Raw genomic sequence first — 44,005 nt, 5'->3', positions numbered from 1 at the left:
CGGGCCCTCGGTGCGGATCGGCTGGTCGGCCTTCAGCTTGATGAACTGCCTCATGGCGATCGGCGTGCCGAAGATCGACACGATGAACGCCACCACACCGGCGACGAAGACCGCCCTCATGCGCCGGTCCTCAGCGCGTCCACTAGCTGCCAGGTGCGGTAGCGCGACCCCTTCACCAGCACCGCGTCACCGGGCCGCAGCCCGGCGGTGAGCCACGCGAGCGCGGCCTCCTGATCGGTCACCTGAACCGACTCCCCTCCCCAACGTGCCACCGACGCCGCACCGGCCGCATAGGCCGGCGCCGTCTGTCCCACCGCGATCAGATGGTCGACGCCCAGTTCGGCCGCCAGCCGCCCGACCTCTTCGTGACCGGACCGCTCCTGGTCACCGAGTTCGGCCATGTAGCCGAGCACCGCGACGGTACGCCGGCCGGCCCCGATCGCCGCCAGCGCGCGCAGGGCGGCGGCCATCGAATCCGGGTTGGCGTTGTACGAGTCGTCGATGACCGTCACCCCGTCGGGACGGTCGAAGACGTCCATCCGCCGCCCGGAGGCCGGCCGCAGCCCGGTGAGGGCGTCGGCCACCTCGGCCGGCGCCAGCCCGAGCCGCAGCGCCACCGCGGCGGCGAGCAGGGAGTTGCCGACCTGGTGCCGGCCGGCGGCGGCGAGCCGCACGGGCGTCGCGCCGCCCTGGTGCAGCAGCGTGTACGCGGCCCGGCCGCGCTCGTCGAGGGTGACGTCGAGCGCGCGAACGGCGGCGGCCGCCGACTCGCCCGCGAGCACCACCTCGGCCTGGGTGCGGGCCGACATCGCCCGCACCCGCGGGTCGTCGGCGTTGAGCACCGCGATGCCGGCCGGCGGGAGCGCCTCGACCAGTTCGCCCTTGGCTTCGGCGATCGCCTCGACCGAGCCGAACTCGCCGATGTGTGACACGCCCACGTTGATCACCACGCCGACGTGCGGCGGCGCGATGTCGCACAGGTACCGGATGTGCCCGACGCCCCGGGCACCCATCTCCAGCACCAGGTACCGGGTCTCGGCGGTGACCCGCAGCACCGTGTGCGGCAAACCGAGTTCGTTGTTGAACGAGCCCGCGGTGGCCACGGTCGGACCGAGCTCGCTGAGCAGCCCGGCGAGCAGGTCCTTGGTGGTGGTCTTGCCGGACGAGCCGGTCAGCCCGATCACGGTGAGGTCGGGCAGCCGCCCCAGCACGGCGGTGGCCAGGCGGCCCATCGCCACGCGGGCGTCGTCGACGAGGATCGCCGGCGCGTCGACCTTCCTGGTCGCCAGCACGGCGACGGCACCCTGCTTGATCGCCACCTCGGCGTACTCGTGGCCGTCGACCTTGTCGCCGTCGAACGCGGCGAAGAGCCCGCCGGGGCCGACCTTGCGGGAGTCGAACTCCACCGCGCCGGTGACGGTGGCGTCGGGGTTCGCGCCGACGAGCGTGCCGTTCACGGCCGTCGCGATGTCGGCCAGCGTCATCGGGATCACGGGCGACCCCCGGTCGTCTCGGTCCCGGGCGCTGCCGCCGGCACCTCGGGTGCGGGGCCTTCCGCGGAGCCCGCCGCCGGTCCCCCGCGGGCCACCAGCGCGGCCGCGAGCTCGACGCGGTCGTCGAACGGGCGGACCACGCCGTCGATCTCCTGGCCGCTCTCGTGCCCCTTGCCGAGGAGCGCCACCACGTCACCCGGCCGCGCCAGCGCGACGGCGGCCTCGATGGCCTCCCGCCGCCCGGCGACCTCCCGGATTTCGGCGGTGCTGCCGGCCGCCCCCGCCAGCACCTCGGCCCGGATCCGGGCCGGGTCCTCGGTGCGCGGGTTGTCGTCGGTGACGATCAGGACGTCGGCACCGGCGGCCGCGGCGGCACCCATCAGCGGACGCTTGCCCCGGTCGCGGTCTCCCCCGGCGCCCACCACGCAGATCACCCGCGACCCGTCGCGGGCGACCTGGCGCAGCGCGACCAGCACGGCGGTGATCGAGTCGGGCTTGTGGGCGTAGTCGACCACGCCGAGCACCGGCCCGAGCTGGCCGACGCGCTCCATCCGGCCGGGCACGCCCGGACAGGCGCCGACGCCGTCGGCGGCCAGTTGGGGGTCGATGCCGGCCGCGGCGAGGATGGCGATCGCGAGCAGCGCGTTGGCCACGTTGTGCCGGCCCGGCAGGCCGACCCGGGCGGAGACGGCACCGGCCGGGCCGAGCGCGGTGAACCGCTGCCCGTACCCGTCGGGCGTGACGTCGACCGCGCGCCAGGTCGCCCTCGCGTCGCCGAGGGCCGAGTAGGTGACCGTCGTCGGGCGCACCAGCGGCGCCTGCGCCGGGTCGTCGAGGTTGAGCACCTCGACGCTGCTGCGCCCGTCGAAGAGCCTGGCCTTGGACGCGAAGTAGTCCTCGACGCCGGGGTGGAAGTCGAGGTGGTCGACGCCGAAGTTGGTGAACCCGCCGACCGCGAACCGCACCCCGCCCACCCGGCCGAGTTTCAGCGCGTGGCTGGAGACCTCCATCGCCACCGCCCGGACGCCGCGCTCGACCGCCACCGCGAACAGCGCGTGCAGGTCGGTGGCCTCCGGGGTGGTGCGGGCGCTCGGGATCGTGACGTCGCCCAGCCGGGTCTCGACGGTGCCGATCAGCCCGGCCGGCACCCCGGCCGCGCGCAGCCCCGACTCCAGCAGGTACACCACCGAGGTCTTGCCGGCGGTGCCGGTGACGCCGAGGACGCTGAGGTGCTCGCTCGGCGCGCCGTACACGCGGGCGGCCACGGCGCCGACCGCGTCGCGCGGGTCGTCGACCACCAGGGTCGGAATCCCGACATCAACGATCATGGCCGCGCCCGCCGGGTCGGTGAGCACCGCGACCGCGCCGCCCGCCACCGCCTGCGCGACGAACTCGGCCCCGTGCCGCCGGCTGCCCGGCAGCGCCGCGTACAGGTCGCCCGGACGCACCTCGGCGCTGGCCAGGGACACACCGGTGACCTCCGCGTCGTCATCCGCCGACGCTCCGACGGGAGCGGCTCCGATGAAAGCGACGAGGTCGCGCAGCCGCGTGGGCGGTACGCCAGCGGGTCGCGGATAGCCGGGCACGGGGTCAGACCATACCGGCCCGCCGACGGTTCGTTGAGCACTGGACACTCTTGTTACGGGTACACCTTGATCTCGGGCGCCGGCGCTCCGGTCGGCGGGACCTTGTAGCGGGTCAGCGTGTACCGCATCATGTCGCGGAACGCCGGTGCCATGGACGCGCCGGTGATGTCGAGCCCGTACGAGTACACGGCCACCACGAACCGGGGCGCGTCGGCCGGCGCCATCCCGATGAACGACGCGACGTAACCGTCGGTGTACTTACCGTCGACCACGCGGCCGCCGGTGCCGGTCTTGCCGGCCACCCGGTACCCCTCGATCGCGGCCTGGTTACCGGTACCGCCCTTGACCACCACCGGCGCCTCCAGCAGTTCCCGGAGTTCGGCGGCGTGCTGCGGGTCGAGCACCTGCCGGGTCAGCGGCGGCGCCGCCGCGGTGACCACGCCGTTGGCGACGGTGCCCTTCACCAGGTGCGGCTGGATCCAGGTGCCGTTGTTGGCGATCGCCGCGTACGCGGCGGCCATCTGCAGCGGGGTGGTCGACACGCCGTTGCCGATCGGGATCGTGCCGCGGCTGGTGCCGCTCCAGTCCTTCGGCGCCCGCACCACGCCCGCCACCTCGCCGGGCAGGCCGACGCCGGTCGGCTCGCCCAGCCCGAACTTGCGCTGGTACTCGTACAGCTTGTCGGGGCCGAGCTGGTCGGCCACCCGGATCGTGCCGACGTTCGACGAGTACGCCATGATGCCGGCGAGCGTCATCGCGGTGTCCGTCTTCATCGGGTGCGAGTCGACGAACTCCCGGTCGCCCTTGACGATCTTCGGCCCGACGATCACCGTGGTCGACGGGACCACCTTCCCCTCCTGCAGCGCGGCGCCCATCACGATCGCCTTGTGCGTCGAGCCGGGGTCGACCAGCAGCCCGCTGCTCGTGTCGAGCCACAGCTGGCCGTCGGCCGGCGGGTCGGCGGCGTCGAAGCCGGGGAAGCTGGCCTGCGCGAGCACCTCGCCGGTCTTGATGTCCATCACCACCGCGGCGCCGATCGACGCCTTCACCGCCCGTAGCCGTTCGGCCAGGATCTGCTGCACCTCGAACTGCACGAACCGGTCGATGGTGAGCTCCAGCGACGCGCCCGGCCGGGGCGGCGTGGCGCTGCGCAGGCTGCCGGGGATCTCCCGGTCGAGCTTGCCCTGGCCGGACTCGAAGACCCGCTCGCCGTCGACGCCGGTGAGCACCTGGTTGTACTTCAGCTCCAGACCGGTGCGGCCCTTCAGGTCGCCCCCGGTGAACCCGATGACCGACGCGGCCAGGTCGTGCCCGGGCACCTCCCGGCGCTCGTCGCGGCGCGCGAACACGCCGCCGAGGTTCAACGCGGCGACGGCGTCACCGATCTCGATGTCGACGCCGCGCGCGAGGTACTCGAACATCACCGGCCGGCCGCTGTTGTTCTTGTGCGGCGTCAGCTTCGGGATCAGCTCCGACTTCGGGATCCCGATCTGCCCGAGCACCGGTGCCAGCGCGTTGGCGGTCTTCTCGACGTCCTGCACCTGCGTCGGGTCGGCGTAGATGTAGCGCGCCTCGACGCTGTGGGCCAGTTGCTTGCCGTCGCGGTCGAGGATGTCGCCGCGCGGCGCCGGGATGACCTCGCTCTTGATCCGCTGCTTCAGCCCGTTGGCCGCGTACGCGGGCGCGTCGGTGAACTGCAGTACCACCAGGCGCCCGGCGATCACGGTGAACAGCGCGAGCGCGATCACCGTGGCGATCCGCAGCCGCCGCTGTGGTCGGCCCGGTCGCGGCGGCGCCAGGCCACGGTTGATCTTCGGACGGACGGGGGGACGCTGGCCGGTGGCGCCGGCCCGCGCCGCGCGTCCGCCGGTCGGGGTGCGACGGGGCGCGCCCGCCCCGCGTCCGGTTGCCGTCGACGCGCGACCGGCCGAGCCGGCCGAACGGCCCGGCGTGCCCGCCGAACGCCGCGCCGGCGGTTCTCCGCCGGTCCTCCCGGCGCGCCGGTCCTGATCGGCCCGACCCTGCGCCGACCGGGCCTGTGCCGACCGCCCCTGCCCGGAACGGCCCTCAGCCGACCGGTCCTGCGCCGACCGGCCCTCAGCCGACCGGGTCTGCGCGGACCGGTCCTGCGCCGACCGGGTCTGGGCGGACCGCGCCTGTGCCGAACGGTCCTGCGCGGACCGGGGTTGGGCCGACCGGCCGCCGGAGAGGACCTGCAGCGCCGGGCGGAACGGGTCGCGGCCGGCACGTTCGGCCGCGCTCTCCCGGACGGTGCGACCGCGTGGCGTGTACCGGCGTGCGTCGGCGAGTCCGCCGCGCTCGCTCGCACCGGTACGCCGGCGCGGCTCATCCCTCGGTGGGTCGTTGCTCGGCACGATTCAGCCTCCGGTCGGGGCGGGGAGCCTCGGATCCGTCGAGGCCCAGGGCCCGGAACCGGACCCTGAGCCTCCACATCGGTCTTGCCGGATCAGCCGGTGGGCTGGCCGGCGACGCTCGCCGGACCGGTGGCCGGCTTCGGGACGCCGAGCTGGCGCCCGTCGGGCAGCCGCAGGAACGCGGGCGACTCGGCCCGCACCAGCCCGAGCTGGCGGGCCGCCGCGGCCAGGTTGCCCGGGCTCTCCTTCTCGGCGATCTCCCGCTCGAGCCGCTGCTCGTGCTGGTCGAGGTTGCCCTGCTGCGCCTTCAGCTCGTGCAGCTGGAACGCGCCCTCGTTGATCTTCGTGTTGATCACGAGGATGCCCAGCACGCCGACCACCACCACCGACAGCACCAGCGCCACGAACGGGGCCCGCGGCGTCGACACCGGCAGCGGCGGCACCACCGAGATCCCGGCGCGCCCGCCGTTGCCCTCGGCCGGGGCCGACCGCCGGGCCCGTCCGCCGGCCCGCTGGCTGCCCTGGGCGAACCGGTCGGGCAGGCTGCTCTCCACCTCGACCTCGTGGACGAGCTCGTCCTGCTCCGGCTCCGGCGCGACGTCGCGGACCGGCGGCTCGGGTGGACGGCCGGGGCGACGCCGGCGGGTCGGCTCGACGGCGGGCGACAGCTGCAGCGCGGTTGCCCCGCGGGTCGCGGCCAGCGCTTCCCGGCCACGGCCGCGCACGTCGTCGATGGAACGTCCGGTGCCGCGGTGCGAGTAACCCGTGGACCGGCCCCGATCGACCGCGCGATCGACGATCCGCTCACTGATGCGGTCGCCGACCCGGTCGACGGCGCGGTCACCCCGGGCGGCTCTTCCCGCCCGGTTGTTGCCCGGCTCAACCCTCGTCATTGCTGTTCACCCCTTCCGTCGTGCGGTGTTCCGCGGTCACGTCGCCGTTGCTGTGCCGGCGGCGCCGGCCCGTAACGGGCCTGGTCACCGGTTGATGCATCCCCTTCACCTGTCTGGGCGGCCGGCCGGGCGGAGGGATCCGCTCGGCTGCCCGCAGGCGCGCCGAGGCCGCTCGCGGATTGGTGGCCGTCTCCGCGTCACCCGGCACTTCGGCTCCTCTGGTGAGGAGCCGAAGCGTCGGCGCGGACCCGGCCGGTTCAATCGGCAGCTCGATCGGTGCGCTCGACCGCGCCCGCTCGGCGAACGCCTGCTTGACCAGGCGGTCTTCGAGCGAGTGGTAGGACAGGACCGCGATCCGACCCTCGGGCGCGAGCGCGTCGAGGGCCGCCGGTACCGCCTCTTCCAGCACGGACAGTTCGCCATTTACCTCAATGCGCAACGCCTGAAACGTTCTCTTCGCGGGGTTTCCCCCGGTTCGCCGGGCCGGCGCGGGGATCGAGCTCCGCACCAGGTCGGCGAGCCGTGCCGTCCGGGTGAACGGCTCCTTCGCCCGCTCGCGCACGATCGCCGACGCGATCCGCGGCGCGAACTTCTCCTCGCCGTAGACCCGCAGGATCCGGGTGAGGTCGCCGGCCGGGTACGTGTTCACCACGTCGGCCGCGGTGATCCCCGTCGTGGGGTCCATCCGCATGTCGAGCGGCGCGTCCTGGCTGTAGGCGAAACCCCGGCCCGCCTCGTCGAGTTGCAGGGAGGAGACGCCGAGGTCGAACAGCACCCCGTTGACCTCGGTGATCCCCAGCGAGTCCAGAACCGGGCCCAGCTCGTTGTAGACGGCGTGCACGAGGTGCGTTCGATCGGCATGACCCGCGAGCCGGTCCCCCGCCAGTGCGAGGGCCTGCGGATCGCGGTCGATGCCGACGAGCGTCACCTGCGGAAACGCGTCGAGCACCGCTTCCGCGTGCCCGCCGAGGCCGAGGGTGGCGTCGACGTGCACCGCGCCGGGGCCCTCCAGGGCGGGGCGCAGCAGCTCGAGGCACCGCTCGAGCAGAACGGGTACGTGGATCCCCCGCGCCATGGCCGACCCCCTTGTAACGGCCCGGGTTCGCGGCCCGGACCGTGTCATCGCCCCGCCGGATGCCGTCAGGAGGCGCGCGTGACCGCGCGCTGCCCCGGAATCGGTTCCGGTGAGCCCGCACCCGGTTTCGCGGACCGGTGCGGTGTTTCCCCCGTTGCATTGCTTCAGTCGTCGGCGTGGCGAGTTGATTTCTCGGCCGACCCCGGTGACCATGACGCCGTACCGCCAGATCCCCATCCGCTCTCTCGCCTGCCGCCGGGGAAGTGGCGTCAGGAGTGGAGCGGAGGGAGATCTCGCGGTACGGCGTGAACTGCTACCCCGCAACTACAACCCGCCCGGGAGAACCCCCTCTTCGATGTCAGCGAATTCGTCTTCGCTCTCCGCGAGGTATGTGTCCCAGGCCAACTTGTCCCAGATCTCCACCCGAGTACTGGCGCCGATGACGACGAGATCGCGGCCCAGCCCGGCGTATTCACGCAGGTGGCCAGGGATGGTGACCCGACCTTGCTTGTCGGGCACCTCGTCGTGCGCACTGGCGAAGAACACCCGGCTGTATGCCCGGGCCGCCTTGTGCGTCATCGGCGTCTCACGCAGTTGTGCCGCGATGCGACCGAACTCGGAGGTGGGGAACACGTAGAGGCAGCGCTCCTGACCCTTAGTGATCACAACACCTCCCGCCAGTTCATCACGGAACTTGGCCGGAAGGATTAACCGGCCCTTCTCGTCGAGACGGGGCGTGTGCGTTCCGAGAAACACGCACTGCACCCCCTCCCCGGGGCCGGTGGGCCCCCCGACCCACCAACGCGCTCCACTGTACTCCACTTCCCTCCACCCGCAACCGGAAACTCGGGATAGGCGGCGCGAGCCTGCCCGGAAAACCCCAGGTCAGACGCGGTGGGGCGGGGTGGAGGGCGAAGGCTGGCACACTGCGTCCAGATCAAGACAGTGCCGATTCACCCGTTAGATAAGCATGACAAAACGGTCACCCAGGCACGTGCCGGGCGCCCCCGGGCCCGAAATGGAGCCCCGGTGGAGCGATGTGGTGGACCGGGTGGAGCCCTCCACCCCTTTCGCACACCCTTTCCCCCACCCCGCCCGCGGCGGCACCCCCCGATCCCGTCGATCTTGCACTTGTGGTGCCCGGGTTGTTCCTGTTCGGACCCGTTTGGGTGCCACCACAACTGCAAGATCGACGCGCCGGGTGGCGGGAGGAGAGTGGAGGGGACCGGGCAAGGGCAGCGGGGACGCGGCACGCTTTACAGCCGCCGATACCGTGACGCGCGTGACCCCCACCGTGAGCCACCGGCTCGGGATCGATTTCGGCACCACCCACACCGTCGCCTACCTCGAAGCAGCCGACGGCGGAGCTGTCAACAGAGCCCAGCCGTTGCTGTTCGACTCGTCGCCGCTGCTGTCGTCGGCCGTGTTCGCCGACCCCAGCGGCAGGCTTCTCACCGGCCGCGACGGTGACCGCAGCGCCCGACTCGACCCGACCCGGTACGAACCGAACCCGAAGCGTCGCATCGACGAGGCCATCATTCTGCTCGGCAACGACGAGTTCCCGGTGGCCCGCGTGATCTCCGCCGTGCTCGCCCGCGTCGCCGCCGAAGCCGTCCGGAACGCCGGTGGCCCGCCGGCGCAGACCGTGCTCACCCATCCCGCCAACTGGGGAACGCACCGCAAGGACGTCCTGGTCAACGCCGCCGCCGCGGCCGGGCTCACGGCCGTCACCGTGGTGCCGGAGCCGGTGGCGGCCGCCGCGCACTTCACCGGCGTGCTCGGCCGCACGGTCGAGCCCGGTGAGGCGCTCGCCGTCTACGACTTCGGCGCGGGCACGTTCGACGCGTCGCTCGTGCGCCGGCGTCCGGACGGGGCCTGGGAACTGGTCGCGAGCGAGGGCCTCGGCGACGTCGGCGGCCTCGATCTCGACGCGGTGCTCGTCGAGCTCATCGGCCGCGTGGTCGTGCAGCGTGATCCGCAGCGGTGGCACCAGTTGGCGAATCCGTCGGATACGTACGGCCGCCGGGCGTCGCGAACTTTCTGGGACGACGTGCGCGCCGCCAAGGAACAACTGTCGCGGACGCCCACCGCCGCGGTGCACGTCCCGCTGTTCGACACCGACACCCACCTGACCCGCGAGGAGTTCGAGGCCGCCGCCCGTCCGCTGCTCGACCGCACCGTGGAGCTGACGGCGTCCCTGGTCGGCCGGGCCGGTCCGACCCGCCTGGCCGGTCTGTACCTGGTCGGCGGCTCCAGCCGCATCCCGCTGATCGCCACCCTGCTCCACCAGCGGTTGGGCGTCGCGCCGACGTTGATCGACACCCCGGAACTGCTGGTCGCGCAGGGCAGCCTGCGCGCCGTTCCGGCGCCGGCACGGGGACCCGCGCCGGCGTACGCGCCCTGGGGAGCGGCGGCGGCAGCGCCCATGGGGTGGGAGGCACCGGCCGCGCCGGTCAGCACTCCCCCGGGTGGGCCGGTCAGCGCGCCGAGCCTCGGAATCCCGACCAGTTCCATTCCCAGCAGCGGCCCGCCCCGCCCCACCAGCGGCGCGCCGGGTGATCCGGCCGGGCTACCACCGGTCCCCTCGGGAATGCCGCTCTGGGGAGACACGTCCGCGTACGGCGCGCCCGGGTTGCCCGACCCGACCCGCCGGCCGGCCGCGCCGCCGCGCCGCCGCCCGATCGGCTGGATCGTCGCCGCGGCCGCCGCGCTCGTGCTGCTCGCCGGCGGCGGCGCCGTCGCGGCGAAGATGCTCACCGACGACGGCGACAAGGGCCGCGACACCGGGTCGAACTCGACCGGCACCGGCGGCATCCAGCCCCAGGGCGGCGGCGCCAAGGTCGGTGACGGCGGAGCCGCGCAGACCGGCACCTACAAGGTCGACCGGGCGGTCTTCTATCAGGGCCTCAAGGTCACCGTGAAGACGGTCTCGTACGACCCGGCCGTCAAGGACAACCCGCTGTCGATGGACGTCACCATCGAGAACCTGGGCACCGACGGCCAGGACAACGTCCGCTACACCGAGGTGTACTTCACCTACGACGGCGCGATCACCGAGGGCGACGTCAAGGAGGTACAGAGCCTCCCCGGCAAGGCGACCACGAACGGCAAGTTCGTGTTCAAGCCGGAGAAGCAGGTCACCGACCTGCGCAAGGGCGAGTTGAGCATCGGCCGCGACGACGTGGTGCAGCCGAAGATCCCGTTCGGCGACCTGGACAAGACGGTGACGCTGGAGCCGAAGAAGGTCGCCGGCCCGGTCGACGAGAAGCGCAGCGGCGTGCTCGGCATGAAGCTGAACCAGTGCGAGCAGCGGGTCGACTACCCCGCCGAACACCAGCAGGCCAAGAAGGGCTACATGATGGTGGTCTGCGACGCCGACTTCAAGTCGTACAAGCAGAGCATCTACGACCACGGCGTCTGGAAGGGCAACCTCCGCCTCAAGCTGCCCGACGGCACCACCACGAGCCCCGACCAGCTGAACGCCGTCCTGCTCAACCAGGGCGACCTGGAGCAGGGCGTTCCGTTCAACTTCATCATCCGGGCGCCCGCGCCCGGCGCCTACGTGCTGCAGTTCTACGACGCCGGCCGGCTGGGGAACGAGCCGGTGGCCGCCGACCGCCCGCTCGTCGAGGTGCCGATGACGCTCACCTGAGCCGGGCCGGTAACGGGTATTGTCGCCACGAACTCACGACCACGTACGAGAGAGCGAAGGATGACGGAACCCAGATACTCCCTTCGCACCCGCCTGGCCAGCGGTCTCACCAAGAGCGCCGCGGCCCTGTCGCGGGCAACCGGGCGCGGCGACGGCGCGGTGATCGGCGGGCGGGTCGGTCAGATGATCGACCCGGAGTTTCTCGCGAACCTGGCCGCCGGCCGGCGGATCGCGCTGATCTCCGGCACCAACGGCAAGACGACGACCACCCGGCTCACCGCCGCGGCCCTCGGCGTGCTCGGCAACGTGGCGACCAACTCGCTCGGCGCCAACATGCCGCACGGGCACATGTCGGCGCTGGTGAAGGCGGGCGCGACGCCGTTCGCGGTGCTCGAGGTCGACGAGCACTACCTGGCCGACGTCCTCAAGAAGACGAAGGCCGAGCTGGTCGCGCTGCTGAACCTGAGCCGCGACCAGTTGGATCGGGCGCAGGAGGTGGCGACGGTCGCGGCCAAGTGGCGCACGATGCTCACCGGGGCGCCGGAGGTGCACGTCATCGCGAACTGCGACGACCCGATGGTCACCTGGGCGGCGTCGGCCGCGACGCAGGTCACCTGGGTCGCCGCCGGCCAACGCTGGCTCGACGACTCGTGGGTGTGCCCCGAGTGCGGCTCCCGCATCGAGCGGCACGGCGAGCAGTGGTTCTGCGTCAACGGCGACCTCACCCGGCCGATGCCGCAGTGGCAGGTCGAGGGCGACGGCGTGGTCGACCCGACCGGCGTCTTCCACGAGGTCCACCTGCAGTTGCCCGGCCGCGTCAACAAGGCCAACGCCGCGACGGCGCTGGCCGTCGCGGCGTATTTCGGCGCGCCGACGCTGCGCTCGCTGCCGAAGCTGGCCGAGGTGACCTCGATCGCCGGCCGGTACGCGACGGTGGTGCGCGACGACCGGGTGATCCGCCTGCTGCTGTCGAAGAACCCGGCCGGCTGGCTGGAGGCCTTCGACATGGCGGAGGACGCGCCGACGCTGCTCGCGATCAACGCGCGCGACCCCGACGGCCTCGACACGTCGTGGCTGTACGACGTCGACTTCTCCCCGGTCCGTGGCCGGCGGGTGCTGATCACCGGCGACCGGGCGATGGACCTGGCCGTGCGGCTGGAGGTCAACGAGGTGCCGTTCGAGCACGTGACGTCGTTCGAGAAGGCCCTGGCCGCGATACCGCCCGGCCGGCTCGAAGTGATCGCCAACTACACCGCGTTCCAGGACATCCGGGCGGAGCTCGACCGTGTCAACTGAGTCCCTGCGCATCATCTGGATCTACCCCGACCTCATGTCGACCTACGGCGACCGGGGCAACATGCTCATCCTGGCCCGGCGGGCCGCGTTGCGGGGCATCGCGTCGGAGTGCGTCGAGGTCCAGTCCGACCAGGCGATCCCCCAGGACGGCGACATCTACCTGCTGGCCGGCGGCGAAGACGGCCCGCAGGCACTGGCCGCCGAGCGCCTCATCGCCGACGGCGGGCTGAACCGCGCCGCGGCCAACGGCGCCGTCGTGTTCGCGGTGTGCGCCGGCTACCAGCTGCTCGGGACGTCGTTCTACGCCAAGGGCGCGAAGTGCACGGGCCTCGGCCTGCTCGACATGCAGTCCGACCGCGGCGAGACCCGCGCGGTCGGCGAGCTGGCCGGCCCGGTCGACCCGGTGCTCGGCCTGCCGCCGTTGACCGGCTTCGAGAACCACGGCGGCCGCACCCACCTGGGCGCGGCGGCGAAGCCGCTGGTCACGGTGCGGGTAGGCATCGGCAACGACGGCACGACCGAGGGCGCCTGGGCCGGCAAGCTGCTCGGCACCTACGCCCACGGCCCCGCCCTGGCGAGGAACCCCGCCCTGGCCGACCTCCTGGTCGGCTGGGCGGTGGGCTCCCCGCTCCCGCCGGCGGACGACGCCTGGCCCGACCGCCTGCGGGCCGAACGCCTGTCTGCGGTGGGGATGCGCTAGACGACCACGCTGACCATGCGGCCGGCGACCACGATGACCTTGCGGGGCTCCTTGCCGTCCAGGTGCGGGGCCACCGCCTCCAGCGCCCGGGCGCGGACCTCGCCTTCGGCCAGGTCGGTCGGGATCTCGATGCGGCCCCGGACCTTGCCGTTGACCTGCACCGGCAGCGTCACCGACTCGGCGACCAGCAGGGCCGGGTCGGCCTCGGGGAACGCCTCGTACGCGATCGTCGTCGTGCGGCCCAGTTTGCGCCACAGCTCCTCGGCCAGGTGCGGCGCGAACGGCGACGTCATCAGCACCAGCGGCTCGACCACCTCGCGGGTCGGACCCGCCTGGGTGGCCCGGTTCGTCAGCTCGATCAGCTTGGCGATCGCGGTGTTGAACCGCAGCTCCTCCATCTCGGTGCGGACGCCGTCGATCACGCGGTGCAGCAGCCGGCGGGTCTGCTCGTCGGCCGGGTCGTCGGTGACGCGCACCGCGCCGGTCTGCTCGTCGACGACCAGCCGCCACAGCCGCTGCAGGAACCGGAACGAGCCGATGACCGCCCGGGTGTCCCAGGGCCGGGACACGTCCAGCGGACCCATCGACATCTCGTACACCCGGAACGTGTCGGCGCCGTAGTCGGCGCACATGTCGTCGGGCGTCACGACGTTCTTCAGGCTCTTGCCGATCTTGCCGTACTCGCGGTTGACCGGCTCGTCGTTGTAGAAGAACCGGCCCGGCTCGCGCTCGACGACCTCCTCGGCCGGCACGTACACACCGCGCGCGTCGGTGTACGCGTAGGCCTGGATGTAGCCCTGGTTGAACAGCTTCCGGAACGGCTCGAAGCTGCTGATGTGGCCCAGGTCGAACAGCACCTTGTGCCAGAACCGCGCGTACAGCAGGTGCAGCACGGCGTGCTCCACGCCGCCGACGTACAGGTCGACGCCGCCGCAGTCGGCCGCGTCGCGCGGGCCCATCCAGTACCGCTCGTTCTCGGCGCCGACCAGTTCGGTGGCGTTGTGCGGGTCCAGGTAGCGCAGCTCGTACCAGCTCGACCCGGCCCACTGCGGCATCACGTTGGTGTCGCGGGTGTACCGCTTCGGGCCGTCGCCCAGGTCCAGCTCGACCTCGACCCACTCGCGGGCGCGCGACAGCGGCGTCTCCGGCATCGAGCCGGCGTCGTCGATGTCGAACGTGCGCGGCGAGAAGTCGTCGACCTCGGGCAGCTCGACCGGCAGCAGGTCGTACGGGATCGCCACCGGCAGCCCGGTCTCGTCGTAGACGATCGGCATCGGCTCGCCCCAGTACCGCTGCCGGCTGAACAGCCAGTCACGCAGCCGGTACGTCACCGCGCCGACCCCGGCGCCGTTCGCCTCCAGCCACTCGATGATCTTCGCCTTGGCGTCGGCGATCTCCAGCCCGTCCAGGAACGAGCTGTTGATGGCCGGACCCTCGCCGGTGTACGCCTTCCCGTCGAAACCCTCGGACGGCTGCACGGTCCGGATGATCGGCAGGTCGAAGACCTCGGCGAACTCCCAGTCGCGCTCGTCCTGGCCGGGAACGGCCATGATCGCGCCGGTGCCGTAGCCGGCCAGCACGTAGTCGGCGATGAACACCGGGATGCGCTCGCCGTTCACCGGGTTCGTGGCGTACGAGCCCACGAACACACCGGTCTTCTCCTTGTCGGCCTGCCGCTCGATGTCGGTCTTCGCGGCGGCCCGCCGCCGGTAGTCGGCCACGGCTTCCTCGGGCGTCGCGAACCCGCCGGTCCAGGCGTCCTTCGTCCCGTCGGGCCACGCGTCGGCGGTCAGCGCCGAGACCAGGTCGTGCTCCGGCGCCAGCACCATGTACGTCGCGCCGAACAGGGTGTCGGGCCGGGTGGTGAACACCCGGATCTCCCCCGCGTCGCTCGCGAACGAGACGTGCGCGCCGCGCGACCGGCCGATCCAGTTGCGCTGCATGGCCTTGACCTTCTCCGGCCACTCCAGCGTGTCCAGGTCGGCCAGCAGGCGGTCGCCGTACGCGGTGATCCGCATCATCCACTGCTTCAGGTTGCGCTTGAAGACCGGGAAGTTGCCGCGCTCGCTGCGCCCGTCGGCGGTGACCTCCTCGTTCGCCAGCACCGTCCCCAGCCCGGGGCACCAGTTCACCGGCGCCTCCGACACGTAGGCCAGGCGGTGGTCGTCGATGATCGTGCGCTTCTCGGTGGAGGACAGCGACGACCAGGAAGCGCCGTCGGGCGCGGGCCGCGCGCCCGACTCCAGCTCCGCGATCAGCTCGTCGATGGGACGCGCCTTGCGCTGCTCCGGATCGAACCAGGAGTTGAAGATCGTCAGGAAGATCCACTGGGTCCACGTGTAGAACCCGACGTCGGTGGTCGACAGCGAGCGCCGGTTGTCGTACGCCAGACCCAGCCGGCGCAGCTGCCCGCGGTAGCGCTCGACGTTCTCCTCGGTGGTCTTGCGCGGGTGCGTTCCGGTCTGCACCGCGTACTGCTCGGCCGGCAGGCCGAACGCGTCGAAGCCCATCGGGTGCAGCACGTTGAACCCGATCATGCGGGCGTACCGGGTGTAGCTGTCGGTGCCGATGTAACCCAGCGGGTGGCCGACGTGCAGGCCCGCCCCCGACGGGTACGGGAACATGTCCATCACGTACAGCTTCGGCGCGCCGGCCCGCGGGTGGTCGGGTTCGCTGAGCGGGCCGCTGGGGTTCGGCGCGTTGAACGTGCCGTTCTTGTCCCAGAAGTCCTGCCACCGCTCCTCGATCTCGCCGGCCAGCGCGGCCGTGTACCGGTACGGGGGAATGTCCTCGCTCATGCTCGCCACCTCAGAATCGATTCCGGACATGAAAAAACCCCTCACGCAGGAGGGGCCGCCGTGCGGACGAGCCTTGTTCGACAGAACAGCGCTACGTCAGCACGGCCATGTAAGAAGCCGGAATGCCCGGAACATGGGATCCAGCGTACCGGATCCCCGGTCGAGGCGCGTTCCGCGCCCCGACCGGGATCCCGACCCTTCACATGTGGAGGTCTTCCTCGATCCTGCGGACCTGGTGACGGGCCATGGCCAGGTTCGCGCGCGACTTCTGCAGCGCCAGGTAGATGAACAGGCCCTGCCCGCCGCGGCTGCGCAGCGGCCGGATCAGGTGGTACTGGCTGCCCAGCGTGATCAGGATGTCCTCGATCTCGTCCTTCATCTTGAGCAGGTCCAGCGTGCGCATCTTCGCGCGGACCACGTCGGTGTTGCCCGCCGCGGCGACCGTGAGGTCGAGTTCCTTGGTGCTGCCCAGCGTGCCCAGCGCCATGCCGCTGGTGTAGTCGACGAGCGCGACACCGATGGCGCCCTCGATCTGCATCGCTTCCTTGAGTGCCGTATCCATGTCAGGCATGGAGTCCTCCTGCTTTCGCGGTTGGGGAAGTAGTCGTTTCGGTCCTGGTGCTCGTGCAGTTGAGGACGGCGTCACCTCTCTTCCTTACGCCTTTCGCGGCCGGTCATCCTTGGCCGGCCGCGACGAGTTCGCCCACCCGGGTGGCCACCGGCCGCGCCTCGTGGTGCAGTAGGCCGAGGTTGATTCCCGCGTCGGCCAGCACGGTGAGCAGCGCGTGGGTGCCGGCGGCGAAGGTCGCCACGTACCCACCCGTCGCCCGGGTCACGGTCTCCTGGAACTCGCCGTAGTCGGCGCCCTTCGCGATCTGCTGGGCGAGTCCCAGGTAGGCCGCCGACATCGCGGCCATGGTCTCGGCTTCCACCCCGGCGGCGTCCTCGGCCACGAGCAGGCCGTCGGCACTGGCGACGAGCAGTCCTTGCACCTGCGGAAGCTTGTGCCGCAGCCGGCCCAACTCGGCCAGTACGTCCTGCTCCACCCCCACCAACCTTCTCCTCCCGGTCCTGGCCGCGGTCTGCGTCGCCGCGGTGCGGACGAACTCTCTGATCCGGGCCGTCGTCGTGGTGCCCATCGGCCGTTGCCCCCGTTGACGGAACTTCATCGCAACGCCCGGAGCGCCCGCTGGATCCGCATGAGCGTGCTGTCGGAGCACTCCTCCACGACCCGGCCGTCGTCGACCGGGTTCGCCGGCCAGCGCCGGGGTTCGGCCGCCCGGCGGCGGGGCAGCGGCACCGGCGCGGCGGGTTCGCGCAGGCTGAGGTCGTCGGCCGCCGGCGGGGCCAGCGGCACGGTCATCGGGGTGACGCCCGCAGCGGCGGCCGCGGGCACGACGGCCGACCCGCGCGCGGGTGGGGCCAGCACGGCCTCGACCCGCTGATCCGGGAACCGCTGATCCGGGATCCGCTGGTCGAGCTCCCGGTCGACCCGCTGGTCCGGGACCCGGACCAGCGCCGCCGCCGTCCGGGCCCGCACCGCCGCGACCGATTCGGCCACCGCGGACCCGCCCGGGCGGCCCGGTTCGATCAGGCCCGAGCGCGCCAGCCGGCGGGCCTCGAGCAGCATCACGAACGTCTCCCGCCCGAGCAGCCGGGCCAGGTCGGCCGGGCTGCGCCGGCGGTCGGCGTTCGCGACGATCTCCCACTGCGCCGCGGTCAGCGAGACCTGGTGCCCGCGCAACCGGCGGGACGGTACCACCGCCGCGGTGTCGATCGCCGGGTCCGGCCAGACGTCGGCCAGCAGCCGGCGCCGCCGGTCGACCTCCAGACAGACCGCCGCGAACTCCAGTTCGCAGAACGTGCCCAGCGGGTTGACCGCGTCCGGTTCGAACTGCGCGGTGACCGCGGCGTCGAAGAGGAAGAACGCCGCGTCCATCAGCGCCGACAGGGCGGACAGGGCCAACTCGTTGCGGCTGATGTGCCCGTCGGCGATCAGCGTGTCGCCGATCCGACCGGTCGAGCGGCCCGCCGCCACCGCCGCCCGCCACACGTCGGCCGGCACCCGCCCGGACGCGGTGAGCAGCTTGTCGACGCCGCTGACCAGCCCGCACTCGGCGAAACTGAGCCGGCCGTCGACGATGTAGATCGCCCCGCCGGGCGGATCCTCCACCCGGAGGGCGCCGGTCGCGCCGACGGCGCACCACGGCTCAAGTGCCCCTCGCAGGGTGGACGGTACGGATGCCCCCACGCGCTGAACCTCTCGCGGTCGGTTCGGTTGGGTTGCCTGCTGTCTGGGTGCCGCACGCCCGGTCAGGCGGCGACCAGGTGCTGGCCGAGGTTGCGCAACGACCGCTGCGTCATGGCGAGGTTGCCGACCAACCGGTCGAGCCACACGTAGAGCACCAGGCGCGCGTCGAAGTCCGTCACCACGAAGTGGATGAGGTGGTAGCCGTTCGCGGACGTGACCACGATGTCCTCGACGTAGCCGGGCGTGGCCGGCGCGACGAACGCGGGGCTGTTGACGGTGGCCCGGATGATGTCCATCGGACCGGTGTCACCGTCGGGTTCCCAGCGCGGCTCCGCGTGACGGCCGGGACGGCCGGGTTCGCTGCCGGGCGGAGGGTGGCTGTCGTCTCCTCCGTCGACACTGCGACCGAGGGCGGCCACGGTCATGCCGCTGGAATGATCGATCAGTGCGGCACGCAGGGTGCCACGGATGGCCATGACCTGCCTGAGCAGGTCTTCGAAATCGGGCACATCAGCTCCTTGAGACTCTGGGTCTCGTCAGGGATCTCTCCGATGTCCCCGTTCCCGCGCTCCGGCCAGAGCGTGAACGAAGATGTTCTGTTGTCGTACGTGGACGGTCGAAATACTCACCGCCGCAATTACGCTACCTGGCGCAACGGATCGGCGAAGTCGCCCCGAGGATGACGATCAGACCGGTTGTGTCGGCCGATCGGACGGTTGTGCCCTCGCTGTCCGTTCCACTCATCTGCAACATGCAGATTTTGCAAGACGTCGCGTCATGACCACAACCCGATGCGGGAATCCGCGCTCGGTTGGGGATTAACGTCTGCTTATCGACGGTTTTGCGGTGTCGGCGGTTCCGGTGTGGTGCGGATAACCTGTGAACACGCCGATGGTCGCTCACATTCAGGAATCTCCGGTCCGCCGGCGCAACCTGGCGCACACCAGCGGTGTCCTAAAGATGGGCGCAGACGCCACGGCGCGGAACGAAGGAGACCCGTTGACGACCAAGCGAATGTACGAGGACCTCGGCAGCCCGCTTCCGCCGAACGAGTTCCGCGCCGCCGCTGACGCGATCGTCAGCAACATCGAGCAGGTCATCGAGGGCAAGACGGCCACCGTCCGGCTGGCGCTCGCCGTCCTCCTGGCCGAGGGCCACCTGCTCATCGAAGACGTGCCCGGCGTCGGCAAGACCAAACTCGCCAAGGCGCTGGCCCGGTCGATCGACTGCTCGGTGCGCCGGATCCAGTTCACCCCCGACCTGCTGCCCAGCGACGTCACCGGGGTGAGCGTCTACAACCAGGAGAGCCGCGACTTCGAGTTCAAGCCGGGCGCGGTGTTCGCGAACATCGTCGTCGGCGACGAGATCAACCGCGCCTCGCCGAAGACCCAGTCGGCGCTGCTGGAGTGCATGGAGGAGAAGCAGGTCACCGTCGACGGGGTCACCTACCCGTTGCAGACGCCCTTCATGGTGGTGGCCACGCAGAACCCCATCGAGATGGAGGGGACCTATCCGCTGCCCGAGGCGCAGCGCGACCGGTTCACCGCCCGCATCGCGATGGGCTACCCCGACGCCGGCGCCGAACTGGCGATGCTCGACGTGCACGGCGCCCACGACCCGCTGCACGACCTGCGCGCGGTCGCCGACGCCAACGTGGTGCGGCGGATGATCGCCACCGCGCGCGACGTACACGTCGCCGACGCCGTCAAGCAGTACGCCGTCGACCTGGTCACCGCCACGCGCGAGTCGCCCGACCTGCGCCTCGGCGCCTCGCCGCGAGCAACGCTGCAGTTGATCCGCACCGCCCGCGCGGTCGCCGCCCTGGAGTCGCGCGACTACGTGGTGCCCGACGACCTGCAGAACCTCGCCGTCCCGGTGATGGCGCACCGCATCATCCCCACCGCCGAGGCCCAACTGGCCCGGCGCACCACCGACTCGATCGTCGCCGACCTCGTCACCCGGCTGGCCCTGCCGTCCGACCGGCACCGTTCGCCGTACGACACGCGCACCCGCCAGCAGCAGCAGAGCACCGCCAACCCGTACGACCAGCGGAGGCGGTGAGCGTGCGCGAGGCGCTGCGGGGGCTGACGTCCCGGGGACGGTGGTTCTTCGGCGGGGCGGCCGTGTTCGCCGTGTCGGCGTTGATCTTCGGGGAGAAGGACCTGCTGCGCGTCGCGATCCTGCTCGGCGCGCTGCCGCTGCTCGCGGCCGGCTACGTCGGCCGCACCCGGTACAAGTTGTCGTGCAGCCGCTCGCTGCAGCCGCACCGCGCCCAGGTCGGCGGCAGTTCGCGGGTGGTGCTGCGGTTGCAGAACCTCAGCCGGCTGCCCACCGGCACCATGCTGCTGGAAGACCGGCTGCCGTACGCGCTGGGCAGCCGCCCGCGGCTGGTCCTCGAGCGGCTCGGGCCGCACCAGGCCAGCTCGGTGGCGTACACCGTGCGGGCCGACGTGCGCGGCCGGTACGAGGTGGGTCCGCTGGTCGTGCGGCTCACCGACCCGTTCGGCCTGTGTGAACTGGTGCGGGCGTTCCCGTCGATCGACAAGCTCACCGTGATACCGCAGGTCGTCCCGCTGCCGTCGGTGCGGCTGGCCGGCGAGTACGCGGGCGCCGGCGAGAGCCGCGCCCGCTCGGTGGCCGTCCACGGTGAGGACGACGCCGCGACCCGTGAGTACCGCTACGGCGACGACCTGCGCCGCGTGCACTGGCGGTCGACCGCCCGCGTCGGCGAGCTGATGGTGCGCCGCGAGGAGCAGCCGTGGGAGAGCCGGGCCACGGTCGTGCTCGACACCCGCAGCTTCGCCCACCGCGGCGAGGGGCCCACGGCGAGCTTCGAGTGGGCCGTGTCGGCGGCGGCGAGCGTCGCGCTGCACCTGCGGCACAACGGTTACAAGCTGCGGCTGGTCACCGACTCCGGCATCGACGTCGACGCGTCCGAGGGCGGCGGCGAGGGCCTGCTGCTCGACCACCTGGCCGAGGTCAAACTGGCGCAGCAGGGCGGCGGCATCGCCCAACTCGTCGACCGGGTGAAGCACCGCACCGACGGCGGGCTGATCATCGGCGTGTTCGGCCTGATCACGCCCCAGGAGGCGGAACTGCTCACCGCGTTGCGCACCAGCGGCGCCACCTGCATGGCCCTGCTGATCGACAGCACCACCTGGTTGAACCTGCCGACGGCCGCCCGCGAGGAGGCCGACCGGGCGCACGGCGTCGCGGCGCTCGCGCTGCTGCGTACCGGCTGGCGGGTGGTCGGCGTCCCGCACGGTGCGAAGCTCGCGGCGCTGTGGCCCGAGGCCGCCCGCGGCTCGCGCGGGTTCAGCTGGCGGGCCGCGATGGCGGAAACCGTCTCCGGGAGCCTGTCATGACCCAGCGGCGCCACATCACGTTGGTGGCGGCGGGCGCCACCATGATCGCTGCGCTGCCCCTGTCGTCGGTGTTCGAGAAGTGGACGTGGCTGGTCGGCGCGCTGCTCGTCGTGGGCACGATGACCGCGGCCGCGGTGGCGCTGCGCAGCGTCCGGGCGCCGATCTGGCTGCCGACGTTCGCGATGATCGCCTGCTACGTGGTGACGCTGACCTGGCTCTACAGCGACGGTCACGCGGTGCTCGGCATCATTCCGACCGCCGAGACGTTCACGCACTTCAACAAGCTGCTGGTCGACGCCGGCGTCACCATCCGCGACAGCGGGGTGCCCGTCGAAGACCAGGACGGCCTGCTGTTCCTCGCCGGGCTCGGCGTCGGCGCCGTCTATCTCGCGGTCGACCTGGCCGCCGTGGTCGCGCGGCGGCCGGCGATCGCCGGCATCCCGATGGTCGCCGTGTACCTGGTGCCGGTCGGCACGCACACGAGGAGCGTCAGCTTCCTCGCCTTCATCTGCACGGCGGCCGCGTTCCTCTGGCTGCTCGCCACCGACAACGTCGACCGGGTGCGGCGGTTCGGCCGGCGGTTCAGCGGCGACGGGCGCGACATCGACGTCTGGGAGCCGTCGCCGCTGGCCGCGGCCGGCCGCCGGCTCGCCGTGATCGGCGTCGTCGTCGCGGTGATCCTGCCGCTGGCGGTGCCCGGCATGACCACCGGCCTGCTCGACCGCTTCGGCACCGGGGTCGGCGACGGCTCGGGCGCCGGCAACGGGCCGGGCCGGTCCGGCAACGTCAACCTGTTCTCGTTCCTGTCCGGCTCGCTGGTCCGCGAGACCTCCTACGACATGGTCAAGGTCAGCACCGACGATCCGAGCCCGTTCTACCTGCGGTTCGGCACCGCCGAAGACCTCACCTCGCAGGGCTTCGTCAACCGCTCGTGGGGGCAGGCGACGCCGCTGTCGAAGCTGGAGGAGCCGCAACGGCTCACCGTCCCCGGGGTCAACTACAAGAGCAACGCGGCCGTGGTCGAGGTCCTCGAGTTCAACGAGCGGTTGCTGCCGCTCTACGAGCAGGTCACCAAGATCGACCGGCTCGACGGGTCGTGGGGCTTCGACCGGCGGTCCGGCGTCATCTACTCGGGCCGTAACACCGCGAAGGGCCGCAAGTACATCGTCCACTACACGCGTCCGGAGTACACGCCCGAGGCGCTGCGCACCGCCCGCGACCTCAACGAGGGCGACCAGATCCGCAACAGCAACACCCGCAAGCCCACCGACGTCCCGGAGATCAAGGCCATCGCCGACAAGCTCGTCGCGGGCAAGACCAACCAGTACGACCGGGTCCGGGCCGTCTACGACTTCTTCGGGCCGTCCAACGGCTTCAAGTACAGCCTGGAGACGAAGGCCGGCAACAGCGGCAGCGCCATGGTCGACTTCCTGCGCGAGGGCAACCGGCAGGGCTACTGCGAGCAGTACGCCGCCGCGATGGCCTGGCTGCTGCGGACGGTCAACATCCCGGCGCGGGTCGCCTTCGGGTTCACCAAGGGCAACAACCGCAACGGCAACACCTACACGCTGTCGAACTTCAACCTGCACGCCTGGACCGAGGTCTACTTCGACGGCTTCGGCTGGGTGCCGTTCGACGCCACCCCGCCCAGCGGCTTCTCGGGTTCGGTGTCGAGCGCGTGGGCACCCGACCCGAACCAGCCCACCGGCAACTCCGGCAGCACCCCCGAAGACGACCTACGCCCCGGCGAGAGCGTCAGCGGCGGTGCCTCGGCGGCCGCCACCAACCCGTACGGCCCGAACGACCCGGGCATCACCGGTGGCGCGTCGTCCTCGGAGAACTCGTCGACGTGGCCGTGGTACCTCCTCGGCGCCGCGGTCGTGCTGCTGGTGCTGCTCGTCCTGCCGGCGCTGCGCCGGGTGGCCGTCCGCCGCCGCCGGTTGGCCGGCACCGGCGCGGCGGCAACCGGATCCGCGTCCGGGCCGGTACCGGCCGGTGCGGCGGCGTCCGTCGACGTGACCCCGGGCGGCGACGCCACGGCCGCCCAGGCCGCCGGCCTGGGCCGGGCCAGACGCGACGCGCACGCCGCCTGGGACGAACTGCTCGACACCATGATCGACTACCGGGTCGAGATCGATCCGGCCGAGACGCCGAGGCTCACCGGCGAGCGCCTGATCACCGAGGCCCGGCTGCCCGAGGCCGCTGCCAGCGGCGTGCAGGTGCTGAGCCGGGCCGAGGAGCGGGCCAGGTACGCCCGGAGCCCGCTCACCGACGTCGAGCTGGGCGGGCCGTTGCGCGACGTCCGCACCGCCCTCCGCGAGGGCGTTTCGCTCCGCACGAGGCTGCAGGCCTCCCTGATGCCCCCGTCGGTCCTGGCCAGGTGGCGCACCACGGCCAGCACCAGATACCTGTCCTTCTCCACCGCGGCCGCCCACCGCCGCGAGTCACTGCTCCGGGCGACCAGCCCCAGGCGCCTGCTGACCCGCAACCGCTAGGCACCCCGGGCGCCGCTGGGTACCCCGCCCGGTTTGCGGATCTTGGACTGCACGAGGTGCCATAGGCCCTCCAGGAGTCCAAGATCCGCATTCGCCTGCCGGCGCCCTGCCGCGTGGTGGTTGACGCGCTCGCCTCAACGGGGAAGCCGGCATATGCGTACAAAAAGGCGCGCCGCACACCCAGTTCGGGTGCGCGGCGCGCTTTTGGCGCGAAGCGCTAGATGTCGCCCTCGGGGCGACGGCGCCAGCGGTCTTCGAGGCGGTCGATGAACCCGCCGCGGCGGCCGCCCGACCGCGTGCGACGAGTGGCGGTGCCGTCGACGGCGCGCAGGTCGGTGCTCTGCCCGCGGCGGTACGCCTGCATACCGAAGACGACGGAGCCCAGCATCACCACGAACCCGCCCACACCGAGCAGGGGTTGGTTGCCCATGACTCCATAGACAAGAAGCGCCATTCCGCCTACGAGGAGGACGGCAGCTACCAGAATGCGACGCCGAGCGTGAAAGCGCGGATCACTGGCGCGCACCGCCGAGGCGAACTTGGGGTCCTCGGCAAGCGACCGCTCGATCTGCTCGAACAGCCGCTGCTCATGCTCCGAGAGCGGCACGGCACTCCTCCCCGGTCATCGACGGCCGGCCCGGTTGGACCGGCGCGACCGCCGCAGCCGAATGGCTACGTGTCTACGAGTCTACGAGCGGGTCAGCGGGTCGGAAAGCGGGACGATGGTCCCGCCGTGCCGATTTTCCGGTGATCATACGTCGCCGGGAGGTTGGCTTGCCCGTCACCCGCTCGTAACGCGTGCCACCAAAGCTACCTCGTGTTGTCATGATCGATGCGCGAGGGCGGCCCGGCAGCGGGTCGTTCGGGCAGCTTGAGCAGGCTGGCCGGGCGTATCACGCCGGCGCCGAAACGGGCCGCCAGGGCGTCGGCCGCCCGCTCGGCCTCGCGCCACCCGGTTTCACGTTCGCCCAGGCTGAGCTGGTGCGGAGCGTCGTCGGCGAGGGCGAGGCCGTCGACCCGGACGCCGACCAGACGGATCCGCTCACCGGGCTGGAGGATCTCGAAGAGCGCCCACGCGGTCTGGAAAATCTCCCGACCGACGTCGGTGGCCGCCCCGAGGGTACGGGACCGGTTCAAAGTACGGAAATCAGACAGTCGCACCTTCAGCGTGACGGTGCGGCCGGCCTGCCCGGCGCGACGGAGCCGGCCGGCGGTCTTCTCGCTCATCGCCAGCAACGCCTCCCGGATGACCCGCGGGTCGTCGACGTCGACGTCGAACGTGGTTTCGGCGCCGATCGACTTCTCGGGCTGGTGCGGCACCACCGGCCGGGGGTCGCGCCCGGCGGACAGCTCCCGCAGGTGGACGGCGGCCGCCTCGCCGAGCGCCCGGCGCAGCAGCCCGAGCGGCGCGGCGGCCACATCGCCCACGGTGCGCAGCCCGAGCCGGTGCAGCGCCTCGGCCGACTTCTCCCCCACGCCCCACAGCGCGTCGACCGGCAACGGGTGCAGGTACTCCAGGACCCGATCGGCCGGCACCACCTCGAGCCCGTTCGGCTTCGCCCGGGTGGACCCGAGCTTGGCGATGAACTTCGTGGGGGCCACCCCGACCGAGCAGGTGAGCCGCTCCTCCTCGGACACCCGCCGGCGGATGCCCGCGGCGATCTCGGCCGGCCGGCCGAGCAGCCGGACGGCGCCCGCCACGTCGAGGAACGCCTCGTCCATCGACAGCGGCTCGACCAGCGGGGTGACGTCGCGGAAGATCGCCATCACCGCGCGGGAGGCGGCGGCGTACGCGTCGAAGTCGGGCGGCAGGAAGACGGCGTGCGGGCACAGCCGCCTGGCCCGCGCGCCGGGCATCGCGCTGCGCACCCCGTACTTTCGTGCCTCGTAGCTGGCCGCCGACACCACCCCGCGCGGACCGGCGCCGCCCACGATGACCGGCTTCCCGCGAAGCTCGGGCCGGCGGCGCACCTCGACCGTCGCGTAGAAGGCATCCATGTCGACGTGCAGGATCGTGCACCCCGTGTCGTCGGAGTCGGGCCCGAAGCCACCCCCGCGCGGTAAACCCTGGCTACGCCCCACGAGGCGACACGCTAGCCGCCCCGTACGACAAGAAGCGGGATCTCCATCTCCGCGGCCGTGTACGACCCGTGAAAAGCGACCATCCGCGCGATCGGGGCGGGCTCCAGGCCGGTGGCGAGCACGACCCAGTCGTCGTGGCAGATGGCCACCACGTCGCCGATCCGGTCGGAGAAGGACGGCGAGACGGGCCCGAACCGGCCGGTCGAGATCGCCTCCTCGCGGGTGCCGACCCAGGCCGCCGGCCCGAGGACGGTGCGCCAGGCGGCCAGCACGTCCGGAGCGGCGCCGGGAGCGGTGTGCAGGTACCGGACCCGCGGCTCGCCGGCCACCACCGCCACGCCGGCCCGCAGTCGCGGGTCGTCGGCCATGTCGATCCGCCGGTCGGCGGGGATGTTCAGCTGCCCGTGGTCGGCGGTGACCAGCAGCACGGCGTCCGACGGCAGCCCTTCCGCGATCATCCGGACGAGCCGGTCGACCCCGGCGACCGCCTCCCGCCACTGCGGCGAGTCGATGCCGAAGTCGTGGCCGGTGCGGTCGACGTCGCCGTGGTAGGCGTACACGAGCGCGCGCGGCGATTCCGACAAAGCATGCAGGACGGCCGCGGACACCTCGTCGGGCCCGGTCGCGCCCCGGAACTCGGCTCCCCGGTAGGCAGCCACGGTGAGCCCGCTGCCCTCGAACTCGGGCCGGCTCACGACCACGGAGCGGATCCCGGCTTGAACGGCCCGCACGAACACCGGGTCGACGGGCTGCCAGGTCGTGGGCGGCGGGTCGGAGTCCCACCGGATGTGGCTGAGCACCCGGTCGGTGCCCGGAACGTTCAGGAAGAACCCGAGCACCCCGTGCGCGCCGGGCGGCACGCCGGTGCCGAGGGTCACCAGGCTGGTCGGTGTGGTCGACGGGAACCCGGCGGTCAGCGGCCGCCCCTCGAGAGCAGCCAGGGTCGGCGCGTGCGGCGCCGCGATCGGCAACTGGTGCCAGCCCAGCCCGTCCACCAGAAGAACCGCGACCCGGCGCGGCGCCCCCAGCGCCGCGCGGAGCCCGAGCGGATCGGGCCCGGAGACGCCGACCGCGGCGAGCGCGCTGGGCAGGACGTCGGCCAGCGAGCCCGCACCGTAGTTCGGCCGGACGTCGGAGAAAAGGGTCATAGCCGGGCCAGGAGGTGCAGCTGGGTTGCCACGTCCCGGTACGGCGGCAGCGTCGCCGCCAGGGTCTCGATCGCGCGCACCTGCTCATGTTCGCTGTCGAGGGTGACGCCCGGCACCAGATCGGCGATCACGCGTACGCCGTGGATCTGCTCCACGGCGAGGTTCGCCGACGCGAGCAGCGCCGACGCCGAGGCGGCGTCGAACCGCCGGCGGAGCCGGTCGGTGCCACCGGTGCTGCCGGTGGGGCTGGTGAGCAGCGCGTGCGCGGCGTCGAGGTGACCGTTGATCGCGCGGGCGAGCACGGCCGCCGCCCGGTTCGCGACGACGACACTGGCCGCGCCGCCCGGTCGCAGCGCGGCGGCGATCGCCTTCACCGCCGTGGCCGGGTCGTCGACGACCTCCAGCACGCTGTGGCAGAGCACGAGGTCGGCGCTGCCGGGCTCCACGACGTCACCGAGCGTGTCGACGTCGCCCTGCACGGCGCTGATGCCGCCGCTGTGCACCTTCCCCGTGTCTTCGGCGACGCGGCGGGTGAGGGCGGCCAGCGCGTCGGGGCTCGCGTCGACCACGGTGACGCGGTGCCCGGCCCGGGCCAGCGGCACCGCGAACCCGCCGGTGCCGCCGCCGACGTCGACGATCGCGAGCGGCCGGGCCGCCCGGTCGAGTTCCTGCCGCAGCACCGCCCACACGACGCTGTTGGTTCGGTCCACGCTGGCAGCCTAGTGGTCGGTTGCGGTGGGCCACCCCAACGGGCCGTGGCCCGATCCGATCTGCCAGGCCGCGCCGCGCTCCAGCGCGGCCTGCACGTAACGCTTCGCCCGGTCAAGGGCATCCTGGACGGGGACGCGCTGCGCGAGCAGGGCCGCTGTCGTGGCGGCGAACGTGCACCCGGTGCCGTGGTTGTTCCGCGTACCGACCCACGGAGACCGCAGGAACCGCACGGAGCCCTCGTGCCACACGGCGTCGACCGCCTCGATCCCGGGCCGGCCGCCACCCTTGACCACCACGCACCCCGCCCCGGTGGCGGCCAGTTCGGTGGCGGCGGCGGCCATGTCGTCGTCCGAAATGATCTTCCGGCCGGTGAGCAGCGACGCCTCGCGCAGGTTCGGGGTGATCACCGCCGCGTGGGGGAAGAGTCCCTCCAGGTACGCACTGTCCACAGTGGACGGAAACAGCTGGACACCGTCGGAGTTGACGAGCACCGGGTCGACCACGAGGTTCGGCAGCCGCGGCGCGTACCCGGCCACCGCCCGTACCGTCTCCTCGCTCGCGAGCATGCCCGTCTTGACCGCCGCGACCGGCAGGTCGGCCAGCACCGCGTCCAGCTGAGCGGTGACGAACGCGGCCGGTACCTTCTCGATGGCCCGGATCTCGGCGGAGTTCTGCGCCGTGAGCACGGTGACCACGCTGGTGCCGAACACGCCGTTCAGCGCGAACGCCTTGAGGTCGGCCTGGAGGCCGGCGCCGCCGCCGGAGTCGGAGCCGGCGATGGTGAGCACGGTTGCGGGCTGCATCATCGGAAATCTCTCGACGCTGATCTTGTGGGCATCGCCAATGCTTGCACGTGATCGGCCCGCAGGTTCAGCACGCCCTCGACGTTCTCCAGGATTCCCCGGATCACCAGCGCGTTCGACAGCCGCACCACCTTGCGGAAGCGCAGCCACAGCCCCGGCGTGCAGGTGACGTTCAGCATGCCGGTCTCGTCCTCCAGGTTGATGAACGTGACCCCGCCCGCGGTGGCCGGCCGCTGCCGGTGGGTGACGATGCCGCCGACGTGCACCCGCCGGCCGTGGCCGATCCCGGTGAGGTCCTGGATCGACAGCACCCCGCCGGCGGTCAGGTGCTCCCGCACGAACTGCACCGGGTGCGCGTCGGGAGACAGGCCGGTGGCCCACACGTCGGCCATCAGGCCCTCCACCGGGTCCATCCCCGGCAGCGTCGGCGCGTCGAGGCCGGTGGTGGTGCCGGGCAGGCGTCCACTCTTCTCCTGTGCGGCCGCGCCGGCCGCCCACAACGCCTCCCGGCGGCTCAGCCCGAAGCAGGCGAACGCGTCGGCGGTCGCCAGCGCCTCCAGGTGGGCGGTGGACAGGTCGGCCCGGCGAGACAGGTCGGCCATGTCCTCGTACGGACCGTTCGCCTCGATCTTTTCTGCCACCTCCGCGCCGATGGTGCGCACGCTCTCCAGGCCGAGCCTGACGACCGGGCCGCCGACGCCCCAGTACTGCGGCGGCTCCTTCTTCCCGTTGCGCGCTCCTCCTTCCTGGAGCGGCGGCTCCAGGACGGCTTTGGCCCTGCTGGCGTTGATGTCGGGGCGTCTTACCGTGACGCCGTGCCGACGGGCGTCGTCAACCAGCGACTGCGGCGAGTAGAAGCCCATCGGCTGGGCGTTGAGCAGCGCGGCGCAGAACGCGGCCGGGTGGTACCGCTTCAGCCACGCACTCGCGAACACCAGGTAGGCGAAGCTCATCGCGTGGCTCTCCGGGAAGCCGTAGTTCGCGAACGCGGCGAGCTTGGTGTAGAGGTCGTCGGCGAGCGGGCCGGTGATGCCGTTGGCCGCCATGCCCGTGTAGAGGCGCTCGCGCACCTTGGCCATCTTCTCCATCGACCGCTTGGATCCCATGGCCCGGCGCAGTTCGTCGGACTCGGCCGGGCTGAACCCGGCGACGTCGATGGCCATCTGCATGAGCTGTTCCTGGAACAGCGGGACGCCCAGGGTTCTCCTGAGCGTCTTCTCCAGCTTCTCGTGCGGGAAGGTGACCTCTTCGAGACCGTTCTTGCGGCGGATGTAGGGGTGCACCGAGCCGCCCTGGATCGGGCCGGGACGGATGAGGGCCACCTCGATCACCAGGTCGTAGAACACCCTCGGCTTGAGGCGCGGGAGCGTGGCCATCTGGGCCCGGCTCTCGACCTGGAAGACACCGACGGAATCGGCCCGGCACAGCATGTCGTAGACCTCGGTGTCCTCCAGCGGCATGTTGTCGAGATGGAGGACCGAGTCGATCATGTCGAACGCGTAGTGCAGGGCTGACAGCATGCCGAGGCCGAGCAGGTCGAACTTGACCAGGCCGACGCTGGCGCAGTCGTCCTTGTCCCACTGCAGCACGCTCCGGTTGGGCATCCGGCCCCACTCCACCGGGCACACCTCGACCACCGGACGGTCGCAGATCACCATGCCGCCGGAGTGGATGCCGAGGTGCCGCGGGAACGTCTGCACCTCGGTGGCGAACTCCACCACCTGCGGCGGGATGCCCTCGGCGTCGGCCCGGTTGCCCCACCGGTCGATCTGCTTGCTCCAGGCGTCCTGCTGGCCGGGCGGGTAGCCGAACGCCTTGGCGACGTCGCGCACCGCCGACCGCGGCCGGTACGAGATCACGTTGGCCACCTGCGCGGTGTGCCGCCGTCCGTACTTCTCGAAGACGTGCTGGATGGCCTCCTCGCGCCGGTCGCTCTCGATGTCGACGTCGATGTCGGGCGGGCCGTCGCGCTCCGGCGACAGGAACCGCTCGAACAGCAGGCCGTGCTTCACCGAGTCGACGTTCGTGATGCCCAGCGCGTAGCAGACCGCCGAGTTCGCCGCCGAGCCCCGGCCCTGGCAGTAGATGTCCTTGTCCTTGCAGAACTTCACGATGTCGTAGACCACCAGGAAGTAGCCCGGGAAGTTCATCGTCTCGATCATCGCGAGCTCGTGTTCGATCTGTTTGAAGGCTTTCGGGTTTTCTCCGTAGCGTTTGCGAGCCCCCTCGTAGGTGAGCTTGCGCAGCCAGCTCATCTCGGTGTGGTCCTTCGCCTTGTCCTGGTACGGCGGCAGGCTGGGCGCGAGCAGGTTGAGGTCGAAGGCGAGCTGCGCGCCCAGTTCGGCGGCGGTGGGGACGGCGTCGGGGAACGCGGCGAACCGCTCGGCCATCTCGGCGCCGCCGCGCAGGTGGGCGCCGGCGGCCGCGGGCAGCCACCCGTCGATCTCGTCCAGGCTCCGGCGGGCCCGCACCGCGGCCAGCGCCGTCGCGAGCTTGCGCCGCGCCGGCGTCGCATAGTGGACGTTGTTCGTCGCGACCACCCGCAGCCCCTTCTCCTTCGCGAGGATGGCCAGGGCGTCGTTGCGCTCGTCGTCGTCGGGCAGGCCGTGGTCGGTCAGTTCCACGGTGACGGCGTCGGCGCCGAACAGGTGCGTCAGCCGGTCGAGTTCCTTCCTGGCTTCTGCCCAGCCCTGCGTCGTGAGCGCTCGCGGCACCAGGCCCTTCCGGCAACCGGTGAGCACCTGGACGTGCCCGTGCAACTGGGCGCTGAGCAGATCGAGGTTGTAGACGGGCCGGCCCTTCTCGCCGCCGACGAAGTGGGCCTGCGAGATGGCGCTGCTCAGCCTGGCGTAGCCGTCGGCGCCGCGGGCGAGCAGGAGGAGGTGGCGACCGACCGGGTCGGGCTCCCCGTTCTGCGGGCCGGGCAGGTCGAGCGACAGTTCGGCGCCGAAGACGGTGGGCAGGTTCAGTTGACGCGCGGCCTGGCTGAACCGCACCACCCCGTAGAAGCCGTCGTGGTCGGTGACGGCGAGCGCGGTGAGCCCGAGTTTCCTCGCCTCCTCGGCGAGCTCCTCCGGGTGGCTGGCGCCGTCGAGGAAGCTGAAGTTGGTGTGGCAGTGGAGTTCGGCGTAGGGGACGGCGTCTTCCACGGGCGCGATGTCGGGCGCCTCGTACCCGGGGCGCTTGCGGCCCCACGCGGGGGCGTCACCGCCGTCGGCGTCGGCCACGATCGGGTCGACCACGAGCGGCGCGTCGGGTATACCGGTTCCCCAGCCGTCGGTCCCCTTGCCGGGCTTGCCGGGTTCCCGGCCGGAGAGCCGCCGCTCCAGCTCGTGCCACGGAATGTCGGGGTTGCTAAAGCCCATGGTGTCCTCAGTCGTAGAGCGCCGTGATGTGCCAGGTGCCGCGCGACAGCTCGGCCAGCACCGCGCGGCCGTCGTCGAGGACCAGCTGGAAGCGGGCCGCCCGGTAGGCCTCGGCCGGCGCCCACCAGCGCTCGTCGACGGGCCACGGGCCGGCCCAGTCGACGACCTCGACGTCGTCGGTGCCGGTCACCAGGCGGGCCGGCGGCGCCGACAGCGCCAGCCGGCCGCTGACCGTCACCGGCGCGCCGGCGGCGTCGCGGACCTCGGCGGGGAGCGGGTCGGGGTAGACCGTCGCCGGGGCGGGCGCCGGGATCCGGCCCGGCCACGGCGGTTCGACGGGACGCTCGGGCAGCCGCTCGTCGCCCCACGGCACGAAGCGCACCGCCTCGGCCGGCGACCGCCCGCCGCTCGGCACCGCCATGAGCACGGCGGCGGGTCCGAGGAGGCCCTGCACCCGGGTCATCGCCCGGTGGGCCCGGTCGCGTTCGGCACCGGCGTCGCCCCACAGGCCCAGTTGCAGGCCGCCGTCGGCGAGGACGCCGTCGGGGATCAGGCGCAGGTGGACGATGCCGGCGGTGGGTCTCGCGCTCATGCCGGCGCCGGCTTCGCCGCGCCGGCCGGTGCCGGTGAGCCAGCCGTCGAGCTGCCAGCGGACCCGGTCGGCGATCGCGGCGGCGGAGAGCAGACCGTCGTGCCGCCAGGTGCGGTGCAGTTCCTCGCCGGCCTCGGTGCGCGCCTCGATGCCGAGCCGGGTACAGGCCAGCCCGTGCCCGGCCAACCCGGCGTGCAGCCGTTCGGCGAGCGCCCGGGCGGCGAAGGCGGCCGCGTCGACCCGCTCGACGGGCTCGTCGAACGTCTCGGACACCGCCAGTTCGGGCGGCGGCTGCCGGGGGGCGAGCGGCAGGTCGTCGTCGCCGGCCGCGTGGCGGTGGGCGAGCGCCGCGTCGAACCCGAACCGGGCCAGGACGTCGGCCGCGGGCAGGGCGGCGAACTCGCCGAGGGTGCGGATGCCCAGCCGCCGCAACAGGTCGACCAGCGCCGGCCGGCCGATCGCGGCCACGTTCAGGTCGGCGAGGAACGCGGCCGTCTCCCCCGACCCGACGATCCGGCCGGCGCGGGCGGCGAGCACCGCGGCGAACGTGCCGTCGGCGATGCCCACCTGGGCCTCCACCCCGCACTCCTGGGCGACGTGCTCCACCAGCCGCTCGGCCGCGACCTCCGCGCCGCCGTAGTAACGCACCGGCCCGCGGGCGGCGAGCACCAGCACGCCCGGCCGCACCACCTCGACCCCCGGCGCCAAGTCGGCCACCGCACCCACCACGGGTTCGAACGCCCGGGCATCCCGGTTCGGGTCATGCTCGACTACGACGAGGTCCGGACACCGCCCCTGCGCCTCCCGCTTGCGCAGCCCCCGGAACACGCCTTCCTCGCGGGCCGCCGGCGACGCCACGAGCACCCGGTTGGCATGCATGACCGCCACCATCCCGGTGGCCGCCACCCCGTCGACGATCTCGGCGGCGATCACCGGCCAGTCGGGGCACCAGACGGCGAGCGTGCGGGCCGCCGTCACCCGGCCTCCTCATGCGCGCGGAGGTGATGCACCGTCGCCAGGTCACCGCTGGCCGGACGCAGTTCGCCGCTCGGTGGGGGCAGGATGCCGCTGGGCTGCGGCAGCCAGAGGTGGGTCAGGCGCGGGGCGCTGGCCGCACCGCGTCCACGGGCGGTGACGGTGAGCTGGCGCCCCCGGAGCCGGCCGCGGCCGGTCTCGATGCCGTGCCACGCCGGGTCGGACGCGTCGAGGGTCAGGTCGACGGCGGGCCAGGCCCCGTACGGCATCAGGACGGCGCCGCGTTGCCGGGCCCGCGCCGCGAGCCGGCCGGCAATGGCCGGCGCGATCGTTCCCGGCGCGCTCGCCACGACGATGTCGAAGCCGTCGAGCAGCGCGGCCACCACCGTGGGCCACTCGGGCCCGGGGTTGGGGACGAACGCCAGCCGATCGAGCGCCACCCCGAGCTCCGCGGCGGCGCCCGCCCCGAGCGTGGGAACCCCCACGATCGCGCACCACGACCCCGCCTTCGACGCCTCGGCGAGCACCGACAGCAGCAACGACGTCGCCGCCGGACGCACGACGACCTCTGCGGCCCGCTCACCCGAACGCCCAACGGCACGCCCGGCGAACGCCCCGGCGGCACGATCCGCGAACGGCCCAGAGGCCGGCCCCGCCGACCGCCCGGCAAGCGGCCCGACTGACTGTCCGCTGAGCGGCGCGGCCGTGGCGACCGCGATGACGCTGCCGCGCCGCAAGCCGCCACCGGGGAACAACGGCCGCAGCTCCGGACGCACCGGCAGCACCCGCTGGCTGCCCAACTCGCCCGGGGCGTGCTCGCTCCCGGGGCGGACCAGGTCTCCCAGGCCCGCCTCGCGGACAAGTTGCAGCGCCGCAATACCCCCGGACATTTAGTGCCCTGTTTCCGCTGTGCCGTTGAATGTGCCGTCGATGTATGAACCCGCCGGAACGCGGGTCAGCTCGCGAGGCCCTCCAGGATCGGCTGGTAGGCGAAGCCGAGGCCGACCTCGACCACCGCGATGAACTGCTCGGCCGAACGCATCAGGTCGTCGGCCTCGCGGGCGGTGACCACGCGCGGGATGCCCGCCTCGGCGGCGGCCCGCTTGGCGGCACCCGCCGCGAAGAACGCGGCCCAGTCGCGCAGTTCGGGGGCGACCATCACGACCAGGGTCCACACGCTGGTGGGCCGGCTGCGGCGCACACCCGGCGACGGGATGGCCCGCGCGGCGAGCACAGCCGCCGCGGCGCGCAGTGCGGCCAGGTGGGCGGTGGCGTAACGCAGGCCGTCGGGCCGCATGGTGGCGGCCTCCTCCAGCCCACGCCGGGCCATGGTGAGCAGCTCGCGCGGGGTGCGCTGCGGCAGGGCGTGAGCGGGCACCGGCAACTCCTGACGGATGGGGGCGATGGGAGCGGCGCCTGGTGGCACCGCCGGACCGCCCGCCGGGAACGGGCTCTGCGCTGGACTGTCTGCCGGCACGGCTGACAACGGAGCGGATGATCGCCTGGTCGCCATGGTGTGCGCCTCCCTCACCCCCGTGTGTTGCCCGGCTCGCGACCGAGGGCGCGCCGGCCGGGGTGGTGCTTCCCCACACCACGCCCGGCCGGCCAGGTCCTCACCCACCGCCCGGGGGTCGGGGGAGGTGGGTGAGGACCCCACCATCTGGGCCGGACCCGCGAAAATCCGGCCGTGCGGTCGCGAACCGCAGGCTCGGGACGACTGGCGCCGCGAATCGCCGCCTCCCGAGATTCATTCGAACAGTCGTTCGAACACGGATAACAGTACACCCCGGGTACGACAAAAAAGCAACGCGACACTCGAACGCGCGTTCTAGTGTCGCGCGTCAACGGATCATTGACATAATGGGACGGTGTCCGACCATCGCGCCCTGATCGCGGCGCTCCGCCGTCCACCGTCCTCGCGAGCCGCGGCGATTGACGCCCTTGGCGACGTCCCGCTCCTGCGTGCGGCGCTCGACGAGTTCGAACGGTCCACGATCGACACCGCCCGCGCCGGCGGCGCGAGCTGGGCCGAGATCGCGGCGGCACTGGGCCTGGCCAGCCGCCAGGCGGCCGAGCAGCGCCGGGCCCGATTGGGCGGCACCCCTGGCCAGCGTCAACAAGGCGTTGACAAACTCCACCGAGCCCTCGACACCCTCGCCCACCTGCTCGACAACGCCACCGACACCCACGGGAACGGCCGCGTCGCGCTCGCCCGGGACACCGTCCGGCTCGCCCTCGACGCCCCTCCCGGCCAGCAGATAGACCTGGCCAGGCTGGCCATAGAGGACCTACGGGACTACGCCCGGGAACGGCCGAGGATCGCGGCCGCCGTCCGCCGGGTCGCCGTCCTCACCCGGCATTGACAGCGCTCAGCGCATCCCCAAAGATGAGCCGATGAGGCTCAAGAAGTGAGAGACTTCCGGCGGCTCTGGCTCGGGCACACAATCAGCCAGTTCGGTACGCAGATCGGGATGCTCGCGCTCCCCCTCACCGCGGCCGTCACGCTCGACGCGGGCACCTTCCAGATGGGCGCGCTCACCGCGGCCGAGTACGCGGCGTTCCTGCTCGTCGGGTTGCCCGCCGGCGCCTGGGTCGACCGGATGCGCCGCCGCCCCGTCCTCGTCGCCGCCGACCTCGCCCGCGCGGCGCTGATCGCGTCGATCCCCGCGGCCGTCCTCGGCGACGTGCTGACCCTGGCCCACCTCTACGTCGTGGTCTTCGCCGTCGGGGTGGCCACGGTGTTCTTCGACGTCGCCGGCCAGTCCTACCTGCCGAACCTGGTCGGCAGGGACGCGCTGACGACGGCGAACAGCCGCATGGAACTCAGTCGCAGCGCCGCCTACACCGCCGGCCCGTCGGTGGCCGGCGCCGCTGTCCAGGTGCTCACGGCACCCGTCGCCCTGCTCGTCGACGCCGCCAGCTTCGCCTGGTCGGCCGTCTGCATCCGAACCATCCGCCGGACGGAGCCCACGCCCACGGCACAGCCGCGGAACCTGCGGAAAGAGATAGCGGACGGGCTCCGCCTGGTACTCGGTCACCCGGTGCTGCGCGCGCTCACGGTCTACAGCACCTGGACGGTCCTGTTCTGGTCGATGGAGCGCGCCCTCCACGTGATCTTCCTGCTGCGGGTGGTCGGCCTGGACGCCGCCGTCATCGGGGTCCTCGGCACGGTCACCGGCCTGGGTGGGCTCGCCGGCGTGTTCGCGGTCGGCCCGCTCACCCGCCGGTTCGGCGTGGCCCGCCCGCTCGTCGGCGCCGCCGTCGCGTCCCATCTGGGTCTTCTCCTGGTCCCGCTCACCACGAGCGGTACCGGCCTGATCTGCTACGTCGCCGGCACGGGCCTGTCGGCGGCGGGGATCATCGCGTTCAACGTCGTGTCCGTCACGTTGCGCCAGCGGATCTGCCCCGACCACCTCCTCGGCCGGATGAACGCCACCATGCGCTTCGCCGCGTGGGGGCCGATCCCGTTCGGTGCCCTGCTCGGCGGCGCGGTGGGCACGGCCCTCGGCGTGCGGGCGGCGATCTGGCTGGGCGCGGGCGTCGCGACGCTGTCGCTCGCCGCGCTGGTGCGGCCATCGGTGGTCGCGGCGATCGCGGCCGTGCCGGCCATCGAGGGGACGCGGGGACGACGTACCGAATTGGAACCCGCCCCTCCCCCATCGTTCAGCTGAGAAAAGGCAGGATTGCTGCCATGCCGGTCCATCCCAACGTGCAGGCCGTTCAGGATGCCCTCGACGCCGCCGGTGCCCGTCGCACCGACGGCTCGCCGTCGCGGGTCCGTACCCTTCCCTCCGCCGTGCACACGGCGGTGGCCGCCGCCGCGGCGCTCGGGGTCGAGGTCGGGCAGATCGCGAACTCACTCATCTTCGACGCCGACGGGGCACCGCTGCTGGTGCTCACGTCCGGCGCCCACCGCGCCAACACGGCCCGGCTGGCCGAGGTGGCCGGTGTCACGGTCGTCCGGCGGGCCGCCCCGGACTTCGTCCGCCGGCACACCGGCCAGGTCATCGGCGGGGTCGCCCCGGTCCATCCGACCGTCGAGGGCACGCAGATGCGCACGCTGATCGACAAGGCGCTCTTCGAGTACGACGAGGTGTGGGCGGCGGGCGGCATTCCCCAGGCCGTGTTCCCCATCACGCCCGACGAGCTGCGCCGGCTCACCACCGGCGACCTCACCGACGTCACCTGATCTGGCGTCACCCGATCTGGGCGGCAACGATCGCCGACGACAGCAGCACCATCGGCAGGCCGCCGCCGGGATGGACGGAGCCGCCCACCAGGAACAGCCCCCGCACGGGTCCCCGGTTGGCCGGGCGGAGCAGCCCGGTGAGGCCGTGTGCCGCCGTGCCGTAGATCGTGCCGCCCGGCGCCCCGGCCCGGTCGCGCAGGTCGGCCGGCGTGCGCACCGCACGGAACAGCACGCGGTCGCGGACGTCGGCGCCGCGCTCGGCGAGCAGGTCGAGGATCCGGTCGGCGTACGCGTCGGCCCGGCCCGGAACGGTCCAGTCGACCGCGCCCTGCGGCGCGGCGTTCACCAGCACGAACCAGCCCTCGTGGCCGGGCGGGCGCACGGCGTCGTCGGCGGCCGCGGTCACGAAGACCGTGGGGTCGGCCGGGATGCGGCCACCGAAGACGGCGTCGAACTCGGCGTCGTAGTCCGCCGGGAAGTACACCGTGTGGTGGGCGGCGTCGGAGGTGCCGCGCAGCCCGAGCAGCACCACGAAGCCGGCCAGGCTGCGGTCGGCCAGCTTCGCCAGGCGGGCCGGCGTCGGGAGCAGGTCGCGGTAGACGTGTTCCGCGTCGGCGTTCGCCACCACCACGTCGGCCGGCACCCGGGTCCCGTCGGCGAGCGTGACGCCGCACGCGCGTCCCCCCGCCGTTTCGATCCGGGCGACGGCCGTACGCAGGCGTACGGCCACGCCCCGCGACTGCGCCGCCGCCAGCAGCGCGTCGGCGATGCGGGCCAGGCCGCCCGGCACGTACCAGCCCCCGAAGTGCAGCTCGGCGTAGGGGATCGCGACCAGCGCGGCCGGCGCCCGGCGCGGATCGGCGCCGGCGTAGGTCGCGTAGCGGTCCAGGAGCATGCGCAGCCGGTGGTCGCGCAGCGTCGACCGGCCCAGGCCGCGCAGGGTCCGGCCGGGGGCGACCGCGGCCAGGTCGCGCAGGCGCCAGGCCAGCCGGCCCACGTCGAGCGGTGACGTGAGGGGACGCGTCAGGATGTGCCGCCACGACGTGTCCCACACCCGGGCCGCCCGCCGCCACAGGCGACGCCAGTCGTCGGCGGCGTCCGGGCCGGCGAGCGCGCCGATGCGGGTGGCGAACTCGTCCGGGTCGCGGCACGAGTCCAGTTCGGAGCCGTCGGGAAAGCGGTGGCGCACGATCGGGTCGAGTTCGACGAGGTCGAGGTCGGGCAGGACGTCGGCGAACACGTGCGGGAGGGTCACCAGGCTGGGGCCGGTGTCGAAGCGGAACTCACCGGAGCCGGTCGGTACCACGAGCCGGCCGAGCTTGCCGCCGACCTCGTCGGCCTGCTCGAACACCGTCACCGTGTGGCCGGCCGCGGCCAGGCGCACGGCCGTGGCCAGGCCGCCGACGCCGGCACCGATGATCACCACGTTCGTCACGTGATCCGCCGGCCCTTCCAGGTGACGCTGTGCCGGCGCCGGAACGAGCGGGCGACCAGCCAGCCGAACAGCAGCACGGACGCGGGGTGGCCGAGCGCGTCGGGCCAGGCCCGGCCGCCGGTGGCGCGGGCGGCGACCACCCGCGACAGCACACCGGCCAATACCCCGAAAGATGCGTATATAGGCGACATGAGAAGACCGACCACCGGGACCACGAACAGCGCGACCAGCATCGCCACCACCCCGACGGCACCGGCCGCCGACCCGAACGACGCCCACAACGACTTCGTGTAGCCGTCGACCAGTTGCGGCCACGAGTCGTACATGCGGCAGGTTGCCACCGCCGACCCGTCGGCGAGCGCGATCCGGCCACCGGACCGCTTCACCGCCCGCGCCAGCTCCACGTCCTCCAGCACCGCGGACCGCACCGCCGCGTGCCCGCCCGCGGACACGTACGCCGACCGGCGCACGACGAGGAACTGCCCCCCGGCGGCCGCGAGCGACGGGCGGCGCGAGCGCTCCATCGCCCGCAGCGGCAGGAACGCGAGCCACGACCATTGCAGCAACGGCTGCACGAGCCGCTGCCCGAGCCCGGTGGCGACGATCCGCGGGTACGGCGTGAGCAGGTCGAAGCCGTCCAGGCCGGCCACCGCGCGGGTCACCGCGTCGGTCGTCAGCACCACATCGGCGTCGACGAACACGAGGACGTCGGCGTCGGTGGCCCGCGCGAGCTGGTGGCACGCGTGCGGCTTGCCGAGCCAGCCGGCCGGGAGCGGGTCGCCGTCGATCACCCGGATCCCGAGGCTGCGGACCAGGTCGCCGGTGCCGTCGGTGGAGCCGTCGTCGAGAACGAGGAGCTCCGGGCCGCCGTCGAGCGCGAGCAGGGAGCGCAGGCACGGCCCGACGCGGTCGGCCTCGTCGCGGACCGGCAGCAGCACGGCGACACTGGCGGCGGCACTGGCGGCCGCGCTTTCGGCGGCGCTTTCGGCCGTGCTTTCGGACATGGGCAATCGACGCAACAGCCGCGCGTTCACGACGACGTGCAGGGCGACCAGCACCGCCAGCCCCGAGCAGACCGCTACGACCGTGGACGCCACAGCCGCACCCCCAACGGCACCGCCACCAGCCCCATCCCGAGCCCGCCCCACAGCGCCGACCAGGGCAGCCCGAGGAACACCGCGTGCGCCAGCACGGAGGAGCCGTACGTCCACAGGTAGAGGGCGTGCATCGGCCGGTCGTCGCCATCACCCGTCGCACCGGACAGGAGCGCCATCATCACCACGGCGACCAGCAGCCAGCCGAGGTAGTTACGCACCGGAACGTCGGGCACCCCCGGCAGCCCGGTGAACGACCCCGACCACACCCAGTACCGCTCGGCCACCATCTGCGGGTCGAGGAACAGGTCCCACGCGGCCAGCCCCACGCCGGCCACCAACGCCCGGACCGGCCGCGAGCGGGCCAGCACCCCGGCCGCCAGCCACGCCGGCCACGCCATCCAGGTCCAGGCCAGCGGGATCACCCACGGCACGCCGGCCAGCTTCGGGCCCAGGGCGTCGCCGTAGTCGTAGTGGCCGAACGGCACGCCGGTGGCGACACCGAGCGCCTCTGTCGCGAGTCCACCCAGGCACGTGACCACGACGAGCAGTGCCGCCACGCGCGGACCGCGCGTGGCCGCGGCATGGCCCACGCTCAACCCGAACCCCGCGACCACGGTGACCATCACCAGCGCGGCCCGGGTTCCGCCGGACACCAGCGGATAGCCGATCTGCAGCAGCACCAGGAAAGCCAGCAGCAGCCAGGGCCACCGCCGGGCCGCAAAGATCACGAAGGCAGATCGCTGAGCGGCAACTGCCGGCCGAGCACCGCGAACGGGCGGTCGTCGCCGGGAAAGTAGAAGTGCCGGAGCACGTCGGAGAAGAAGAACCGGCGGTACAGCCGCCACGCGCGGGACCGCGTCTCGTCGGCCTCCGGCGTCGACAGCACCACGGTGCGCTGCCGCGGCCCGGTGAGCAGCGCGGCCAACTGGCGCGCGCCGAGGCCGTGCCCCTGCGCGTCGGGACGCACGTGCAGCTCGACCAGCTCGAAGCAGTCGGTGAGCCACCAGCGCCGCTGCTCCCGGCGCAGCGCGCCGGCGACCTGGTCGTGCCACCACTGGCCGGGCGCCGACAGGTAGCCGTACCCGAAGCCGAGCAGCTCGTCGCCCTCGCCGAGGGTGGCGACCGCCCGGAAGTCGGGCCGGTGGGCATGCGCGGCGACGTAGCCCTTGCGGGTCTCCAGCAGGTCTTGCGGGTAGCCCATGGCCTGCCCGTAGACGCTGATCGCGGCGTCGAGGTGGCGCAGCAGGTCGGCAGCCTGCCAGGCGACCAGTCTCATGCCTGCTCCGCGCTCCAACCGATCACCTCCCGTTCGCCCGTGACCTCCGTCACTTCGAGGCGGGCGAACAGCTCTTCCGCGTACCACCGGCGGACCGGTGTCGTGCGTACCACCTCGGCATGCTCGGCCGTACGGTACGCGAACGCGTTGACCTGCCGGCCGCCGGCCCAGATGCTCACCGTGCCCTGGAAGCCTATCGGCGCCTCGCCGATTCCGAAGGCCGTGAGCAGACCATCTGCGTCGTTTAGTGTCGCGGCGACCGGTCCGATGGTCCGCCAGAACGTCGCGGCGCGCGTCGGCCGCAGCCGGGCCCGGGTGAGCACGAGCACCGGCCGGTCCCCCTTCGCCGCCTCGACGGTGAACGGTTCGCGGCCGGCCCACCGGCCGCGGGACGCCGTCGGGCGCAAGGTGAGCCGCACGTGCGCGGCCGCGATCCGGTCGAAAGCGTCGATGGGACGCGCGTGAGCGTTCCACACCGTGAGCGCCGCCCACCGCACCGGGTCCGCCGCGGCGACGCCGAAGCCGCGGGCGGTGCCGAGCAACTTGACGAATGAGACGTCCCGCCGCCGGCGCAGTGCCCAGGGCAGCCACGCCATCCGGAGCAGCGCCCGCGGCACGGCCCGACGCGGCACCCGCCACACGTCGAGCGTCACGACCTGGTTGCCGGGCATCTCAGCGGAGCTCGCGGACGACGGCCGCCGACAGGTGCGCCAGGCCGGCGGTGCCGAGGGCCGCCCACACCGCGGCCGTCACCGTGGCGGTGGTCCCGGTGTGGGCGGGGGCGACCAGGGCGGCGACGCCCACGGCCAGGAGGCCGAACAGGGTCAGCAGGACGCGGGTGGGGCGCTCGGCCACCGTCACCGCGCCGATTCCTTCCATGCCCGCCACGGTGGCACGGGCCCGGACGTACTCGTGCAGCCAGGTGACGCCCAGGCAGCCGGCCACCAGCCAGCCCGGCGCGCCCAGCAGGAACAGGGCCACCAGCCAGGCCGCCTCCGAGACGCGGTCGGCCGCGGAGTCGTAGACCCGGCCCAGCCGCGTCTCCCGGCCGGCCACCACGGCCAGTGCCCCGTCGGCGGAGTCGGCCACGGCGCCGAGGAGGACCAGCAGTGCTCCCACCGGTCCCCATGACGCACCGAACCCCGCGACCACCGGAACCGCGACCGCGACCGCGACCCCCGCGGACGTCACCGCCGACGGGCGGACACCCCTGGCCGCCAGCGGCCGCGCCACGACATACGCCAACCGGAGCCAGCCGCGCACCAGCACCCCGGCCGCGCGCGGATCGTAGCCGCCGTGCAGGGCCGACCACTGCCGCGCGTAGCCGTTCCAGTCGGTCACCCGATGGCGCTGAGGCTCAGCTGCTGCCATATCTCGCGGGTGGCGGTGGACCGGTTCAGGGTGATGAAGTGGATGCCCGGCACGCCCTCCGCCAGCAACCGGTCGCACATCGCACACATCTGCTCGAGACCCAGCGCCCGCACGGCGGCCGGGTCGTCGGCCACCCGCTCGAACTGCTCGGCCAGGTGCCGCGGGAACGGCGCGCCGGAGAGCTGCGACGACCGCTCGATGGTGCTCATCGTGGTCACCGGCATGACGCCGGCCACGATCGGCGTGTCGCACCCGGCCGCCGCCACGCGGTCGCGCAGGCGCAGGTAGTCGTCGCCGTCGAAGAACATCTGGGTGATCGCGAAGTCGGCGCCGGCCCGGCACTTCGCGACGAACTGGGCCGTGTCGGCCTCCGTGTCGGCCGACCGCGGGTGCTTGTACGGGAACGCGGCGACGCCCACCGTGAAGTCGCCCAGCTCCTTGACCAGGCGTACCAGGTCGGCCGCATACAGGACGCCCTCCGGGTGCCGCACCCAGTCGCCCTGCGGGTTGCCCGGCGGGTCGCCGCGCACGGCGAGGATGTCGTGGACGCCGGCCGCCGCCAGCCGGCCGATGACGTGCCGCAGCTCGGCCACCGAGTGGTTCACGGCGGTGAGGTGGGCCATCGGCAGCAGGGTGGTCTCGGTGGCGACCCGCTCGGTGAGGGCCACCGTGGTGTCCCGGGTGGACCCGCCGGCGCCGTAGGTGATCGACACGAACGACGGGCGCAACGGCTCCAGGTCGCGGATCGCCTGCCACAGCAGGGTCTCGCCCGCCGGGGTCTTCGGTGGGAAGAACTCGAACGAGAACGTCGGTTCGGCCGCGTGCACCAGCTCCGCGATGGAGGGATGCCGGCGGGGAAGAACCGAGGGTAGACCGAGCGCCACGCACCGAACTGTATCGGGCCTTGTCCGGATGGTGGCAGGGCTGTGGGGGTTGGGCGGGGAAAGTGTCGTAGGGGTGGGGTATTGGTGGGTGAGGTGTG

Annotated in this window: 34 protein-coding genes and 2 pseudogenes; 9 read left to right on the top strand and 27 right to left on the bottom strand. The window is 72.7% G+C overall.

The annotated features are described in order from the left end of the window. Positions 1–116 precede the first annotated feature (116 nt). The 6 genes and pseudogenes from Vau01_RS45530 to mraZ all read right to left on the bottom strand — a co-directional run bounded on the left by Vau01_RS45530 (position 117) and on the right by mraZ (position 8,178). Positions 117–1,493 (bottom strand): UDP-N-acetylmuramoyl-tripeptide--D-alanyl-D-alanine ligase, encoded by a 1,377-nt coding sequence (locus Vau01_RS45530; RefSeq protein WP_204006612.1) that lies wholly within the window; start codon positions 1,491–1,493, stop codon positions 117–119. A 62-nt stretch (positions 1,494–1,555) separates the two neighbouring features. Continuing rightward, positions 1,556–3,016, bottom strand: a pseudogene (locus Vau01_RS45525) (UDP-N-acetylmuramoyl-L-alanyl-D-glutamate--2,6-diaminopimelate ligase); the annotation flags it as partial. A gap of 116 nt (positions 3,017–3,132) precedes the next feature. Then, on the bottom strand, positions 3,133–5,454 hold the full coding sequence (locus Vau01_RS45520; RefSeq protein WP_275424017.1) for a peptidoglycan D,D-transpeptidase FtsI family protein: 2,322 nt from the start codon (positions 5,452–5,454) through the stop codon (positions 3,133–3,135). Positions 5,455–5,546: 92 nt separating this feature from the next. Next, entirely contained in the window at positions 5,547–6,347 is an 801-nt protein-coding gene (ftsL, locus tag Vau01_RS45515; RefSeq protein WP_204006608.1) for a cell division protein FtsL, read from the bottom strand. Next, positions 6,334–7,422, bottom strand: a complete 1,089-nt coding sequence (gene rsmH, locus Vau01_RS45510) for a 16S rRNA (cytosine(1402)-N(4))-methyltransferase RsmH (protein WP_204006607.1) — start codon at positions 7,420–7,422, stop codon at positions 6,334–6,336. Before rsmH ends, ftsL begins: the two co-directional genes overlap by 14 nt. Before the next feature lie 324 nt (positions 7,423–7,746). Continuing rightward, on the bottom strand, positions 7,747–8,178 hold the full coding sequence (gene mraZ / locus Vau01_RS45505) for a division/cell wall cluster transcriptional repressor MraZ (RefSeq protein WP_204006605.1): 432 nt from the start codon (positions 8,176–8,178) through the stop codon (positions 7,747–7,749). Between the two features lie 526 nt (positions 8,179–8,704). Here mraZ and Vau01_RS45500 point away from each other — a divergent pair. Genes Vau01_RS45500 through Vau01_RS45490 form a run of 3 tightly spaced genes read left to right on the top strand, consistent with a single transcriptional unit; the run spans position 8,705 to position 13,070 of the window. Continuing rightward, positions 8,705–11,074 carry an Hsp70 family protein gene (locus Vau01_RS45500; RefSeq protein ID WP_204006603.1) on the top strand — a complete coding sequence of 790 codons (2,370 nt, stop codon included), beginning with the start codon at positions 8,705–8,707 and terminating at the stop codon, positions 11,072–11,074. 60 nt (positions 11,075–11,134) lie between these two features. Beyond that, positions 11,135–12,370: a Mur ligase family protein gene (locus Vau01_RS45495; protein ID WP_204006601.1), complete on the top strand. Its 1,236-nt coding sequence runs from the start codon at positions 11,135–11,137 to the stop codon at positions 12,368–12,370. Then, positions 12,360–13,070 carry a type 1 glutamine amidotransferase gene (locus Vau01_RS45490; RefSeq protein ID WP_204006599.1) on the top strand — a complete coding sequence of 237 codons (711 nt, stop codon included), beginning with the start codon at positions 12,360–12,362 and terminating at the stop codon, positions 13,068–13,070. Before Vau01_RS45495 ends, Vau01_RS45490 begins: the two co-directional genes overlap by 11 nt. Here the strand turns inward: Vau01_RS45490 and leuS are convergent. From leuS to Vau01_RS45465, 5 genes are all read right to left on the bottom strand, one after another. Further along, complete coding sequence (leuS, locus tag Vau01_RS45485; RefSeq protein WP_239152366.1) at positions 13,067–15,868, bottom strand: leucine--tRNA ligase; 2,802 nt, start codon at positions 15,866–15,868, stop codon at positions 13,067–13,069. The genes Vau01_RS45490 and leuS overlap by 4 nt on opposite strands. Before the next feature lie 199 nt (positions 15,869–16,067). Further along, a complete protein-coding gene (locus tag Vau01_RS45480) occupies positions 16,068–16,439 on the bottom strand; it encodes a hypothetical protein (RefSeq protein WP_204006594.1) in 372 nt (123 codons plus the stop codon). A gap of 103 nt (positions 16,440–16,542) precedes the next feature. Further along, on the bottom strand, positions 16,543–17,037 hold the full coding sequence (locus tag Vau01_RS45475) for a roadblock/LC7 domain-containing protein (protein ID WP_239152365.1): 495 nt from the start codon (positions 17,035–17,037) through the stop codon (positions 16,543–16,545). Beyond that, positions 17,034–18,119, bottom strand: coding sequence for a hypothetical protein (locus tag Vau01_RS45470; protein WP_204006593.1), 1,086 nt, complete (start codon positions 18,117–18,119; stop codon positions 17,034–17,036). The genes Vau01_RS45475 and Vau01_RS45470 overlap by 4 nt, the downstream gene beginning before the upstream one ends. A 62-nt stretch (positions 18,120–18,181) precedes the next feature. Beyond that, a complete protein-coding gene (locus tag Vau01_RS45465; RefSeq protein WP_204006591.1) occupies positions 18,182–18,628 on the bottom strand; it encodes a hypothetical protein in 447 nt (148 codons plus the stop codon). 505 nt (positions 18,629–19,133) lie between these two features. On the opposite strand from Vau01_RS45465, the gene Vau01_RS45460 reads away from it, so the two are divergent. Genes Vau01_RS45460 through Vau01_RS45450 form a run of 3 tightly spaced genes read left to right on the top strand, consistent with a single transcriptional unit; the run spans position 19,134 to position 23,979 of the window. Then, positions 19,134–20,180: an AAA family ATPase gene (locus Vau01_RS45460; RefSeq protein ID WP_239152374.1), complete on the top strand. Its 1,047-nt coding sequence runs from the start codon at positions 19,134–19,136 to the stop codon at positions 20,178–20,180. A 2-nt stretch (positions 20,181–20,182) separates the two neighbouring features. Further along, a complete protein-coding gene (locus Vau01_RS45455) occupies positions 20,183–21,484 on the top strand; it encodes a DUF58 domain-containing protein (RefSeq protein WP_204006640.1) in 1,302 nt (433 codons plus the stop codon). Next, positions 21,481–23,979, top strand: coding sequence for a transglutaminase TgpA family protein (locus tag Vau01_RS45450; RefSeq protein WP_204006587.1), 2,499 nt, complete (start codon positions 21,481–21,483; stop codon positions 23,977–23,979). Before Vau01_RS45455 ends, Vau01_RS45450 begins: the two co-directional genes overlap by 4 nt. 217 nt (positions 23,980–24,196) lie before the next feature. Here Vau01_RS45450 and Vau01_RS45445 read toward each other — a convergent pair whose 3' ends face one another. The 9 genes from Vau01_RS45445 to Vau01_RS45405 form a co-directional block, all read right to left on the bottom strand. Further along, positions 24,197–24,586 carry an SCO2097 family morphological protein gene (locus Vau01_RS45445; RefSeq protein ID WP_204006585.1) on the bottom strand — a complete coding sequence of 130 codons (390 nt, stop codon included), beginning with the start codon at positions 24,584–24,586 and terminating at the stop codon, positions 24,197–24,199. A gap of 203 nt (positions 24,587–24,789) precedes the next feature. Further along, positions 24,790–26,061 (bottom strand): DNA polymerase IV, encoded by a 1,272-nt coding sequence (locus Vau01_RS45440; RefSeq protein ID WP_204006583.1) that lies wholly within the window; start codon positions 26,059–26,061, stop codon positions 24,790–24,792. Positions 26,062–26,072: 11 nt separating this feature from the next. Next, on the bottom strand, positions 26,073–27,209 hold the full coding sequence (locus tag Vau01_RS45435) for an alkaline phosphatase family protein (RefSeq protein ID WP_204006582.1): 1,137 nt from the start codon (positions 27,207–27,209) through the stop codon (positions 26,073–26,075). After that, positions 27,206–27,919, bottom strand: coding sequence for a class I SAM-dependent methyltransferase (locus Vau01_RS45430; protein ID WP_204006581.1), 714 nt, complete (start codon positions 27,917–27,919; stop codon positions 27,206–27,208). Before Vau01_RS45430 ends, Vau01_RS45435 begins: the two co-directional genes overlap by 4 nt. Before the next feature lie 9 nt (positions 27,920–27,928). Further along, positions 27,929–28,723: a bifunctional hydroxymethylpyrimidine kinase/phosphomethylpyrimidine kinase gene (thiD, locus tag Vau01_RS45425; protein ID WP_204006638.1), complete on the bottom strand. Its 795-nt coding sequence runs from the start codon at positions 28,721–28,723 to the stop codon at positions 27,929–27,931. Beyond that, positions 28,723–32,088: an error-prone DNA polymerase gene (locus Vau01_RS45420; RefSeq protein ID WP_204006580.1), complete on the bottom strand. Its 3,366-nt coding sequence runs from the start codon at positions 32,086–32,088 to the stop codon at positions 28,723–28,725. The genes thiD and Vau01_RS45420 overlap by 1 nt, the downstream gene beginning before the upstream one ends. Positions 32,089–32,095: 7 nt before the next feature. Next, positions 32,096–33,658, bottom strand: a complete 1,563-nt coding sequence (locus Vau01_RS45415; protein WP_204006579.1) for a DNA polymerase Y family protein — start codon at positions 33,656–33,658, stop codon at positions 32,096–32,098. Further along, complete coding sequence (gene imuA', locus Vau01_RS45410) at positions 33,655–34,533, bottom strand: DnaE2-dependent mutagenesis accessory factor ImuA' (RefSeq protein ID WP_239152373.1); 879 nt, start codon at positions 34,531–34,533, stop codon at positions 33,655–33,657. Before imuA' ends, Vau01_RS45415 begins: the two co-directional genes overlap by 4 nt. A gap of 77 nt (positions 34,534–34,610) precedes the next feature. Further along, entirely contained in the window at positions 34,611–35,168 is a 558-nt protein-coding gene (locus tag Vau01_RS45405) for an SAV_6107 family HEPN domain-containing protein (protein ID WP_204006578.1), read from the bottom strand. A 355-nt stretch (positions 35,169–35,523) separates the two neighbouring features. On the opposite strand from Vau01_RS45405, the gene Vau01_RS45400 reads away from it, so the two are divergent. Genes Vau01_RS45400 through Vau01_RS45390 form a run of 3 tightly spaced genes read left to right on the top strand, consistent with a single transcriptional unit; the run spans position 35,524 to position 37,844 of the window. After that, positions 35,524–36,018, top strand: coding sequence for a hypothetical protein (locus Vau01_RS45400; RefSeq protein WP_204006645.1), 495 nt, complete (start codon positions 35,524–35,526; stop codon positions 36,016–36,018). 45 nt (positions 36,019–36,063) lie between these two features. Further along, positions 36,064–37,326 carry an MFS transporter gene (locus Vau01_RS45395; protein WP_204006577.1) on the top strand — a complete coding sequence of 421 codons (1,263 nt, stop codon included), beginning with the start codon at positions 36,064–36,066 and terminating at the stop codon, positions 37,324–37,326. A 20-nt stretch (positions 37,327–37,346) separates the two neighbouring features. After that, the gene (locus Vau01_RS45390; RefSeq protein ID WP_204006575.1) at positions 37,347–37,844 is read left to right on the top strand and encodes a YbaK/EbsC family protein; all 498 of its coding nucleotides are present in this window, start codon (positions 37,347–37,349) and stop codon (positions 37,842–37,844) included. 7 nt (positions 37,845–37,851) lie between these two features. Here the strand turns inward: Vau01_RS45390 and Vau01_RS45385 are convergent, their stop codons facing one another. The 7 genes and pseudogenes from Vau01_RS45385 to metF form a co-directional block, all read right to left on the bottom strand. Continuing rightward, positions 37,852–39,279 carry a phytoene desaturase family protein gene (locus tag Vau01_RS45385; protein WP_204006574.1) on the bottom strand — a complete coding sequence of 476 codons (1,428 nt, stop codon included), beginning with the start codon at positions 39,277–39,279 and terminating at the stop codon, positions 37,852–37,854. Beyond that, on the bottom strand, positions 39,276–40,283 hold the full coding sequence (locus Vau01_RS45380; protein ID WP_204006634.1) for a glycosyltransferase family 2 protein: 1,008 nt from the start codon (positions 40,281–40,283) through the stop codon (positions 39,276–39,278). Before Vau01_RS45380 ends, Vau01_RS45385 begins: the two co-directional genes overlap by 4 nt. A gap of 19 nt (positions 40,284–40,302) precedes the next feature. After that, positions 40,303–41,104: pseudogene (locus Vau01_RS45375) on the bottom strand (carotenoid biosynthesis protein); the annotation flags it as partial. Continuing rightward, a complete protein-coding gene (locus Vau01_RS45370) occupies positions 41,101–41,652 on the bottom strand; it encodes a GNAT family N-acetyltransferase (RefSeq protein WP_204006573.1) in 552 nt (183 codons plus the stop codon). The pseudogene Vau01_RS45375 and the gene Vau01_RS45370, both read right to left, overlap by 4 nt. Next, positions 41,649–42,323 (bottom strand): monooxygenase, encoded by a 675-nt coding sequence (locus Vau01_RS45365; RefSeq protein WP_204006572.1) that lies wholly within the window; start codon positions 42,321–42,323, stop codon positions 41,649–41,651. The genes Vau01_RS45370 and Vau01_RS45365 overlap by 4 nt, the downstream gene beginning before the upstream one ends. Position 42,324: 1 nt before the next feature. After that, on the bottom strand, positions 42,325–43,023 hold the full coding sequence (locus Vau01_RS45360; protein ID WP_204006571.1) for a CDP-alcohol phosphatidyltransferase family protein: 699 nt from the start codon (positions 43,021–43,023) through the stop codon (positions 42,325–42,327). Further along, complete coding sequence (gene metF, locus Vau01_RS45355) at positions 42,990–43,907, bottom strand: methylenetetrahydrofolate reductase [NAD(P)H] (protein ID WP_204006570.1); 918 nt, start codon at positions 43,905–43,907, stop codon at positions 42,990–42,992. Before metF ends, Vau01_RS45360 begins: the two co-directional genes overlap by 34 nt. Positions 43,908–44,005: the final 98 nt, after the last annotated feature.

It is taken from the genome of Virgisporangium aurantiacum (assembly GCF_016863635.1).
Classification (GTDB): Bacteria; Actinomycetota; Actinomycetes; order Mycobacteriales; family Micromonosporaceae; genus Virgisporangium; species Virgisporangium aurantiacum.
Note: the sequence above shows the minus strand (reverse complement) of the source record. Positions and strands in the feature narration are given on the sequence as shown.

Bases quoted from the DNA above. Each gene is read 5' to 3' on its own strand.
- leuS (WP_239152366.1), bottom strand. From the start codon at position 15,868: ATGAGCGAGGACATTCCCCCGTACCGGTACACGGCCGCGCTGGCCGGC.
- Vau01_RS45365 (WP_204006572.1), bottom strand. From the start codon at position 42,323: ATGCCCGGCAACCAGGTCGTGACGCTCGACGTGTGGCGGGTGCCGCGT.
- Vau01_RS45475 (WP_239152365.1), bottom strand. From the start codon at position 17,037: ATGAAGTTCCGTCAACGGGGGCAACGGCCGATGGGCACCACGACGACG.
- Vau01_RS45450 (WP_204006587.1), top strand. From the start codon at position 21,481: ATGACCCAGCGGCGCCACATCACGTTGGTGGCGGCGGGCGCCACCATG.
- Vau01_RS45435 (WP_204006582.1), bottom strand. From the start codon at position 27,209: ATGACCCTTTTCTCCGACGTCCGGCCGAACTACGGTGCGGGCTCGCTG.
- thiD (WP_204006638.1), bottom strand. From the start codon at position 28,723: ATGCAGCCCGCAACCGTGCTCACCATCGCCGGCTCCGACTCCGGCGGC.
- Vau01_RS45390 (WP_204006575.1), top strand. From the start codon at position 37,347: ATGCCGGTCCATCCCAACGTGCAGGCCGTTCAGGATGCCCTCGACGCC.
- rsmH (WP_204006607.1), bottom strand. From the start codon at position 7,422: ATGGCGCGGGGGATCCACGTACCCGTTCTGCTCGAGCGGTGCCTCGAG.
- Vau01_RS45460 (WP_239152374.1), top strand. From the start codon at position 19,134: ATGTACGAGGACCTCGGCAGCCCGCTTCCGCCGAACGAGTTCCGCGCC.
- Vau01_RS45370 (WP_204006573.1), bottom strand. From the start codon at position 41,652: ATGAGACTGGTCGCCTGGCAGGCTGCCGACCTGCTGCGCCACCTCGAC.
- ftsL (WP_204006608.1), bottom strand. From the start codon at position 6,347: ATGACGAGGGTTGAGCCGGGCAACAACCGGGCGGGAAGAGCCGCCCGG.
- Vau01_RS45480 (WP_204006594.1), bottom strand. From the start codon at position 16,439: ATGCCTGACATGGATACGGCACTCAAGGAAGCGATGCAGATCGAGGGC.
- Vau01_RS45380 (WP_204006634.1), bottom strand. From the start codon at position 40,283: ATGTCCGAAAGCACGGCCGAAAGCGCCGCCGAAAGCGCGGCCGCCAGT.
- Vau01_RS45495 (WP_204006601.1), top strand. From the start codon at position 11,135: ATGACGGAACCCAGATACTCCCTTCGCACCCGCCTGGCCAGCGGTCTC.
- Vau01_RS45420 (WP_204006580.1), bottom strand. From the start codon at position 32,088: ATGGGCTTTAGCAACCCCGACATTCCGTGGCACGAGCTGGAGCGGCGG.
- Vau01_RS45405 (WP_204006578.1), bottom strand. From the start codon at position 35,168: ATGGCGACCAGGCGATCATCCGCTCCGTTGTCAGCCGTGCCGGCAGAC.
- Vau01_RS45360 (WP_204006571.1), bottom strand. From the start codon at position 43,023: ATGGCAGCAGCTGAGCCTCAGCGCCATCGGGTGACCGACTGGAACGGC.